Consider the following 57,671-nt stretch of genomic DNA (forward strand, 5'->3'; position numbering starts at 1 on the left):
GCCTCCCTGCTCCTGCTCGCCTGCACTGGCAATGCGCCTTCCACCGGAAAGCCTGACGACCCTACCCCGGCGGGTACGTCCTTCCAGCTGACGCTCACCCGTACCGGGTCCGGCACCGTCACCTCCAGCCCCGCCGGCCTCTCGTGCGGCAGCACCTGCTCGGGCTCGTTCGCCAGCGGCACCGCCGTCACGCTGACCGCGGTGCCCGAGGCGGGCTACAGCTTCGGCGGCTGGAGCGGAGGCGGCTGCACCGGCACGTCCGCATGCACCACCTCCCTCACCGCCGACACCACCGTGGAGGCCCACTTCACTCCGGTGGTCGTCACCGGGACCCAGTACGTCCCCCTGAGCCTCGCCGCGGGACCGACGGCCGAGAAGGTGCCGCTGCGCACGGGTGTCCCCCTTCCCCGAGGAGCGCTGTCCGACCTCTCCGCGCTGCGGTTGGAGACCGGCGATGGCAGCCAGGAGGTGCCAGCGCAGTTCGACGCAATCTCGCGCTGGCCGGATGGCTCCATCAAGGTGGCCCTCACGCACCTCGTGGCCGACCTCGGAGAGGCCCGCTCCTACCGCGTCGCCTACGGCCCTGGCGTGGTACGCGCCGCGCTGCCGCGCAACGTGGCCGTCGCTGGCAGCCCGTCGACCGAGCTCACCGTCGATACCGGCCTGGTGAAGTTCGCCGTCAGCAGCAAGGGCGTCCTCACCCGGCTCTGGCGCGATGCCAACGGCAACGGCACGTTCGACGCCGGTGAGCAGCTCATCGACGCGGGCGACCTGTTCATGGTCAACGCCTACGACAACCTCGAGTACACCGCCTCCGCGGCCACCGACGCGGTCGTCACCGTGGAAGAGAGCGGGCCGATGCGCGCGGTCATCAAGGCCCAGGGCTCGCTCACCAACGGCAGCGGCGCCAGGTTGATGAAATACCTGGTCCGCTATTACGCGCACCAGGGCTCCGACAAGGTCGACCTGGAGGTTTCCGTCATCGACGACCGCCTCGAGGCCAACGTCGAGAACACGCCCACGTCGTTTGCCATTGCGGCCAGGGCCCTGGGGATGCGCTGGCACTACCTCTCCGACAGCGCGGCCGACTACCGCTTCGGGGGTGAGGGCGGCGCGGCGTACGGCGCCAAGGTGTCCGGCGAGCACTACCTCCTGCAGAAGGGGCAGTTCCACTTCGAGGACGGCAACGACCTGGGCCACACCTTCAGCTACAGCGGCGTGGGCACGGGGGCCAAGGCGGCCGGCTGGGTGGCGCTGGATTCCGGCAGCCGTCACCTGGCCCTGATGGTGAGGGACTTCTGGCAGCAGTTCCCCGGCGAGCTGAGCGTCAATGGCAATACCCTGACGGCCTCCCTGTTCCCGGCGCGTGCCGGTGGTACCGAGACCGCGCAGCCGGTGTTGTCGGGTGTCAGCTACCGCCGCGCGGAGAGCATGTACTTCGCGCGCCCTGGCGGCGCGAAGACCTGGCAGCTGCGCCTGGCTTCCAGCGGCGGCACGCCCACCACCAGCACGCTCCATGCGCTGAACGACAGCTATCAGCGCCACCGCCTGGAGTTGATGGCCTCGCCGGCCTGGTACGCCGCGTCGGGCGTCTTCGGCGACCTGAACGTCGGCACCGCGAGCGGGGCCGCCAAGGGGTACGACGCCCACCTGATGCAAGGCATCTACGAGAAGAGCATCGACCAGTCAGATGGCAACGCCACCATGTTCGGCTGGCGTGACTACGGCGACCGGCTGCGGCCGGGCTGGGCGCTCGAAATCAACGACGTGCGCGTGCCCAGCTTCTACAATGACACACACGTTGGTGCGAATAACTTCTTCACGCAGTTCCTGCGCAGCGGGGACCCGCGCTGGTTCCAGCTGGCAGACATCAGTACCCGTCACTTCATGGACCTCGACGTGTCCCATGGTCCTCGTGCCGGATACTGGGCCACGGGCGGTATGCCGCAGCCGGCTGGCGAGGTGCACGCCATCAACCATGAGAACGTGGACCACCAGGTCCGCAACCTGCACTGGGGGCACGCGCACGTGAGCGGCCTGAGCCACAGCTACCTGCTCACCGGTGACAAGCGCGCTCTGGACGTGCTCACGGAGATTGCGAACTGGTGGAAGTTCGTGTCGCCGTACTTCTTCAAGCGCCCGTTCAACGCGGCGGACAGGTACCGCGAAGCCGAGCGCGACTACAGCTGGCCCCTCTACGTGATGAACGAATACGTGCGCGTGACGGGGGATGCGACGTACCACAAGGACGTGGCGGGCGGCCTGGTCAGCTACCTGATTCAATGGTTCAAGACTCCGCTCAACCACGTTGGCTACAACCCGGCCACGGGGAGCGTCTCCAACACCGTCCTCGGCGTGAACGATGCCGCCCAGGGGACGGGCTACTGGACCATGACGAAGATGGACAACAACGCCGGGTACAACGCCACCGGCACCAACCCCTGGATGGCGGGTGCGCTCATCGCGAACCTCATCAAGTTCCGCGAAGCGGACGCGCAGTTCTCCGCGGCGGGCAAGGCGTCGGGGGTGAGCGAGCCGGTGCTCATCGACATGTTGCTGCAGGGCCTGAACTACGTGGTCAAGCATGGCTATGACAGCAACAAGAAGTACTTCGTGTACTCGGAGGTGACGCGCGACTACAGCGGCGGCGACAACCACATCATCTATGCGCTGGGCTACCTGGACCGCCTGTACAAGCAGGAGCTCGCGGCGGGCCGCCTGGCCAACCCGGGCTGGTACGACACCCGGAGCACGTGGAGCACCATCGCCGCCCGTCGTTACGATGAATTGCAGGACATGGTGGCCACGGCGGATACCCAGTCCTATGGCTTCTATGGCTATGAGATTGTCTATCCGGCCGACTTCTTCACCGTGATGAAGGACACGCTCGGGCGGTAGGACGGAGGGCGCCTCAGAGGCTCCGCTCGAGCTCCTCGATTCAGGCGACGCGAATGCCTCCGCGTGCGGCAGAGTGGGCTCTCGAACCCCTGAAAGGACAGCGACGCATGGCGCAGCCCTACTCCGTATTGTGGGTGGAGGACCCCGAGACCGGCTACCGCGCCCGGCTTCACTACACGCGCGACCATCCCTTGCGCAGCTGGATGACCGGGGTGGCGTTTGCCGCGCCGCCGCCCACGCCCATCGCGCTGGGGCTGCGCGGCACGGATGAAGAAGGGTGGGTGCTGGGGGATTTGTGGCTGACGCCGATTACCGTCATGTCCCGCCGCCTGCACACGGCGCTGGTGGAGGCGGGGGTGGATAACCTCGCCGTCTATCCGGCCACGTTGCGCGACCCCCTGACCGAAACTGTCCATACCGATTTCGTCGCGTTCAACCTGATTGGCAAGCGGCCCAGGGCGGATCCAGGTGGGGCCTTGTTGTTCCGTCTGGCGGAGGCGGTCAATGTCATCTGGATTCATGACTCTGTCCGCCGCGCGGTCGAGGGGGCGGGCATCGACACCCTGACCTTCATCGACCCCGAAGACTTCGCGGGCTGAGGAGGAGCGCCTGCCCCTCCCATGCGTTCGTTTTGACAACCGCGAGCCGGTCACCGATGCTCCCCACACCAGGTGAGGGGAGTGTGATGAGCCGACCGGCGCTGGACCTGATGCAGGGCACGCTCGACGTGCTCATCCTGCAGACGCTCACGTGGGGGGCCACCCACGGCTATGGCATCTCCGAGTGGATTCGAGAGCGCACGGGCGGAGTCCTCGCGGTGCAGGACGCGGCGCTCTACAAGGCGCTGCGCCGGCTGGAGCAGCAGGGCCGCGTCGTGGCGGAGTGGGGGACGAGCGAGAACAACCGCCGCGCGCGCTTCTACCGGCTCACTCCCGCGGGCCGTCGCGCCCTGCGCGAGGATGCGGCCTCCTGGCGCACCTATGCCGAGGCCATTGCCCGCGTGCTCGACGCCGCACCGAGGGAGGCGTAGGTGGTCGCGCGGAAGGACGGGCCGCATGGGCGGCGCTGGACGTGGCCATGGCGGAGCCGCATGGAGCTGCAGTCCGACGTGGACGAGGAGATTTCCTTCCACCTGGACATGCGCACCGAGGCGCTGATGCGCGGAGGACTTGCGGAAGCCGAGGCGCGCGAGCGCGCGCTGCGCGAGTTCGGCGACGTAGGCGAGCTGCGCGAGGCCCTGGGCGCGCACGACGCTCGGGCACAGGCGCGCCGCCGCGTGTTCGCGTGGCTGGATGCGCTCACGCAGGACCTGCGCTTCGGGGTGCGCACGCTGTGGCGGAGCCCCGGCTTCACGCTGGTGGCGGTGCTCACCGTGGCGCTCGGCGTGGGTGCGAACACCGCCCTCTTTGGCGCCGTGCACGCGGTGCTGCTGCGCCCGCTGCCCTACGCCGAGCCGGACCGGCTCGTCGCCGTGGCGATGACGCCGGAGACGAGCGCCTCCCAGGCGACGCTGCTCTTCCTGCGCGGGCGCACCCGTACGCTCACGGACGTCGCGGGCTACTTCCGGCGGACCGTCACCTTCACCGGAAGCGGAGAGCCCGAGGTGCTCAGCGGCGCCTTCGCGAGCGCCGAGCTCTTCTCCGCGCTGGGCGTGGCGCCCGGGCCAGGCCGCGCGCTGCAAGCCGCCGACAACCAACCAGGAGCCGAGCGGGTGGCGGTGCTGGGCCATGGCCTGTGGCTGCGACGCTTCGGAGGGGACCCGGGCGTGGTGGGTCGCACCGTCACGCTGGATGGCATGCCCTTCGTGGTGGTGGGAGTGATGCCTCGGGGCTTCTCCTTTCCCGGGGATGACGTGGAGCTGTGGCTTCCCCTGCGGCTGGACCCGACGTCGGGCGACAGCGACATCGGCTACCTCACGCTCCTGGCGCGGCTCGCGACAGGCACCGGGATGACAGAGGCGAGCGCGGAGCTGCGCACGCTGGGCACCGCCCTGCGCGCCGAGCGTCCCGACGTCTACCCCCAGGGCTTTGGTGACCTGTCGCGTGTGAGGCCGCTGCGAGACGTGCTGGTGGGGGAGGTGGGCCCCGCGCTGCTGCTCCTGCTGGGCGCGGTGGGCTGCGTGCTGCTCATCGCGTGCGCGAATGTGGCCGGGCTGTTGCTCGCCCGGGTGACGGGCCGGCGCGCGGAGCTGGCGGTGCGCGCGGCGCTGGGCGCGGGGGCCGGACGGCTCGCGCGCCAGATGCTCACCGAGAGCGTGCTGCTCGGGCTCCTGGGTGGGCTCGCGGGCCTGGTGCTCGCGCGCTGGGGAGCGGATGCGGTGGGCGCGGCGCTGCCGGGGACGCTGCCGGATGCAGGGCGGGTGGGACTGGACGGGCCCGTGCTCGCCTTCGGCCTGGTCCTGTCGCTGGGGGTGGGGCTGCTCTTCGGGCTCGCGCCCGCGTGGCGAGTCGCGCGCGGAGACCCGCACGCGGCCCTGCGGGCGGGCGGCACTGGCGGGCTGGGGCGCGGGCAGCGACGGCTGCTCGGAGGACTCGTGGCGGGGGAGGTGGCGCTGGCGCTGATGCTCATGGTGGGCGCCTCGCTGATGCTTCAGACGGTGTGGAAGCTGCGGCGGGTGGACGCGGGCTTCACCACCGAGCGGGTGCTCACCCTTCGCGTGGAGCTGCCGGACGCCAGCTATGGAGACGGAGGCCGAGGCGCAGGCTTCTTCCGCGAGGCGCTCGAGCGCGTGCGAGCGCTGCCGGGCGTCGAGTCCGTGGGCGCCATCAACCGGCTGCCGCTGGAGAGCGCCAACGTCGGCGTCACGCTGCGCATCGAGGGCCGGCCGACGCCGCTGGACGGCTCGGCGGAGGTGGACCGGCGCGTCGTCACCTCCGACTACTTCGACACGCTGCGGGTGCCGCTGCTGCGCGGAAGGGTGCCGGATGCGAGCGACGCGAGGAGCGAGGTCCGCGTCGCCCTCGTCAACGAGGCGCTGGCGCGGCGGTTCTTCCCTGGAGAGGACGCGCTTGGCCACCGCGTCTGGACGGACTTCGAGGGAGAGGGAGGCTGGACGACCATCGTCGGGGTGGTGGGCGACACGCGCAACGAGGCGCTGGGCGCCGCGCCGCGCCCGCAGTTCTACCGGCCGCACGTCCAGATCCCGGCCATCGGCATGACGCTGGTGGTGCGCACCCGAGGCGAGCCGCTGGGGCTGGCGCGCGCGGTGCGGGAGGCTCTCTGGGCGATGGACCCGGACGTGCCCGTGGACCATGTGCGCACGCTTGAGCAGGTGGCCGAGGGCTCCATCGCCACGCCTCGGCTGGTGCTCTCGCTGCTGGTGCTCTTCGCGCTGCTAGCGTTGGTGCTGGGGGCGGTGGGGCTCTATGGGGTGATGAGCTACGCGGTGGGGCAGCGCACGTACGAGTTCGGTGTGCGGCTCGCGCTCGGGGCGAGTGGCGCGGACGTGTTGCGGCAGGTGGCGGGAGAGGGCCTGGTGCTCGCGGGGACGGGTATCGCTGCCGGGCTGGTGCTCGGCGTCGCTGCGGGCCGCGTGCTGTCAGGGCTCGTCTTCGGGGTGGGCACCACGGACCCGCTCACGCTGTTCGGAGCGTCGCTGGTGCTCGCCACGGTGGCGCTGCTCGCGAGCCTCGTGCCCGCGTGGCGCGCGGCGCGAGTGGACCCGGGACGAGTGCTGCGTGGGATGTGAGGCTTCTGCGCCCGGGCCTCCTCAGGAGTCCAGTCGATCGAGCAGCTCGCGAATCAGTATCTCGAAGACACGCGGTTGCTCCAGGTTGGGCAGATGCGCGCAGCCCGACATCATGCGTAGGTCCGCACCCGGGATGCTGCGTGCCAGCAGTGCGCAGCGCTCCTGTAGGTGCGGCACGTCGAGGTCGCCGCACACCACCCGCGTCGGCACGCGCAGTTCGCCGAGCCGCGGCAGTGCAGATGGAGGCACGCGCTCCTCTCCGGGAGAGTGTGCGCGCAACGCCACGCCGTTCATCTCCAGGAAGAGCGCCCGCGCCGCGCCGCCCACCCGACCCTCGGGACCCTGCGGCCCGTCCAGCCACAGGTGCGCCTCCAGTGCATTGACGCGCTCCACCTCTCCCCGGGCCTCCGCCTCCTCGATGCTCGCGTAGAGGCGCGCCACAGAGGGCGCGGGCGTGGCGGGAGCAGCTGCGCCACTCACCGCGGGCGCGACGAGCACGAGACCCCGCACCCGCTCCGGATGCGCCAGCGTGAAGTCGAGCGCCACGCGTCCACCCTGCGAGCACCCCACCAGCACCGCCTGCCGCTCGCCCAGCGCGTCGAGTACCGCGCGGAGGTCGTCCACGTGGCTGAAGGACTCGGCCACCCCGTGGCTCTCCCCGAAGCCGCGCCGGTCATACGCGAGCGCATGGTGCGTGGGCGCGAAGGCCGCGAGCTCGGCGCGCCACATCCTCCGGTCCGCCACTCCCGCGTGCAGGAACACCAGCGCCGGCCCCCGCCCCGCGTGCTCTCCCGCGAGGCGCGTCTGCCCCTGTGCGACCTCGAACCGCTCATGCGCAGTCATGGGGCCAGCATATGCGGCCGGCGCTCGGCGCTCCGTCACCCGGCTGCTGGCACGCGACGTGCTTTGGGGCGGTGCCGACGTAATCACCCCCGCAGCATGAGAGGACCTGAAACCCATGAGCCGTCACTCGAAACTCACGAACCTCGCGGCGCTCGCCGTGGGATTGCTGGTGCTCGCGGCCGCCCCGCGCGCCGAGGCGCAGCTGACGCCCACCGTCGCACAGGTGCCGGCGAGTGCGCCGCCTGCCATCCCCCCCGGAATGAAGGTGACGTGTACGCCGGGACCCGGCACCGGGGCCGCGGCCGTCAACTGTCCCGTGCTCAAGTGGCACGGCTACACCTACTGGGCCTTCAGCTATGGCGACAATCGCGTTGCGATGGGCATCGTCGTCTATGACGCCGCCGGCAAGGCCGTGGCGCAGTGGGAGAAGCCCGGCTCCCGCTACGTGTACGCCATCACCGTCGACACCGCCGGCAAGAACGTGACGTTCGCCGGTCAGTCGGACGCGAAGATCACCATGACGTGGGATGCGCTGTTCCCGCCCCCCGTCGTCGTGCAGGTCCCGGCCAACGCGCCGCCCGCCGTTCCCGCGGGCATGAAGGTGACGTGCACGCAGGGGCCCGGCACCGGCGCCGCGGCCGCCACCTGCCCCGTGGTCAAGTGGGGCGGCTACACCTACTGGGCCTTCAGCTACATCGACAACCGCGTGGCCATGGCCATCGTCGCCTATGACGCCGCCGGCAAGGTCGTCGCGCAGTGGGAGAAGCCCGGCTCCCGCTACGTGTACGCCATCACCGTGGACTCCACCGGCAGGAACGTGGTGTTCGCCGGCCAGTCGGACGCGAAGCTGACCCTGAAGTGGAGCGACCTGTTCCCGCCGGCCCCGCTGCCCGTCACGCCGCGCTGGGACCTGGTTGCGGGGCCCGTGGGCGCCACGCTCAAGCAGGTCTCCGTGGGCAACGCCAACGCCGTCTGGGGGCTGGATACCCAGGGGTTCCCCTGGAAGTGGAACGGCTCGGCCTGGGAGAAGAAGGCCGGCACCGTCAGCACCCTCGCCGTCACCGCCGACGGCACCGTGTGGGCCACCAACCCTCCCGACTCCCTGCGAGTGCTGAAGCTGGACGTCGCCAACAACAAGTGGACCTGGAACATCCCCACCGGGATGAAGCAGGTGTCCGCCGTCAATGCCGCCACCGCCTGGGGCCTCGACAACGGTGGCTCCCACTACCTGCTGAACGGCGCCACCTGGGAGAAGAAGGGCTGCTGCGTCAGCCAGATTTCCATCGGCTCCGATGGCGAGCTGTGGGCCACCAATCCCCCGGACTCCAACCGCGTCCTCCGCTGGGACGGCAGCAAGTGGACCTGGAACATCCCCGCGGGGATGACCTACGTGTCCGTGGGCAACGCGAAGAACATCTGGGCCCTGAACGGCTCGGACCAGATCTTCAAGTGGACCGGCTCGGCCTGGCAGTCCATGCCCGGCGCGCTGCGGAACATCTCCGTGGCCGGTGATGGCACCGTATGGGGCATCAACGCCACGGGCATGGTCTACAAGTGGGTCCCGTAGTCGCGAGCGCGTAGGCGGCGACCTGACGTGTCAGCCTGCTCGCTGACACGTCAGGGAGGAGTTGCTCCTCCTCCTGTTCCGGCAGGAAGAACTGCTCGCCAAAGGCGTCGCCCACGAAGAGGCCGAGCAGGGAGAGTGCCGCGCGCTCGCGGGGGGAAGGAGCGAGGTCCATCGAGGGACGGACTCTACCGTCGCGCGCGTCTGACAGCCGGGTGCGGACCTACCCTTTGCGCATTCGCTGTCTCCGGCGGAAGCTCACCGCGTCGCTTTGTCATGGGCCGCGAGGGTGGAGAGGACGTGGGCATGAGCCAGCTCGAGCTGAGATTCGGCCCGCCACATCACGGCTGGCTGCATGTGGAGCTTGCCGACCGCGAGCGTAGCGTGTTGCTCGATGTGTCGGACGTGCCGGGCGACTCGCTCGCGATGCTGGCGGTGGCGGCTCTGGACCTCGTCGCCGGGCGGCGAGAAGCCCGCGTGGTGTGGTTCCTGGAGCCGAGCGAGGCCATCTGGGACTTCCAGCGTGAAGGCGACCAGGTCGCGGTGCGGGCCACCACTCAGGGCGCGGCGTCCGTGCTCCTGGAGGGAGGCACCGCTGAAGAACTCGCGCTCGTCATCTGGCGAGCGCTTCGGCGTCTCGAAACAGACCCGGCATGGAGCGCCGTGAGCGATGGCCGCGTCTGGTCACACCCTTTTCCGCACCGGGAAGTGGCTCAGCTGGGAGCCGCGCTCGGCCGCGCGTCAGCGCCTCAACGGTCCTGAGTCGGACCCCCAAGCAAGGGAGCACCTCCATGCAACGCAAGGTCGTAGGTCTCGTCGCCGTGGCAGCACTCGTGTCCCTGGGCTTCCGTGACAGCCCGGGCCCGGAGAAGGCGGGTGGAATCTCCTTCGACCTGGACGCCGCGAAGAAGCACTTCATCCCGATGGACGTGGCGGCGGGCTACACCCGCCACTTCCGTGAGACGCGGGATGCACTCCATGGACAGCATCCGGGAATGAAGGCGCGGCTCGCGCTCGAACAGTCGGAGAGCTTCAACCGCGACGCCATCGCCGCGCTGCTCAACGCGAAGGACGCCAGCGGCAATCCGGCGGCCGGCGTGCGCATCTATCAGGGGTTGGATGCGGCGGGGCAGACCCGTCTGGTGCTGGTGCCCTACGACGCGCGCGGCAACGACATCCTCACGAAGCTCTCGTCGCCAGGGGGCGCCGCCGTGACGGGCGTTTCCGCGGAGGCCGTGGAAGATGGCATCCGGTGTCCGCCCTATTGCGGCCCAGAAGACGAGAGCCCTCTCAGCGCGGATTGAGCCCGCGCTTCCGCCAACGAGTCATGCCCTGTCCCACGAAGGAGTGCCTCGGAACTGCGCGGCGAGGAAGTCGATCATCAGGCGAACCTTGGCACTGAGGTGTCGGCGGCTGGGATAGACGGCGAGGATGTCGATGTCCGGGAGCGCGTAGTCCGGCAGCACGCGCACCAGGCGTCCGGCACGCAGGTCCTCGCCAATCAGGAAGGTGGGCTGCCAGATGAGCCCACGGCCCGCGAGCGCGGCGGCCCGGACGGTGTCGCCATTGTTCGCCTGCATCACGCTGCGCATGCGCACGACGCGCGTATTGCCGGCGGCGTCGGTGAGCGGCCACTCCTCCGCCATCGACGAGTTGCTGTAGGCGATGCAGACATGCGCGGCCAGGTCCTCCAGGCGCTTGGGCCTTCCATGGCGCGTCAGATAGGCGGGAGCGGCGCAGACCACGTTGCGCGACGTGGAGAGCCGGCGCGTGACCTGGCTGGCGGCGGCGCCTCCGCGTGAGATGCGGATGGCGAGGTCGTAGCCCTCCTCGACGAGGTCGACCACCCGGTCGGACAGGGAGACGTCCAGCTCGACGTCGGGATGCAGCGCCATGAAGCGGGGCCAGAGCGGCGCGAGGTGGAGGATGCCGAAGCTCAGCGGCGCGTTGAGCCGCAGCCTGCCGCGCGCCTGGACGGTGCTCGCGGAGGCCAGCGCCTCGGCCTCGGCCACGTCGTCAAGGATGCCGCGCACGCGCTCGTGAAGCGCCTGGCCGCTCTCTGTGAGCGACAGGCGGCGCGACGTGCGGTGGAGCAGGCGGGTGCCGAGATGGCGCTCCAATTCGTTGACGTAGCGGGTGACGTTGGCGGCGGAGGTGTCCAGTGCGTCCGCCGCGCGGGTGAAGCTGCCTCGCTGGACCACCGTGGCGAAGACCTCGAAGGCACGCAGTCGGTCCATGCGCGGGCTCCAATCATTCAGGAAAGCTGAATGAGCAAAGCAGGTTCAGTGCCTTTCTCCAACAGATGCTGAGGAATACATCTCTCCCATCGGCCCGGGCATCTCGCCTCGGGCCTCGACGGGAGCAGGCACATGGAACGGCTGAACGGGAAGGTCGCAATCATCACGGGCGCGAGCGCGGGAATCGGACGGGCCACGGCGAAGCTGTTCGCGGCCGAGGGCGCGAAGCTGGTGGTGGGGGCGCGGCGCAAGGAGGAGCTGGACACCCTGGTCGCGGAGATTGCCGCGGCCGGAGGCGAGGCCGTCGCACTCGCCGGGGACGTCCGCTCGGAGGACTACGCCCGCGCGCTCGTGGCGCTCGCGCTCCAGCGGTTCGACAAGCTGGACATCGCCTTCAACAACGCCGGCATCATCGGCGAGGGCGGGCCCAGCACCGAGGTCTCCGAGAAGGGCTTCAGCGACGCGCTCGCGGTGAACCTGACCGCCGCCTTCCTGGGCGCCAAGCACCAGCTCGGGCCGATGGTGAAGCAGGGCGCGGGCTCCATCATCTTCACCTCGACGTTCGTCGGGTACAGCTTCGCCTTCCCCGGCACGGCCGCGTACTCCGCCAGCAAGTCCGGGCTGATTGGCCTGACGCAGGCGCTGGCCGCCGAGTACGGACCGCGCGGCGTGCGGGTGAACGCGGTGCTGCCGGGCGCGGTCGAGACGCCGATGTACCAGGCGGTGAACGCCACGCCCGAGGCGAAGACGTTCGTCACCGGGCTGCACGCGCTGAAGCGGGTGGGCACGCCCGAGGAGCTGGCCCGGGCGGTGCTGTTCCTGGCCTCCGACGACGCCTCCTTCGTCACGGGCACGGCGACGCTGGTGGACGGCGGTGTGTCGATTACCCGGACGTGACGTGGGGGCCCGCCTCGGGACGCGGCGCTACTGCCGGCAGGACGGCGTGGAGACGCAGTTGCAACCGTTGGACTGGCCCGCCTGCAAGTCCCTCAGCTTCTCGTCGTAGCAGGCGAGGACGGAATGGTCACAGACGCCGAAGCCGCCCGGGAGCTCGGCGAAGTGGCTGTTCATGGCCACCGCGTTGTCGAGCGCGAGGTACAGGTCCGAGCAGCTCGAGTTGAGGTTCTGCCAGTTCTCCGTCTGCACGCCCCGGGGCCCGCTGTAGTCGCGGAGGTAGCAGAAGTAGCTGGTCAGCCCCGTCGCGCCACCCGTGCACCGGTCTGTGGCCACCTCGCCGATGCCGTTGTTCTGTACCTCCAGCAGCAGCTCGCCGCCGAAGGTGAGCTTCGGCTTCGCATGATTCTCCAGCAGCTCGCGCACGCCCCAGGGGGAGGCGTTGGACCAGACCTGGGTGCGGCACTGGTCGGACGGGCTGCTCACGGTGCAGCCCGGCTGCACGACGTCCCACTTGTTGATGGCGAGCGCCGTGCGGCGCGACGTGCCGAAGACCTCACGGTGCACGTCGATGGCGCGCATGTGGCAGTCCAGGTCCGTCTGGTGGGACAGGCCGGCGTTCGCCAGCCGCTGGTGGGTGTAGCCCTTCTGCTGTGCCCGGTAGAAGGGCTCGGCGTACGCCGTCATGCAGGCGGAGTCGACGACGGTGCTGACGAGCTGGTCCAGCGTCCTGCCTCCGTACAGCGTGGAGTTCGTCAGCAGCTCGTCCTGGAGCGCGCTCATCAGCTCCCGGTACTGGGCCATGTATGCCTGCGACCAGAAGAACGGCACGCAGTTCGCGCCCGCCGGGTAGTAGCCGCCCACGCCCCCTTGTGTGGACACGGAGCAGTCGACGGCCGCGCCCTCGGACGTCGCCGGAGCATTGACGTACTGAGGCCCCGCGCCGTCGTTCGCACGCTTCACGAAAGCAGGAGCGGCGATGCCCGCCATGATGCGGAGCTTCACGTTGGTCACCCCCGTCCCCGTGGTGACGCTGGAGATGGCCTGCCGCAGCGGCTGCCAGTTGAAGACCTGGTCCGAGGTCTCCAGGTCCGCCCAGTCCAGCATGACGATGGCGCTGGAGACGTAGGTGGCGCTCGTCGGCGGAACGCCGGAGCGGGTCATCGTCCCCGCGACGGCGGCCGGAGGCTGGCGGTACACGAGGTTGACGGAGAGCCGCGCGAGCTTCACGGCGCCCGAGGTGTTGGTGAGCGTCACCTTCACGCGCAGTGGGCTCAGCTCCGTCAGCGTGCGCGACGTGGCGACATTGCTTGAGTAGTCCGCCGTCGTCGTAACGCCGGCGAGCGTCTGGGTGACGGTGCCGAGCTGCGTGGCACCGTCGAGGACGTCGAACCGGAGCGTGCCCGAGGCGGAGGTGGTTCCCACGTTGCCCGTCCGGGCGATGATGTCCACCCGGCTCAGCGTGCCCGCGGGCGCGGCGGGGAAGCCGAAGGTGATGTTGCCCGTGGTGAAGCCGCTCTTGGCGCGCACGAAGCTCTGGTCGGATGCATCGATGACCTTCGCGTAGAGGTCCGCCGTGGTGCCGTCTCCCGCCGTGACGTTGGAGATGGCCACGTCCGACGCCGGGCTGAGCGGCGCATCCGCGATGAGGGTGGAAGTGACCTGCGCCGTCTCCTCGCTCGGAGACGTCGTGCCGCCACATCCCAGAAGGGCGAGCAGGGGAAGGAGCCGGAAGGGAGCGTGCGTCATGCAGTGACGTCCAGGAGTCAGGGGGAGGGGAAGATTTCCAGCCCGCGTCGTTGGGCCCTCATGAGTCTACCTGTCTCTTCTCTCCGCGCATGGCTGGGCGCCCTGACGCTCGGCTGCTGCTCTCTCTGGGCCCTGCCAGTGCGTGCCATGTGCACGACGCAGGTAGGTGCCTCGCTGCGCATCAAGACCTGGAACCTCAACCTCCAGGTGGCGCCCAACAACACGGAGCTCAACTACGGCAGGTCTCACGTGGACCGGGCCAAGGACATCGCGCTGCAAATCCTGGCCGAGGACCCGGACGTCGTGGTGCTCAACGAGGCCAACGACGACTCCGCGCGCGACGTGCTGGTGAAGGAGCTGTTCACCCGCTACCCGCACTACATCTACACGCTGGACGAACACGACACCGACAACGACAGCGGACTGATGCTCTTCTCCAAGTACGGCTTCGCCGCGCTGGACAAGACCATCAACGACGAGGGCTTCCAGGAGACGTGGCACGACGGCTTCTACGACGAGAACATCGCGAGCTGGGACATCTACACCAGCGACAACACCAACGGCGCGGACGCCTGGGCCAACAAGGGCTTCGCGCTGGTGCGCATCCTCAACGAGTGTGACGGCTCGCTGCCCTTCAACGTCGGCTTCACCCACATGCAGTCCAGCCTGCCGGACACGGAGGCGTGGCGCTGGTTCGAGGACTTCGACGACCGCCGGGGCCAGCTCCAGACGATGCGCAGCATCATCGAGGGCTCCATCAGCGCCTCCAAGCGCAACGTCCAGCCCATCTACGTCGTCGGCGACCTGAACATCAACGGCAGCCGCCACCACGAGAGCTCCAAACGCCCGCCCTTCGTCCCCGTCTGTGACTACGACGTCGTGGGCAACCTCTTCTGCACCGGGGACCCGGACCTGGACGCGGTGACGTGGAACCCGTACACGGAGTGGCAATACATCTTCCGCGACACCGGCAATGACCATGGTGGTTATTGGGCCTGCCAGAACAAGCCGTGCACATACGACGCTGGCTCCACCAGCGGCACCTTCTTCGTCGACAGCTGGGCGTATGAGACCTCGCCGCTGGACGTGGGGCAGACGCACTCGTCCTCCAACAACGGCGGCGCCACCGAGTTCACCGGCCCCACCGACGGCGAGCGGCTGGACTACATCCTCCACAACAAGACCGTCCCGGACAAAGCCAACCGCGAGCGCGAGTACTGCACCCAGCACCTCACCCGCGCGGTGCAGGGCAAGGAGTGGTCGGACCACGTCTCCATCACCATCGACGTGAACCGCGTCGCGCCCCGGTGCAGCCCGCACCCGCGCAAGGTGGACGACGCGAGCAACCCCACGCCGGGCGTCACCAGTCCGAATGGGCCGGAGCCGGTGGCGTTCAACCTCCAGGACCCCAACTCGCCGCTGGCCAAGACCGTCACCTTCACGGATGGCCTGCTCACCTTCCCCGGCAGCATGCAGTGGTACGTGCTGGACCAGGCGGAGCCCTTCCGCGTGACGATGACGGGCTCGCACGTGAGCTGGGCGGTGTATCAGGGCAGTGATTTGTCCCGGCCGCTGGCTCCCTTCGACGGCGAGTGCGAGGAGGTGAAGGAGACCCGCTCCTTCCAGTGCACCTATCCCGCGTCCAAGCCGCCGTACTTCGTGCGCGTCTTCGCGGTGGACACCCAGGCGGTGGACCCCGCCGCGAAGCCGGACCGCACGCTGGGGAACCTGCCGTACAAAATTGCCTTCCATCGCTTCGACTGCTCGTCCCCGGCGGAGGCCTGCCCGCTGGAGCCCGCGGTGGCCCTGACGCGCATCTGGCCCGAGCAGCTCCTCGGGGCGAACGACACCATGTACTTCAAGTTCGTCACCGAGCACGACCGGGGGAACCAGCCGCCCAAGATGACCTTCCATGTCCACACGGCGCTGTCTCCGGTTTCGACGGACCCGGTGGTGTTCAACCCGTCGCCCTTCAGCGCGGCGCTGGCGGACAAGAACAACGTCTTCATCTCGGGCGGCATCGCGTCCGTGGAGCCGTGGAGGAGCGCCCCGGGTGGCAGCGTGCTCGTCCATACCGCCGCGGCGGGGAAGCTGCCCGGCACCGCGAATCTCCTGCCGGAGAAGTACCTGCTGCGGGTGAAGCGCGACAGCGTGTACCAGACCAAGGCCCTCGACCTGAAGGTCTGGTTCGAGACGTCGCTGAGCTACTTCCACCCGCTGCAGCTCGCCTGCGAGGTCGAGGAGACCGACGCGGGAGGCGATGACATCTGGACCCGCTTCATCTTCGACGGGCCCGACGCGAGGTCCGACTGCCGCCAGTCCAGCAGCGCGGCGTACCCCGACTGCCTCTGGGTGTCCCGCTGGTACGACGGAGACGGGTCCGCGGATGAGGCGAACGAGATGTATGACGGCTCACTGCTGAACGAGGCGGGCACCGGCAACCCCGACCGGGCCCTGCCGCACGCGCTCACCGGCGCCTTCCAGAAGGCCGTGGTGCCCAACCTGTGGCAGGACGGCGAGGGGATTGGTGGCGAGCAGTACTTCCAGCCCAAGCCCAACGTGCTCCAGATTCCGGCGCTGTCCGTCTCACTCGCGGACAAGGACGCGGCCCCCGCCGGGAAGTACAGCTGGCGCGCGGACGACGACGAGTACTGGTACGACATGGTGTACCGCGTGAGTCACTCGCGGCCCGCCTGCCACGTGGGCCCGGATGACGGCTGCCCGTCCGGCACCTCCTGCAAGGCGGGGAAGTGCCAATGAGCCCTCCGCGCCGCTCTCCGCTCTCCGTCTCGCACTCTCGCGCTGTCCCCAATCCCATGCGAACCGTCCTGCCGTGGTGGGCCCTTGCCCTGTCGACGTTGCTCTCCCTCCAGGCCTCCGCCGCGACGCGGATGCCTGTCATCGACCGACGCGTGGAGCGCCCGGCCGCCATGGTCAACCAGCACGGGCAGATCTCCTGGCTGGAGCGCACCATCGTCTTCCCCGCGGGCACCAACGCCATCGAGTTCGACTACTTCGTGGACTCGGAAGCGGGGAAGGACTTCTTGCGCGTGTATGTGAATGACCTGGTCAATCCGGTGTGGTCGCTGTCCGGGCTGAACCGCCGGGGCCGCCAGCGGCTCAACGTGGCCGCCAGCGGCAGCGTGACGGTGCGCTTCGCCTACCAGAAGGACGCGGCTGGCACCGAGGGGACGGACACCGCCTGGGTGGACGACGTGGCGGCGTTCTCCTCGGGGGGCAAGGGCCGCTTCGAAATCCACCGCTTCGACGCGCTGACGACCACCGTCCCCACGGGCTGGGTGGCGGCGGGCTACGGCGGCGGTTGGCGGCCGAGCACTCCGCCCGTGCAGCAGAGCGCCGTGCGGCCGGTGGTGCAGCTGGGGCGGCATGGCACCACGTCGTTCATGGAGCGCACCGTCACGTGGAGCCCCATCCTGTGCAATCCCACCTGTCCGCCCTGGAAGGGCGCGCTGGAGTTCGACGCCTTCGTGGACTCGGAGGCGGGGGACAAGCTCAACGTCTACATCTACGACGCGGCCGCTCCGGCGCCGGGCGCGCCGGTGTGGTCGTCGTCCGGACGCAACCAGGCCCACCACCTCCGGCTGAACGTGGGCATGGGCACGAAGAAGGTGCGCTTCGAGTACGCCAAGGATGGCAGCGGCACCGCGGGCCTGGACACCGCGCGGGTGGACCGGGTGGTGGTGCGAGCGGGCACGGGCCGCGTGGTGGAGGAGCACGACTTCTCCGGACGTACCCCGGACACGTCGCCCATCCGCGTGGGCAGCGGCCCGGTGGAGTGGACGGGCGGAGGGACCTATGGCGGCTGGACGGTGGTGCGCGCCACGCCGAATACCGCCTATGTCCCCTCACAATCCGTGGGGCAGGCCTGGGCGGGGGATTGGGCCGTCTTCACGGAGCCGGTGATGGATGGCGTGGTGCGCGGCGCGGACCTGAAGAACGCCACGCGCTTCCAGGTGGTGGATTACGGCAACCCGGTGCACGCCCCCACCCAGGTGTCGCTGGTGCACTCGAAGGACACGGGCGCGCTGTACGCGTCGCTGAAGCTCGCGGGCAATGGCGCTGCCGCGGGCCTCGAAGGCGGCACGGTGACGCTGTGGCTGGATGATGGACGGCTCACCACGCTCCAAGGGCGGGGCTGCACGGCCAGCCCCGCGTCGCCGGGGCCGGAGGACCGGCGCATCCGCTTCAGCTACAGCATCCCCTCCGGAGGGACGGTGGCGACGGTGACTCCGCAGGACCAGGGGAAGGGGACGTGCGCGGGGACCTTCAACACGGCCCTCAGCCCAGAGCTGTGGGGCTGGGAGGCGCGTGTCTCCGAGCCCTCGAACGACCTGGGCACCGTGCATGTGGAGGTGCGCGTGCAGCTCCCTCCGGGGGCGCTCACCGAGCAGCGGGTGGGCCTGGGGCTGAAGCACGAGCCCACGTTTCCGGGCGGCGCGCTCGTTCGCCTGCCCTTTGGCGACGACGGCGTGGGGCCCAGCGAGGGGGATGTGCGGAGCTGGGAGACGGTCAGCCTCGCATACACGGAGGGCGTCCCCGAGCTGTCCGAGAACCCCTATCCGGCCTGCTGCTACCCGTACCCGAGCCGGCCCGGCATGGCCGGGTGGTAGAGCCGCCACCGGGACCCCTGGGGCCCGCCCCACCGCGTGCGCGACGATGGCGCGCGGACGTGCTACCCCAGGCCCATGGACCGCCCCCGCCGACCCGCCGCCGCCCAGGAGGGGCCGAAGCCCGCCGCCGCGCCCTTCGAGTTTCCTCCCGGCGCCGCGTTCACCTGGCACTCGGAGAGTGACGAGCCCGCGCCCACGCGCCTGTCGCCCGTGGATGACCGGCTCAGCGCCGACACCGCCCTCAAGCGCGTCCGCCGGGGCGAGTTCCTCCGCTACACCGGCGACTTCCACAACGCGAAGCAGCTCCTCGGCGCGCTGGGCCGGCGGCTCGAGAGGCCCTCGCAGGCTCGCTCGCCGCTGGAGGCGTTCCGGGCCGAGCGCCGGGCGCGCCAGCTGGAGCACGCCACGTTGTCGCGCATCGTCGTCGCGCTCGACCGGAACTACCGCATGGAGCTCGCGCGCGCTCCGGATGTCTCCCAGGCGTGCCGGCAGGTGTGGGGCGAGCCCACGGAGGACTTCACCGTCGTCCCGCTCAAGCAACTGTTCGGCATGCTCGGGGCCGCGGAGTGGCGGCGCAAGGGCTTGGCCGTCCCCGGTCTCAAGGGCCTGCTCCATCCGCACTACGGCGTCTACCTGCCCACGCGCACCGACTACGTGGAACTGCTGGCAGCCGTGCCGGACGTGAAGGGCAAGCGCGTGTTCGACGTGGGCACCGGCACCGGCGTGCTCTCCTTCCTTCTCCTGCAGCGTGGCGCGGCGTCCGCGCAGGCCACGGACTGCGACTCCCGCGCGGTGGCGTGCGCACGGGAGAACGCGGAGCGGCTGGGCCTCTCGCAGCGCTTCCAGGTGGCGGAGGCGGACCTGTTTCCCGAGGGAAAGGCGGACCTCGTCGTCTGCAACCCGCCGTGGATTCCGGAGCCGCCGAAGAATCGCGTGGACCGCGCGGTGTTCGACGAGGACAGCCAGTTCCTGCGGCGTTTCCTCGAAGGTCTCCCCGCCGTGCTCACCCCGGGCGGCGAGGGATTGCTGATTCTGTCGGACCTCGCGGTGCTGCTGGGCCTGCGTCCGCCCGGGTGGCTGGAGGAGCAGTTCGCGCGCTGCGGCCTGACGGTGGCGTGGAGAAAGTCCACCCCGGCGCGGCACTCCAAGGCGAAGGACGCGGCGGACCCGCTGCACGCCGCGCGCTCGCGGGAGGTCACCACCCTCTACGGCCTCGTGCCCGCTTCCAGGTAGGCGCATGGGCACGCCGCGCTCTCAGGCGCGGCGTCCCGCGTGCCCGGTTCAGGCCTTGATGTAGCGCTCGAACACGGAGCCGAAGTCCTTCACGTGGTACTTCTGCTGGGCGCCGCTGAGCCAGGCGAAGGCGGCCTGGTTGAGCTCCTTGAACGCCTCCACGGTGGGCGTGGCACCCGCCTGGCCGCGACCGAGCGTGGCCGAAGCGACGTCGACGCTGGCCTTGGCGTGGCCGAGCAGGATTTCATTCTCGCGAATCAGCTCGGAGATGCGGAACAGCGCCTTGTAGAGGTCCTTCACCTGCTCGAGGTGCTTCTTGTGCACGTCGATGGAGAAGTCCTTCGTGCCGAGGTGGAACTTGATCTCCACGTCCATGTCCATGTTGCCGGCCGTCTCCAGCATCACGTTGGAGATGGGATGGGAGCCGTAGCTGTAGCGGCGCAGCATGCGCTTCTTGCTGGCGGCGCTGGTCCCATCCAGGTGGACGAGCGCCTTGTTGGTGAAGCAGTACTCGTCGGACTTGGACTTGATGAGGAAGAAGATCTTCTCCTGGTCCTCGTGCATCACGTAGTCGTCGGAGTCCACCTTGTCGTAGTCCGCCGGAGCGATGACGGAGCCGATGTCACTGAGACCGAGGGCATCCGCGGCGAGCTTCCCAAACATGTCGTTCTCCCTGAGGGTGTAGACCCGGTTGTCGTGGTGTGGGCGTGAGGCCCACGCCACCATGGACGAAGCATGCTCCTCCTAAGCGTGCCTTCGGAGCGACGAAAATGGCCGGGTTCCTGATCGGTCCCCCGGGCCTGGAGGGCGAGGGCACTTTCCTTCAATACGCCCGGGGCGCCAGTCCCTAGCTTCGTCGGCCATGAGCATCGTCCTTTCCATGTCCGCCTTTGCCCTGGCCGCATCGATTTCTCCGGGGCCCGTGAATCTGGTGACGTTGAGCACCGGCGCCCAGTTCGGCTTGCGCCCGGCCATGCGCTACGTGACTGGCGCCACGGTGGGGTTCACCCTGTTGCTGGTGCTGTTGGGCCTGGGGCTGTACGAGCTCCTGGAGTTCTGGCCGTTCTTGACGAGTGCCCTCCGCCTGGGCGGAGTGGCGTTCATCCTGTACATGGCCTGGCGGCTGGCGGTGGATGACGGCGCGCTCGGCAATGCGAAGACGGGCGCCGCGCCCACCTTCTTCCACGGCGCCACCATGCAGTGGCTCAACCCGAAGGCCTGGCTGGCCTCGGTGGCGGGCATGGGCGCCTTCGCGGCGAACGGTGAGCCGAGCCGGGTCTGGCAGTTCACGGGGGTGTACTTCGTGGTCTGCCTGGGCTCCATGGCGTGCTGGGCCTACGCGGGGACCTTCATGCGCGGCTACCTGGACCACCCCGCGCGGGTGCGCCTGTTCAACCGGGTCATGGCCGCGCTGCTCACCGGTTGTGCCATCTACCTGCTCCTGTCCTAGCGAGCGCCTGGGGCTGGCCCTGGTAGTGCCCTGGCGTGGCGGCCAGCAGCTGTTTGAACGCGCGCTGAAGGTGGGCTTGGTCCGCGAAGCCCGCCTCATGGGCAACGTCGGCAATCCGGTGGCCCCGCTTGAGCTGGGCTCGGGCGAACTGGACGCGGCGGTTGACCAGGTAGGCATGGGGCGTCATGCCGTAGCGCTTCTTGAACGCACGGATGAGGTAGGACGCGGACAGCTCCGCGGCCTGGCAGATGTCCTCCAGCTTGAGGGGGCGCGTGCAGTTGTCGCTGATGAAGTCCGCGGCACGCTCGAGCCTCGCGTTCACCTGCCGCAGCGGTGAGGCCGAGGGATTCAGGTGCTGCTGCGCCTGCGTGAAGAAGGCGACGGCGGCGCTGTGCTTCCGCAGGGACTCGGCCTCGGGGGCGGTCAGCACGTCGTAGAACCGATTGAACGCCGCGTAGAGCCCGGGCTCGGTCGTCAGGATGCGGGCGAAGGGGTGGTAGCCCTGATTCACGCTGAGCCCCAGTTCATGCTGGAGGCCGGCCAGCCAGCGTGTGTCCACGAACAGCATCCGGTACGACCAGGGCTGGTCATGGATGGGGTTGCAGGCATGCACGTCGCCCGGATTCATCACCACCACGGCCCCGGCGCCCACCGGCTCGCGGGCGGCCTGATTCAGATAGGTGCTCCGCCCGCCGGTAATCACGCCGATGGAGAAGGTCTCGTGGAAGTGCTTCGCGTAGCAGACGGTGCGCCCGTCGTGGACCTCCCGCGCCTCGATGAAGGGCAGCCGGTCATCGCGCCAGAAGCGGGAGACGGCCGCCGTCTTCGACACCCGGTTGCCACGGCTCACCTCGTTCATCCTGACCTGCTCCCGGGCTGGCGGGGTTGCGATGCGCCATCGACGACATCGTGCACCGATTGTCGCTGCTCAGCAGATCCTTTTATGCGTGACGCCGATGCCAATCTCGCTTGCGCCGTGAGGGTGACGCTGCAAAAGCGCCCTCATGAAGCTCAAGGCAGCTCGAGGCTCGAGCAGCCAAGAGGCCCCTGGCTCTTCTCCAGTGCCCCTCATGCGGAGGGCGACCTGGGCAGGCGTGTACCCCAAGGGGGCTCAGCGGCCCTCCTCGGCCCTCGTGCACCAGCCCTCACCTTCAACAGGCCTCCCATTCGGCCTCTGCGTCCTCGGAGCCCGCCGGCTCCCCGCGACGGAGAAGCGCCGCCCCCGGCACGCTATAGTCCGCGGCCTCCCGAGAGAGGTGCGGATGCGGTGGTTGAAGAATCTCTACGTCCAGGTGCTGCTGGCCATCGCGGTGGGTGTCCTCCTCGGATGGCTGCGGCCGGACCTGGGCGAGTCGATGAAGCCCCTGGGTGACGGCTTCATCAAGCTGGTGAAGATGATCATCTCACCGGTCATCTTCCTCACCATCGTCGCGGGCATCGCGAAGATGGGCGACCTCAAGCACGTGGGCCGCATTGGCCTCAAGGCGCTCATCTACTTCGAAGTCCTGACGACGGTGGCGCTCGTCGTGGGGCTGGTGGTGGTGAACACCCTGAAGCCCGGCGCGGGGATGAACATCGACCCGGCGCAAATCGACACCTCCGGCATCACCCAGTACCGCGCGTCCGCGTCTCAGCAGGGCACCATCCCCTTCCTCCTGGACATCATCCCGCATGACTTCCTGTCGGCCTTCACCGAAGGGAAGCTGCTCCAGGTGCTGCTCGTCGCGGTGCTGACGGGCGTGGCGCTCACCCGCCTGGGGCCCATGGGCCATCGCGTGCTCAGTTTGTCGGACGACCTGGCCCAGGTCTTCTTCGGCATCGTCGGGATGATCATGAAACTGGCGCCGCTGGGCGCATTCGGCGCCATGGCCTTCACCGTGGGCAAGTTCGGCGTCGAATCGCTCAGCTCGCTGGGACGGTTGCTCATCGCCGTCTACGTCACCTGCGCCCTCTTCGTCTTCCTGGTGCTGGGGCTGGTGGCGCGGCTGTCCGGCTTCTCGCTGTGGAAGCTCTTGCGCTACATGCGCAGCGAGCTGCTGCTCGTGTTGGGGACGTCGTCATCAGAGTCCGCGCTGCCTCGGCTGCTCAAGCGCCTGGAGACGCTGGGCTGCGACCGGGGCGCAGTGGGGCTGGTGCTGCCCACCGGGTACACGTTCAACCTGGACGGGACGTGCATCTACCTGACGATGGCGGCCATCTTCATCGCCCAGGCGGTGAACATCGACCTCACGCTGGGCGAGGAGCTCACCCTGCTGGGCGTGCTGCTGCTGACGTCCAAGGGGGCCGCGGGCGTGACGGGCTCGGGCTTCATCACGCTGATGGCCACGCTGGCGGCGCTCAATGGCAAGGTGCCCGTCGAAGGCGTGGCGCTGCTGCTGGGCGTGGACCGCTTCATGTCCGAGGCCCGGGCCATCACCAACGTCATCGGAAACGCCGTGGCGACGCTCGTGGTGTCCAAGTGGGAGGGCGTGCGTGACGACACCGTCATGCACGCCGAGCTCGACAGCGGGCCCAGGCCCCTGGAAGGGATGAGCCTGGGCCACGGCACCTGAGCGCGCGGCGTTGGAATCCGTTACTTGCATTCGCAGACAATGGTGTTCGTGCCGTCCTCCATGTTGACGATGTCCCGGGTGGTGCAGGGCGCCGAGCAGTACTGCACCAGGCTGTACCGCAGCAGAATCGAGGCCTCACAGTCGCTATCGGGAATGCCGGCGTAGGTGATGTCGGGGTCGAGCTCGCAGCCGGCCATGTTCGAATAGCGCTCCTTGTACCGGACCTCCAGGGGGTCGAGGTCGCTCAGCAGCTCCAGGGACATCCATCGCCGCGTTTCCGGACAGTCGGAGACGGCGACACGCTCGGTCTCGACGGGAGCGTCCTTCATGACCTTCGCACCGTGCACGCCACGGACGGGGGCGTCCTCGCCGGCCAGGACGTAGAAGACCCAGAAGCTGTCGGTATCCTCGATGATGTTCACCTGGCCGATGTGCCCAACGGCTCGCTTGGGTGTACAGGTGTCGTACTCCCTCACCATCTCAAATTCGTAGATGCCACTCCGGGTCTTCGCTTCCTCTTCACCGCCACCGCAGCCATTGAGGACGAAGGCCGCGAACGCCAGGGAGACGGCATGTTGCCAGTTCATTGAGGGCACCAGGAAATGAGGGGGCACACCGACGTGGAGCCACGGGTCCGCCCTCCGTAGGGAGAACCGTGTCTCCAATGAGGAGAGGCGCAAAGTCGAGAGCCGTCCCAGGAAAGAATTTCGAGGGATTTTCCGTATGGGAGGGCGGCCTGGCGCACAGCCCACACGGCCCCTTCAGCGGCTGGGATTTACCTGGTGACGAGGGGCGGGCTCCATCCAAGTTGAATTGCGCTCATGGGTCCTCTCTGGGAAGTTCCCGGGCCCTCTCGGAGCGTGAACATGAAGTGTCCCACTTTCGCAGCCGTGGTCGCCATCTGGGGTGCACTCGTTCTGGGCGGCCTCGCGCACGCGTCCGAGAAGGGCACGGCGACCCGTGCCGATGGGTTCGTCGGTTGCCCGGACGCGAAGGAGGATACCGCTCTCGCCGGTTCCCTCTGCGCTCGCTTCAGCGCGCCGTTGGACTACGCGGACCCGAGCCGTGAGCAGATCGAGCTTTTCGTCCGCAAGTTCCCGGCTCCGGGGCGGTCGGCCGGGCAGGTCTGGCTCGTGGCGGGTGGGCCCGGCGAGTCAGGGGCTTCGTTCTACCCGCTGCTGAAGACCCTGCGGGCCGCCTTCCCGGGATATGACCTGCTGGTGCCCGATCATCGCGGGACGGGTTTCTCGAGCCGGCTCTGCCAGAAGGAGGAGGCCGCCGACAGTGAGGGGGGCGCCGCGCTCGAAGGCGCCGAGTGGGCGACCTGCTTCGAGGCGCTGGAGTCCGATTCCAAGCGCACTCGCGCCTTCACCATCACCCACTCCGCCCACGATTTGCGCGCGCTGATGGAGCGATACTCCGCTGGCCGGAAGACGTGGCTCTATGGGGTCTCCTACGGCACGCAGCTGGTGTTGCGCATGATGACGGTCGCCCCGCCGCGGCGCCTCGACGGAATCGTGCTCGATTCCCTCGTTCCTCCGGAAACGACCGAGCAATGGGACCTCAGTCATCGCTCGGCCGTCGTCGACGAGGTGGGCCGCGCGGTTCTCGCGCATTGCGACGCGGACCCGGGCTGCCGTGCGCGTCTCGGGGACTCGGCGGTCACCGCCATGCAGGGGCTCGTCGACGATCCGAAGGTGTCCGCTGCCGTCCCCGGGGGGCGTCCGAAACTCTTCTTTGGAGCACTGCTGGACAGCCCGGAGCTGCGGGCGCGGATTCCCCTCGTCCTCTCAGGCCTCAGAGGCGGAGACCTCGAGCCATTGCGGAAGGTCGAGCAGGACCTGGAGGCACTGGGCGACCAGTTCGGCCGTTTCCCGCAGTCATCGCTTTCCATCCCGCTCGTCAGCGTTATCAGCGCATCCGAGAACAACGCCCGGCCGGGCCTCACCCAGGCCCAGGTGGAGGCCGAGGCCGCCCGGTTCCTGTTCGTCAGCAGCCTGCCGGGTCAGCTCGTCGGTCGAACGTCACTGGCCTATCCGCGCGACGAGTGGTTCGGCCGGTCTCCCGCCACTCTTCCGCCGGTGCTGGTTCTCCAGGGCGACATGGACCCCAAGACGCCCCTTGCTGGCGCCCAGGCCCATATCCGTCTCCTGCCCGAAGCCGCTGGCGTCAACCTGTTCACCGTCAAGGGTGGGCCGCACTTCCTGCTCTTCACGGCGCCAGATTGCTTCAAAGCCGCGGTGAGCACCTTCGTCCAGAAGCGGCGTGCTCCTCGTGCGGCTTGTTCGATTTGACCCCGGGCTTCGTCTCCGACCCCCTGGTCGAGGGCTCCGAAGATGCTGCCGGCCTCATCCCGCATCTCGATACGCACCCGGTTGCCACGCTTGAGGAACGGCGTCTTGGGAGCGCCGCTGCGGAGGGGCTCGACCGTGGTCGGTCCAGAACGTCTCCGGCATCTCCGCCTTGCGCACCAGCTCGACGTGATTCACGTACGCCGAGCCGTCCGTCCACTGATAGGCGCGAGGCAGCGGCGCCGCGCACCGCTCGGGGTCACCGCGCCGCGCGGCCTCTGCCAGCGCGAGGTCTTCGGGGTGGTGGGGTGACATGGTGCAGGGTCCGCCCGGGTGGATACCTGGAACCCCCACGAGCCGCCCAGTCTCAGCAGTCGAGCCGGACCAGACGGATCTCCTCGCGGCGGAGGGACTGCCTCGAGCCCTGGGCGAAGGTGAGGTGCAGCTTCGACCGGTCTTCCGATAGCTGAACGTCCCGGGCCCTGATGGGCTCGCCCTCGTGGCGTGAGATGACGAAGGAGCAGGCTTGGCGCCGCTGATGCTCCACCTCATTCGGAACGGTGGGCTCCTCGGAGCCGGTGCCCCCGGTGGCTGTCTCGCCCGTGTCGAGCAATGACTCCGGCAGAGAGTCGCCAGAGCCGCCGACGCCTGCCGCGTCGTCCTTGGTGATGTAGTTCTCGCAGTCGGAGTCGAACTTCACCGACGTCCAATCGTGGATGACCGTCATCCGGGCGTCGTCACAGGCGGAAGCAAAGCCGACGCCGGTCTTGTCGATGGAGACGACTCTTCCCTTGTTCACCCCGGTCAGGGTTCGAACGGAGTCTGCCCGCGCTCCACCGGTTGATGCCAGGGCTCCGAGCAGGAACAGGTAGGCGCTAAGGGTCCGTCGTAAGAGTCTTGAGGGTTTCATTGCTCACCCAGTAGAGAGTGGGGCGGAAGTCATCCTTCCGGCTGGGAGTTGCCTGCTTTGCGCCAGCGTGTGCGGTAAAGACAATCATGAAGTCGTCTCCCGAGAGCAGGATGCGTGTTCGCTCATCCTTTAGGATGAGGCCCTGGGTGACCGTCGCATCCGGACCCTCGAGCGCCAGGACGCGGGGGAGCACGCTTGTCTCGTCGTACATGTCGCGGAGCGCGGCGCGGTACCCCGTCAAGTACGCAAGCCCGCCAGATGCGGCAATGATTGCCAGGATGCAAGTGTAGGCGAGCAGCTTTCGAAGCGTGCCTCGCCCGGTGGACCCCGCGCCGAAAAAGGCGACGACTCCGAGTGCCGCCACGTACGGCAGCAGTAGCAAGGGCTGCTCCACGACGGTCGTAAGTCCTCGGATGACGAAGTGGGGCAGGTCCAGGGACTGGTATTTGACGCCGAAGGTTCCGTAATAGGCGCGCGACGATACGAGTCCTACCAGCAGGACCAGTAGACCGATGAGAAGCAGCTCTTCCTTGAGGATCCCCGCGGCGGCTTCCTTGGCGGAGGGCCCAGCGGGGGCCGGCATGGGTGGAGATGGCGCAGGCGGGTGGCCAGCCACCGGAGTTCCGGTCTGGCTGGCTTGCACAGCATGGACACTGCTTTCTGGTTCACGCCGCTCCATTCGGAGCCCCCATTTGGAATGCAAGCTGTCACATGAAATATACGATAAATGTCTCGAGCCGGCGGCGCCGAGCCAGGCTGCATCGGCCTTCAAGGGCTGGTTGCCCGGTCTGGCGGGCGGTTGTGAGCCGCTTCCCTGCCTCGTAGCGCTTCAGCGGAGCCAGGCGAGCGCGCGCTCGATCCGGGCCGTCGTATCATCGAGGTCAGCAACCCGCCTTGCCCTGAGCAGACGTTGGGTAAGGTTTTGGTGTGCCCCAAGTCGGCTGCACGGCCGCTCAGCCCGCCCGGCTCACGGCCCGGGGGCCCCAGTCAGCCCCTCCGCTGCCGCACCATGCCCTTCCCTCGCACGCAGCAGTGCCCCTGCCCCTCCTATGCGTGACGCCAATGCCGATCTCGCTTGCTCCGTGAGGGGCGACGCTGCAAAAGCGCCCTCATGAAGCTCCACGAGATTGTCAACGCGCTGCTCGCCAGTGGGGATGGCAAACCTGCGCGCGCGTTCGAGGAACCCAGAGCCGAGGGTCCGGATGCGTTTGCGGCGCGGGGCATCGATGCCTCGCCGGAGCTCATCGACTACGCGACGGCGGCCGCCGAACTCCGTTTTCGGAAAGCGGTCGGCAGCCTCCTCGAGGAAAGCGGTACGTCGTGGAGCATTTGTGCGGTACGTCCGCCGAGACGTCTACTCTTTCGAGAGATGCGCGAGTCGGTCGTCGCATTTCTATGCGGAGCGGTACCGATTGGAGTCGACCCCGATGCGGGCGCCTATCTCGTCGCCGGTTGGGGGATCGGCGCGAAGACCTCGCCCGTCGCGTCCTTTCTCTTCAACGACGTGTCGCCAGCCGACGAGGAGCCCGGCGATTTCGCGTGGGAGGCTCCGTCGATTCGCGCCTTGCTGAAGACCCGGGGTGCTTCCGAGCGAGGCGGCAAGTCGAACGCAGCCGCGAACGAGCTCGCACGCCTCTACCGGCGTGGAATCTGGTTGGCGCAGCTCGTTCACAAAGTCGATCGCGAGGATCACGACGACCCGGTTGACGCGATCGTGCTCACCGCCCGCGACGCTTCGCCGATGCGCGTGTACACGAAGGAAGCAAAGCACTTCGTTTCGCACCCGCATTGGGCAGCGTATTGGCTCCTCGCGCACGCGATGGTCGGAAACGCCGAGGCGCTCTCCGATGCGCTCGAACGCGTCGAGGCGATCGACAATCCGGTAATTGTCGAGTTGCGAACGACATTGAAGAAGAAGGGCAGGTTCGAAGCCTTGCTCGAGAAACACCGGCCCGAGCTGAGCTCGCGCGACCTCGAGTCGATTCGAAGACGAGCGCGCGCCGTAGGTTGAGACGCGGGGTGTGCCGCCTCCTCTCTCGAGGTCGCTCGGCTGCATGACCTTCTCGGAATCTGACCCGGTACGAAAATCCGGGGGACGTGAGCAATGGGATGAGGTCTCGGGTCAGCAGCTGCGGTCGAGACGCCGGAGCATCCACGCGCCCTGTGATGCCCTGGCCTGTCCGCACCTGACGGGAGCAGGGGAGGAGCGTGGCCCACGAGGCGCCGCGCTAATGGACGAGCCCCGCGGCATGAATTGCGCCGCGAGCGAATTCAGAAGCGCGTCGGAGGGAGACGGTAGGGTGCTCAGTCCCGGGCAGTGCTGCCCGGCAGCACCCTTCATCGAGGTCCCTGATGCATTTCGCTGTTCCCTCGCGCACGCTGCGCACCCTGTCCCTGGTGGGCGCCTGCTCGCTGTTCGTCGCCTGTGACTCCAACGATGACCCGCCTCCCACTCCGACCCCGGTGGACACCTCGCCGCGCACGTTGACGCTGCTCCAGACGAGCGACCTGCACACCAACATCTTCCCGTGGGACTACTTCACCGGGAAACCGGACGCGAAGCGCGGCCTCGCCAGGGTGGCCACGCTCGTCAAGCAGGAGCGGGAGAAGAACCCGGACTGCACGCTGCTCGTCGACACCGGTGACACCATCCAGGGCTCGCCGCTGGGCACCTACTACGCCCTGGTGGACAACGCGCCCAAGCACCCCATGGCCACCGCCATGAACGAGCTGGGCTACGTCGCCATGGCCCTGGGCAACCACGAGTTCAACTACGGCCAGGGCGTCCTCAACAAGTTCAAGAGCGAGGCGAACTTCCCCCTCCTCGGCGCCAACGTGCGCAAGAGCGCGGACGGCTCCGCGGCCTTCACCCCGTATGTGATGACCACGGTGTGCGGCGTGAAGGTCGGCATCCTCGGCCTGGTGACGCCGGGCGTGGCGACGTGGGAGCGCAAGGACAACATCACCGGGCTGCGCTTCGATGACCCGCTGGAGACCGCGAAGGCCTACGTGCCGGAGATGAAGAAGGCCGGCGCGGACGTGGTGGTGGTGGCCATCCATAGCGGCCCGGACAAGCAGCCCGTCGGCAGCGCGACCAGCCCCGAGTCGTGGCTCGCGGACTACGCGGACGCCACGAAGTGGACCGACCGGGGCAACCTCCCCGGTGAGAACGAGGCCGTGCAGATCGCCCAGCAGGTGGCGGACGTGGACGTGCTCCTCACCGGCCACACCCACCAGCCCATCCCGAAGATGCTGCTGAAGAACCAGGACGGCCGCGAGGTCCTCCTCACGCAGCCCAACCGCTGGGGCAGCCACCTGGCTCACGTGCAGCTCAACGTCACCTGGAACGACGGGCGCTGGGGCGTGGACACGCACGACTCGCAGCTCCTCGCGGTGGACGACAAGGTGGCGGAGGATGCCACCGTCAAGCAGCTCACCCAGGCCTACCACGACACCACGGTGGCCTACGTGAACCAGAAGATCGGCAGCACCACCGCGGCCTTCACGGGCGGCTTCGCGGGACGCTACGTGGACGGCCCGCTGGCGGACCTGCTCAACACCGTGCAGGAGGAGGCCGCGGAAGAGGCCGGCTTCCCCGTGGACCTGTCCGCGACCGCCCTGTTCAGCAACAACGTCGCGCTGCCGGCGGGGGACGTCACCCTGCGCGATGCCTACAGCGTCTACATCTACGACAACACGCTGTACGTGATGGAGATCAACGGCTCCATCCTCCGGCGCGCGCTGGAGATGAACACGCTGTACTTCAAGCAGCTCGACGCGGCCAACCTGCCCGCGAAGCCCGAGGACGCGAAGGCCACCATGCCCGTCGTCGCGGACTACAACTGGGACCTCTACTCGCGCATCGAGTACGGCTACGACCTGACGAAGCCCGCGGGCTCCCGGCTCACGCACCTGCGCTTCCAGGGCCAGGACGTCCGGGACGACCAGGTCTTCCGCATCGCCGTGAACAACTACCGCGGCGGTGGCGGCGGCGGGTACAGCATGTTCAAGGAAGGCCTCCTGCTGTGGTCCTCCGCGGACGGCGTGCGGGATTACGTCGCGCGCTACATGCAGGAGCACCAGGGCCTGTCACCGGACGCGGTGAACACCTGCAACTTCACGCTCGCGCCCGACCTCTACACGCCGTACTTCCAGGCCACGCTCGGCCCCGCGAAGTGCCTCACCGTGAAGTGACGTAGCCACCAGGGAGGCCCGGTGGACAGCCCTCCTCCCCGGAGGGCACGTCCCACCGGGCCTCCCGTGTTCCCCACGAACATGAACTTCAACGAGGTCATCGCCAACCGGGGCCTGGAGCAGGCGTTCCGCGACATGGGGCAGGAGTTCGCGGGCATCGTGAAGATTGGACGCACGCAGCTGCAGGACGCCGTGCCGATGACGCTCCAGCAGGAGTTCGAAGGCTTCGCCGTCACGCTGGCCGAGGAGCACGCGAGCCTGACGGACGTCACCCGCCGCCTGGGGGAGATCAACCTGGGGGCGACGGCGATTGGCACCGGCATCGCGGCGGACCCGCGCTTCGCGGAGGCGGCCCGCAGGCACCTGGCGGACATCACCGGGCGCCTCATCGTCACCGCGCCCGACCTGATTGAAGCGACCACCGACGTGGGCGTCTTCATGGAGGTGTCCGGCACCCTCAAGCGCAGCGCGATGAAGCTCTCGAAGATCTGCAATGACCTGCGGCTGCTCGGCTCCGGCCCCCAGGCGAGCTTCAACGAAATCAACCTCCCGCCCCGGCAGGCGGGCTCCAGCGTCATGCCGGGCAAGGTGAACCCGGTCATCCCGGAGGTCGTCAACGAGGTGGCCTTCGTGGTCGCCGGGGGAGACGTGACGCTGACCATGGCCGCGGAGGCGGGACAGTTCCAGCTCAACGCCTTCGGGCCGGTCATGGCTCACGTGCTGTTCGAGGACCTCAAGTACATGACCGCCGCCATGGCGACGCTGCGCGTGAACTGCGTGACGGGCATCACCGCCAACAAGGAGCGGCTCGCGCGCCAGGTCGACTCCTTCGTGAGCGCCCACTCCGAGTGGACTGGGCCGGGCTGCTACGTAGGGCGTTCGCCCTGGACGTGTTCGGTTGCTTGAGGTGCGGAGGCAGGCTTGAGGGTGTTGGCGTCCGTGAAGGGAGCAGGAGGGGTGAGAGCGATTGTGGAGCACCTGGGGTTGCCCACGGCGAGTACGCGGTGGGCCCCCTGAGCGAGGGCCACCCCCGGCCGCGGGGTGTTGAGGCTCAAGACAGCTTGAAGCTCAAGACAGCCAAGAGGCCCCTGGCCCCCGCCGCGCCCCTCATGGGAGGGCGGCCTGGGCAGGCGTGTACCCCGAGGGGGCTGAGCAGTCTCTCCACCGGCCTGGCGCACAGCCTACACGTCCCCTTCAGCGGCTCTCCTCGACCCCTGTACACCAGCCCTCACCTTCAACAGGCCTCCCATTCGCCCTTCTGTGAAGCGGCCCCCGAATCAGGCACCTTGCCTCGTCTCACTTTCAACAACAGACGCTTTCAAGCAATACTTTCCTTCTGCCCCGCGCCACCGCGGAGGCCCAAAGGCAATCGCCTCCTGCGTGCCACCTGACTTCAAGCCCCTCTCCGCGAGGTTTCTTCAGCCTTCTGTTCGCGCTCGACTTGGGGCGGGCGGTGCCGCCGACGCATGGGGAGATTCGAAAGCGGGGGCGCCCTCTATACGGCGGCCCTGAGTTGCTGGCCAAGGGCGAATACGCGCTCACCCGCTCATCGAAACCTATGGGAGAGGTCGCTGCTCGTCAGGCGGCTGACGGGGACGACCTCATGCAGCGGCCTCCATCTCTGCTGGCTTCGGCGGTTGGTACTCCGTCCCATCGCGCATCATCGCGAAGAGGATTCCAGCCAGCCGTCGCGCCAGCGCCACCACGGCTGTCTTCTTGCCGCGCCTGGCGGCAATCCGTTCGGCCCATTCTCGCAGGTGCGCCGTCTGGGGGTTCTTCCCCCACAGCAGCGAGAGGGCCACCTGGACCAGCAACCAGCGCACCCGCTCGTTGCCTGCCTTGGTGATGGGGCCTTTGTGCTGCTTCTCCCCGCTACTCCTCTCGCTGGGGACCAGGCCCAGGTACGCCTCCACCTGATGCGGCCCCGAGAAGCGCGTGGGGTCATCCACCGCGGACGCGAAGGCACACGCTGTCACCGGCCCCACTTGGGGCATCGTGCACAAGCGTGCCACCTGCGCATCCTGCCGGGCCAGACGTCCGAGCACTCCGTCCAGAAAGGCAATCTGCGCGTTGAGGTGCAGCATGAGGCTCAGCAGCGGGGCGACCTCCGCCCTCAGCCTGCCCGGCAGGGCCAGCGCCGCCACCCGTGCCACGAACGCCTCCGCCCCGCCGTCCGCCACTCGCAGGCCCTCGCGCCTCACCCGCGCGCTCACCAGGGAGATATACCGGGTGCGCGTGCGCACCAGGGCTTCGCGCACGGCCAGCTGGGCTCGCTGGTGCCGACTCTCGTCCGAAGCGCGGTGCGCGGGCCGGTACGCCCCCAGCTTGCACGCCTCCGCCAAGGTCCGGGCGTCCCGCTTGTCCGTCTTCACCCGGCGGCTGCGGGTGGCGTACATGGCAGCGTAGTTCGGGTCGGCCACCACCACCTCGTGCCCCAGCTCTTCCAGGCACCGCGCCACCCACTCGCTCTCGGTCGAGGACTCCAGCAGGACCCGTGCCTTGGGGCGCTTGCCCAGTAGCTCGCCCAACCGCTCCCGTTGCGTGCGCAGGCGCTGTTCCAGCACCACCTCGCCCTCCTCCGACAGGATGCATACCTGACTGTCCCGCTTGTGCACGTCGGTGCCGATGAACTCCATGGCCCACTCCCCCTACCTCGGCGGTCTTGTTCCGCCGCGGCAATCTAGGGCTCGGTGGGCCTCCCTCCACGTCTGTGGCTGGCCGGCCGCTTCATCTCCTCTATGCTCAGCTGCGTGCGGAGACGCTGGCGGACATCGCGGACGTGGCGGGGGCCATGACGCTGGAGGGCCTGCTGGGCAGCCACAAGCCGTTCATCCCCGAGATTCACGACGTGCGAGCGCACCCGGGCCAGAAGGCCTGCGCGGCGCACCTGCGGCAGATTCTGCTGGGCAGCGAGCTGGTGGAGACGCACGTCAACTGCAGCAAGGTGCAGGACCCCTACTCGCTGCGCTGCATGCCGCAGGTGCACGGCGCGGCGCGCGAGGGCATGGCCTTCGCGCGGCGCATCCTCGAGGTGGAGGTGAACAGCGCGACGGACAACCCGCTGGTGTTCACGGAGACGGAGCGGATTGTCTCGGGCGGCAACTTCCACGGGCAGCCCATCTCCCTGGCGATGGACGTGGTGGCCATGGCGCTGACGCAGCTGTCGTCCATCAGCGAGCGGCGCGTGGAGCAGCTGGTGAACCCGTCGCTGTCGGGGCTGCCGGCGTTCCTGGCGAAGAACTCGGGGTTGAACTCGGGCTTCATGATTGCGCAGGTGACGAGCGCCGCGCTGGTGGCCGAGTCCCGCGTGCTGAGCCACCCGGCGTCGGTGGACTCGATTCCGTCGTCTGCGGGCCGCGAGGACCACGTGTCCATGGGCATGACGGCGGCGCTCAAGGGCAGACAGGTGAGTGATTTCACCCGTTCGTGTTTGGCCATTGAGGTGCTGTGCGCGGCGCAGGCGCTGGACTTCCGGCTGCCGGTGAAGCCTGGCAAGGGCGCGCTGGCGGCGTATGAGCTGGTGCGCAGCAAGGTTCCTCACATGGACCGGGACCGCGAGCTGCACAAGGACATCGAGGCAGTGAGCAATCTCATCGATTCGGGCGCGCTGCTCCCGGCGGTGAAGTCCGCCACGGCCTGAGGCCACGGGTTCAAGTCCCGTACTCCTCGCCATTGAGAGCCCAGCAATCCTCAGGGGTTGCTGGGCTTTTCTTTTTCCTCCGTCCCCTCATGTGCCCTCAGTGTGCCCCTCCGGCGTCGTTGGCTGGAGCGGCGTGGAGCTGGTGGGGCACTGGCCGGTCGAGCTGCTGCACCGCGCTCTCCCGGGCCTCCGGCGCGAGGTGGGCGTACCGCATCGTCATTTCGATGGTGGCGTGGCCCATCAGCTCCTGGATGACCTTGAGCGGGACACCCCTCATGGCGAGGTGGCTGCCGTAGGTATGGCGCAGGTCGTGCCAGGTGATGCGCCCCTGCTCGCGGCTGATGCCCGCCCGGCTCACCGCCCGCGAGAGCCGGTGCTCCGTCATGCTCGCGGTGAGCGGCTGGCCGTCCGGCTGGCAGAACACGTAGGGGCCGCGCAGGTGCCGGTGCCCCTTGAGTGCGCCCACCACCGAGCCGGGAAGGTCCACCGTCCGTCCCCGTCCGCCCTTGGGCAGCCCCGTCACTCCTTGCCAGATGGAGCGCCGCACCTGGAGCTTGCCGCGCTGCAAGTCCACGTCGCTCCACTGGAGCCCGATCAACTCCCCATGCCGCAGCCCCGTCTTGAGCGCCAACAGGACCAACGTACGCCACTCCGGCTCGGCGGTGTTGAGCAGGCGCTCGGCTTCCTCGAAGGTGAGGAAGTCAAAGGCGGGCTTGTCCGTCTTGAAGAGCTTCACGCGCGGGACGTGTTGGAGCACGCCCTGTTCCTGGGCCAATGCGAGCAACTTGTGCAGCACGGTCAGGACGTTGTTGATGGACTTGAGGCTCAGGAGCTTCACCCCGGCCCCCTTGCGCTTGCGCAGGGCATCCTTCGAGGGGGCGTCCTTCCTTCCGGGAATGCCCGCAGGCTTCTTCCGCATCGCGGCCTTGAAGTCTTCGATCTCCGCTGGACCGATGGCGTCAAGAGGCATGTTCCCGAACACGGGGAGCAGGTGGTCATCAAGAATTTGCCGCTTGGTGACGACGCTGGAGTGCTTGTTGTTGTTCTCGCTGTACGTGATGAAGCGCGGGACGAACTCTCCGAGGGTGAGGACCCAGCCCGGCTCGCTCTGCTTCTCCTTCCCGAAGGTGCCGGTCAGGAGGGCTTGGCGGACTTGACGCTCGTACTCTTCAGCGCCCCGGCGGGTGTTGATGGGCGATGCCTTGCGGACTCGCTCCACCCTCCCGTTGGGGTGCTGGTACTTCACGTCCACCCACCACGCCTCCTGCACCTTGCCCTCCTTCGTCTTCCACTTCCGCAGCCTGACGCTCATCGCTTCTCTCCGAGCGCAGGACCGCTGTGACCCGGCATCCAACGTAGCAAGACGACGCGGCGGATGCGGATGGAACGTCCGAGTTGGAGGACTCCGGGCACCTGTCCGAGCCGGATCGACTCGTAGAGCGTCTTCCGGTTCACGCGCAGGAGTGCTGCGGCCTCTTCGACGGTCAGGAACTCGGGCGCGCTGGAGCCCGCTGCCGTGGGCACGTTCATCGTGTGGCTCCGCTCCCGTTGGTGGGCGTAGCGTGGCCCGGCGTGGGCTCCGCTGACGAGTGCGAGGCGCCAGCGCTCACCCCGGCAGCGCTACGTGGTCCCGTGAGAGGAACGACCTTCGTTGCGAACGCCGCTGCATCGTCGCCCGTCTGGTGCCACGGAGGTAGCCAGCCCCGCGTCTTGCTGTCGCGCTGCTCAGTCCAGCCCGCCGATTTCAACGCGGCCAGGAAGGTTCGTTTCTGAGGCGGATGCTTCTGCCCCACCACACGGCAGAAGCCGCAGACCGCCGCGTACAGCGCGTCGTTCGTGAACGCCTTGGTCTTTCCCACCTGAGCGCCGCCCCGGTGCATCACGTTGGCCTGCGGGCTGTTCATCGCCCAGTCGCGAAGCTGCCCATCCCCATCTGGGCTCTCTTTGAGTTCGCGCAGGAACTGCTCCGTCACCGGCTCGCTGAGTTGCTGAAGCTCCATGCGGGACTCGTTCGCGTGAGGGCGCCTGACTCGCCGCAGGTCCACGGCGCGGATGCCCATGGCGTGAGCAAAGGCGGCCACCTGACGCATGAACTCCGGCGTAAAGGCGTCGTCCTCACCGGGCGCGTGCAGCGATTCCAAGAACTCCCGATGCGTCATGCCGAGGTCCGGGTGCTGATACTCGGCGGGCTTGTTCTTGTTGTGGAACACCGTCCAGCGGCGGTCGTTCTCCTCGATTTCGATGGGCTTCGTTCGGTTGGTAGCGGCGAGGAGCCCGGCGCGGTTGGATGCTGGGGTTCGGGGAACGCCCTTGCTCTCCAGGAAGACCTCGCTATCGGTGATCATCGCCTTGAGCCCGTCGCCGAGCGAACCGCCACGCTTGTGGTTGTCGAGCAGCTCGTTGGCGAAGATGAGGAGCTTCGTAGCGAAGTGGAGGTTGTAGGGCTTGGCCAGGTCCGCCTCGCCAATCTGGACGCAGTTGGAGGGCCCCAGCAGGTGCGCGAGCACGCGATAGAGCACGTTCTTTCCGGAGCCCGGGGGCCCTTGCAGAAGGATGGCGGTGCCCGGCCTGGAGCCCGGATTCTGCACCTTGAACGCGATCCAGTTGAGCAGCCAGTCAAGGCCGGCTTCGTCTTCGGCGAGCCAGAGCAGAACGCGGCGCACGTCGGACCAATCGCCCGAAACCGGCACGAGCGTAGGAGCCTCCCAGGTGTTGACCGCGAGCGTCTCGTCCTTGCGCATGAGGAGATCGGGCGCGTTCGGCTTGCACTCAATGGCCATGACGCCCGCGCAGAGACCCGGCACGTTGGGTGAAGCGGCCAACGGGCTGACTCCACGCGGCCACATATTTCGCGGGTCCACCAGCCCTCGCAGAATCAGGTAGTCCTCGGCTGCCTTCTGCGTCAGGAACTCCGGAGCGAAGCCGCGCCCATCGTGGCGCCGTGCAAGGTAGCGCTCCAGCGGAACGACCTTCACGAGCGGCAACTTAGCGACCTGGGCAAGCGCTGCTTCCGTGTCGGCTGCGTGGGCCAGCGCGTCACCGGGATGGATGGTCGTGCTCATTGCTCGCCCCCATTGCGATGGCCCGCGCTGGCCGCCAGCCCCAGAGCACGGCGCCATTCCGCGTACTCCGCTTCCCGTTGGGCCACTCTCTGGCGGTCCCATTGCGTGAGCTTGGCGCGAGCCCCACGCAACCCTCGCAGCGCCTCACCCCACACGTCACGGGAGGGCTCCAGCCGCACGAGCGCATCGAGCGAGCGGCGCGCGATTTCAAGGAGGCTTGCCGAACTCTCCTCGGGCGTGGCCACGCGGGCGAGCATTTCGGTCAGCTTGTTGATGCCCAGGTGCCGCTGCCCGTCGAGCATGAGCACTTCGCCCGCGTCCATCTGCGCGAGAACCGTCACGGCGTCGGGACGCTTGAAGCGCCGGAGCCGCTTGCGCACATCCTTGAGGTCAGCCATCCGCGAGCCGTCCACCTGTTCTTCGTTGGGACGCTCGGCGTAGCGCGCGAAGGGCTGCCGCAGCAGGGGACCGAACTCGGCCTGCACGTCGAGCGGCTGGCCCTGGTGGTGCTCCGGGGCTGGACGTGGCAGCGCATTGGAAGGGTCCCAGCTTGGCAGGTAGTAGAGCCGCGCAACGTCCTTGCAGGAGATATCGGCCTTCAACGTGGCTTCCGTCAGGCCCCCGAGCCCCACGCACTGCATGAGGCGCGGCCAAAGGCGCTCGGACCAGCGGCTCGCCGAGCCAACGGGCACGGGTTCACTGAACGGGAAGACGACGCGGTAGCGGATGGGCTTCGCGGTGCGCCCGTAGGAGTGCGTTGGGTAGGCGAGGAACCACAACCTGCGGCGGCGCAGGCTCGCAAGCCATGCATCCAGCGCGGCCTGCGTTTCACCGTCGAAGTCCACGATGGCCAGGGTAATGTGAGAGAAGTTCGCGTTGCGGCGGTAGGGCGCTGGCGTCGGTTGCCCGTCCTTGCCCTCGTAGAGCCCATCGGCGCGGGGCGGATGCGGCTTGGCCGGGATGATGGCGCGGCCGTCCTTCTCCGGGCGCACGAGCGGAGCGGCGGCCACCTCGTAAAGAGCGGCCATCAGCTCGCCCGCTGAGCTGAACTCCACGACATCCAGACTCCCGGGCGTGAAGCGCGAGTCAGTCAGGCAGACCGTCCAGGAAGCGGGCACCTGCACAGGCCCCGACGCGAGGTTTCCCTCGTCAACATGGGACGGCATGGGGGGAGCTGTGACGGAAGTCCCAACGCGCTGGGGCTCCGTCATTGCTCCGTCACTGGGGTTTTCACTCTGTACGTGACGGAGTGACGGAACTCTCTCTTCCTTAAGGAAAATAGAGAGAGAGGGGAAGGAGATACGAGTTGCGTCAGTCACTCCGTCACCCCCTCGCGACGTGGGACAGGCGTAGCGACCGGCGTCAGCGCGTTGGGGTCGCCGAGCATGTAGACGCGTGGCACCGCACCGCGCACGCCGGGCCTGTGACGATGGGACACGCGCACCGCTCCAGTGGCCAGCAGAAGGGTCAGGGCCCGTCGAGTGAACTGCTCACCCGCTCCGAGGTGCCCCCGCAGCTCCTTCACGGTGAGGCCATCAGGCCCGGTTTGGGTGAGCGCTGCGATGACGTGAGGAATGGACTTTTCGAGAACTTCAATCATGTTTGTTTTTTGTTGTTTCTCCCATCGCGGTAAATGCGTGCGTTTTTTGGCCGGTGGTTCACGGGCACTGGCACCGATGGGCGAACGTGCTCCGCTCGCTCGCAACCCAAAGGGCCTAGCATTCCGCAGCCTGCTCTCGCGGTGGACGGACCTGGAGACCCCCCCCGGTTCCGATTTCCGCAGCGAGGCCACCTGGGACCGTGCTCGGCGGTCGTACACACTGGGAAACTTTCCCAGAAAAACCGTGGACCCTGCTGGTTTCGCCGTTCGTACCCCACGAAACCTTGCCGAAACGGCCCCCTTCGGTGGGAGGTGCGAAGGCGCCCGGAACTCGCGTCACCTGCTAGGTTGGGCGAAGTTCTTCGGAGGTAGTCTGCCGGTGCCTTCTGTCCCACGTCGGCTCGTTCTGCTGTCTGTCCCCCTGCTGGGCGCGAAGGCCTTGGCCCAGGACGCCACACGCGGGCGCGAGCTGAAGCGGCGTCGCGTGGCGCTCTCCGTTGCCACGGCCGGCAAGCCGGTGGAATTGCACGTCGCGCCCGACTACCTCACGACCCTGGAGTTCGATTCGCCCGTGGACCGAGACTCAGTGACGCTCAATGCTCCCAAAGAGCGGTTCGCGCTGTTCGAGGTCACCAGTCGCACCGTCGTGCTGCGGCCGGCGATGGAGGTGGCGTCCGGGCAGAGTGTGGAGCTGACCGTGCCTTTTGCGGACGGATTGGCCCCGCCCCGCGTCGTGTTCTCGCTCGTCACGCACGCCGCCGAGGTGGACGGCCAAGTGATGGTGTCGCGTCTGCCACGCACGGCAGAGGCGGTGCAGGCTGAGCTGGACGAAGTACGCGCCGCGTGTGCAGCCAAGGATGCTGAATTGGAAGCGCTCCGGGTGCGCAGCGCGGCGAGCGGCCCGGCCGGAATGATCTTCGCGGGCCTGTTGAACTCGAAGGGCGTCCAGACTGGGAAGATTGACCCAACGAAGGATGAGGGCAGCGACCGTCTGATGCCCGAGGAGGTTGTCACCCACCGGGCGAGCGAGTGGGCCGCCGTGGCGTTGCGCGTTCGCAATACCGGCGCGGGGCCCTGGACGCCTACGGAGGCGCGGCTCGCCACGGTTGCGAGCGGCGAGCGCATCAACGTGCTCGCAGTGCGAATGCGGGAGCCGCGGATTGAGCCGGGCGGGACGGCCCTCGTGGTGGTGGAAACCGGAGCCCCAACCTGGCCGGATGGTGCGGCCCTACGATTGGAGCTGCGTGACAGCGAGGGCTCCCGGCGCCTTCTCATCCCACGCTTCGCGTTTTAGAACCGACTCCCATGTTGACCGCGATAAGTCCGGCGCACCTGCAACCCGGGCAGATGATAGACGGCTGGCGCCTGCTGCGACTGCTGGGCTCGGGCACCTACGGCGCCGTCTACCTCGTGGAGAAGGACGGCCAGCGCTTCGCGATGAAGATCGCCATGCACCGCGCCAGCAGCGGGGACGCGGAGCAGGCGGATGCGCGGCTCATGCGGGAGATGGTGTGCCTCGTCCAGGTCAGCGGCCATCCCAACATCGTGCGCGTCCACGCCCACGGGCGCTGGCCTGACCTGACGAAGGGCTGGCTCTACGTCGTTCTCGACTACGTGGAGGGCTACACGCTGGGCGAGTGGCTGGAGAAGATGCACCCGACGGCGCGCGAGGTGGTGCGCGTGTTCGCCAAGCTCGCGGCAGCGCTGGCCCACCTGCACGCTCGGGGCGTCTTTCACCGGGACTTGAAGCTGGGCAACATCCTCGTGCGCGCCTCGGACGGCGAGCCCTTCATCCTGGATTTCAGCGCGGGAGACTACACGCTGGCGCCGGAGTTGACGGACACGCCGCTGCCGCCCGGCACCCGTCGTTATCGCTCTCCCGAGGCGTCGCGTTTCCTGCGCGAGCATGGGGATGAGCACGGCGCGCGCTACGAGTTCAAGGCGACCGATGACGTGTACGCGCTGGGCATCTGCCTCTATGACGTGCTGACGAATGCGCAGCCAGCCAGCGAGCCGCCGCGAGTGCTGGTGGGGGGGCAGTGGCCGCCACCCGCGCCACACACCCTCAACCCACGAGTGCCTGAGCCGCTGAGCACTGCGACCCTGCACTTCATTGCCCGCCAGCCGGAGAAGCGAGCACCCACGGCCGAAGTCATGCGCCGGGAGCTGGAAGCGTTGCTGTCGCAACAGGGCGGTGAGTGGGTGGTGCCCTTTCATGTACCCGCGCCGCACCTCCTGCTCGCTCCCGACGCGCCGCAGGAGGAACCGCAGGTGGCGCCCCGTCCCCCACGGCGGCGTTGGGTAGGTGCGGTGGCTGCGATGGTGCTCGGCGTGGTGGCGCTGGCGGCCTACGCGCTGCTGCGCCCCTCTACGCCTCCAATGACGCAGGCTCCGGATGTCCGAGCACCCGCCCCGCCTTCCGTCGCGCGGGACGCAGGCACCGGCGCGATGGCCGCCACCGCGCCTCCGGTGCCCGCCGCATCGCCCCCTGGGGTAGCTTTGCCCCCTCCCGCACCTGTCCAGAAGGAAAGCCCTCCCGTGAAGCGCGCTCCATCACCCATGCCCCTCCCCGCTGAATCCACCGTCGGGAAGCCGAAGATCCCCGCCGCGCGTCCGAGTTGGCCCCCGTCGCCCTGGGCGACCTTCCTCAAGACGTGCGCGGGTGCGACTGCTGCCGCAGCTCTCCAGCTGGGCTGCCCGGGGGCCCAGGTGAGGCCCGAGCCCGCTGACTGCCCCTCCGAGGCGCGCGATGCCATGTTCAACTGGGAGCGCAAGAACGGGCTGCGCTTGGATCCAGGCGACTCGGTGATGCTCACCCTGGATAGGCGCCAGCCCGGTGCGATGGGGGAGTCGGGAGTCTACGCCGATGGCCCAGTGACCGGGGTGGTGCGCCTCAGCGATTTGAGAGGGCTGCCGGTGGGCACGCTGCTCTCGGGCTATCTGTGGACGAGTGGTGAAGTCGCCGTGGGCCGCTACACCGAGGCGCAGCTCCCCAATGGTCGCACCGTGCCGGTCTGCATCGTCCTGGGGCGCAAGGGCTACTTGGAGAAATGGACCGGCTCTCAACCAGGAGCGACGCAGCTCCCCCGAACCTCCCCGGCCTATGCCGTCGAACGCTGGCCGTAGCTCTCTCGGAGAGTGTAAAGCCATTTTGCAAACTGGGGCCTCTTCTCTTCACTCAGAGCGAATCGGATTTCCAAGTTTTTTGACCTATCACGTCGTTCCTCCCGGCATGGGCTGGCATTACCTTGTGCGTGCCTTTGCGCGAATCCCTCTCGCGCGGGCACCGGAGCCTCCCGCCTATGTCCAATCCGTCTGACTCTCGGCGTGCCGGGAGCGTTGTCCTATTCACGAATGGCGACACCTCCTACGAGTTCTTCCGGGACCTGGGGCAAGGGCGTGTCGGCGAGCGAATCCTCCTCGCCCAGACCCGCACGGGACAGCGGCTGGGCCCCTGCGTGGTGCTCAAGTGCGTGCCCGTGCCGCACGTGGCGAACCTGACCGAGAAATACCGGCGCACCCGTGCTCGGCTGGATGAAGAGGTCAGGCTGGCGCATTACCTCAAACACCCGCGCATCGCTCGCGTCCACGGCCTTTTTGAAATGGAGTACGGCCTGTGCGTGGCGATGGAGAACGTCGAGGGGCTGACGCTCAACACGCTGCTGAGCGTGGCCCAGGCGTGCGGGCGCTACTTCTCCGAGGCGTTCATCCTCTACGTGGGCGCGGAAGTCGCGGCGGCCCTGGACTACGCGCACACGCGCACGGATGACGCGGGCGTGCCGCTGGGCATCGTCAACCGCGACGTGAACCCAGCCCGCATTCGCATGGGCCCGCACGGCGAGGTGAGGCTGACGGACTTCGGGGTGGCCCTCTCGCACTTGGCGGGCCGACTGGCGACCTCGCTCCCGCGTCCCCAGGGCGAAGTCCTCTACGCCGCGCCGGAGATGTTGCTGGGAGAGGTGGTGGACGCTCGGGCTGACCTGTTCTCCCTGGGGCTCACCCTGCTGGAGTTCGCCACCGGGCGGCACCTCTACGACCCGGGCCACCTGCGCATTGAGGAGGTGGAGGCGCGGCTATCGAAAGAGGAACGGGAGCAGGCACTCGCGGCCTCGGTGGCGTCCATGGTGACGGAGCTGCCGCCATTTGCCGAGGACGCCATCTGGTGCGCCATGGCCTACCGCTCCGGGGACGTAGAGCGCGCGGCGGAAGGTTTGCCCGTGCCTCTGCGCGACATCCTCCACACGCTGTTGCGGCGCAACCCCGCTGAGCGCTTCGCCACGGCCGCCGAGCTGGAAACCGTCATGCGTGCGCGACTGGCGCAGTTGGAGTCCTACACGGGCGAGGACGCGGTGAGGGAGGTCCAGCGAGCACTCGTAGAGGCAGGTGCCAGGCTCTGGGATTTGGAAGTGCCGGAAGACGAGGGCGGCATCACCCCGCCCGTGATTGAAGCCGCCAGCGCGGACGAGCTTTCGACAGAGACCGAGCCCACCAATAGCGCGCGGACGATTGCCGCTTCGACGCGCCACCCGGACGAGGTGACAACCGCGCCCGGTGGAGGGCCTCACCGCTCGATCAAGCAGCCGCCAATTTGAAGAATGCCCAGGAAAGATGGAGCACTTTAAAGTGGCGAGCCGGTACACCGGGGCCGAGGAGGGCCGCTGACGGGGCAGCCCGAGCAGTGCGCCCGGCCGGTGGACAGGCCTCTTGAGCCCCTTTGGGGTACACGCCTGCCCAGGGCAGGGCTGGTGGATACCCGCTGGCACGCGCCCGAGGAGACCGGCTTCTACCAGCCCATCCTCACCGCGCGCAGACCCTGAGATGGGCTGGCGGTGGCCGCGCCCAAATCCAGGTAGGATTGCGTGGATGAGGCTCATCGTCCTGCTGCTGGGAAGTACGCTGTTCGCCCTGCCGTCCTCCGCCGATGCCTGTAGCTGTGGCGGTTGGACCGACCTCCCGACCGAGCTTCGCACGGCACGCGACGGGGCCGGCGTCATCGTTCATGGCCGCGTGGTCTCGGTGGCGTCCGGGCAGGTCCGCATCGAAGTCATCGAGGCCTTCAAGGGCGCCACCGGAGGGGCGAAGCTCGTCGTGGACCCGGACGGCGGCGGCGGCGGTGATTGTAGCTACTCCTTCGAGTCCGGAGAGGAGTACCTCGTCTACGCCCATCTGCATGAAGGGCGCGTCGCAACCTCCATGTGCACCCGGACCCGGATGGTCTCGAAGGGAGATGCCGAGCTGGACTGGCTCAGGACGGGGAGGCTGCCGCCCGTTCCCGTGGCGCTCTGGCGCGAGCAGGACCAGTGCACGCCCAAGGAGCCCCTCACGGCCGCCCGGTGCGAGTGGATCACGGCCGACCGCGCCATGTGCATCCTCGGCAAGGAGCTTCAGCCGCTCGCTCCGGAGACCGCCACACCGTGGGTGCTCGCCTGCAAGCCTCAGGACGGCTTCGAGCGGGTCTACATGTGCCAGGTCGTGCCAGGAGACGCGATACGCTGACCCCATATGCCCGCCTCCACCTCCCGCCCGGCCAGGCCTTCGACACGTGTGGTCTAGACCGTCATCGGCGTCCCGGTCCTCGTGCTGGGCTTCCAGGCCTGGGAGCGCATCCGGCTGAGCATGAGCGGCGCGACCCGGGCCGCGCTGAAGCAGCTCGAGGAATGCGAGGAGGCGCGGGAACTGCTGGGTGAGCCCATCGACACCGCGTGGTGGGGCTGGTCCCATGGCCGCATCCGGGTTCCCCGGTCGAGCCAGACCTGGTCCGCCACTTCCGGCACCGTGGACTGGTCCATGCCCGTCGCCGGGTCCAACGCCCGCGGCGTGCTCCACTTCCAGGGCAAGAAGGCCGGCGATGTGCCCCCAATGTGCCCCTCCAGCGGGGATGAGAACGGGACAAGATGGGGCGAGACGGGACGGGGCGGGATGACGAACCCGAGGAGAATCAAGGCGATAGCGGGTAACAGCGCGTCCTGCTTGAGGTTTCCTATCGCCCTGCCCACGGGTTCAAGTCCCGTACTCCTCGCCAATAGAAGAGCCCGGAATCGCAAGGTTCCGGGCCCTTCGCTTTTCCGGCGCCCGCGCTGCTCCGTCGGCCCGCTCCCGCCTCCACGAATCCAGGGGGCCACCCCATCCAGCAGGCCGGTGGCCGCGTCCGTGGCCCCCGGAGACAGGTGCACGTGGCGCGCTGGGTGGTGGCGAGGTTCTCGTGCCAGGCCAGTTCCTGGATGGCCTTTGCGGGCGCTCCTCGCATCGCCAGTCGCGATCAGAAGGTGTGTGCTGGAGGATGTGAAGCTGCCCCGGTGACCGGCAGCCATGCCCATGCCTGCGCCTTTTCATCCAGCGGACGACAGAGGCCCTGGCCACCGGCTTGCCGTGGTTACGGTAGCGCATCTGGGACAGCGCCCAGGGTGGGTGTGCGCCGCAGGTGGGCTTCAAGGCCGGTGGGCGACTGGTTCATCGCATGCGTAGTACTTCGAACTTCTTCCTGCCCGGCACGGCGCTGGCCCGCTCAAGCGGCATCTGGGAGAGCATCGCGCTGGCGCTGGGAGACGCTTTCGACCTCCTTCACGGAGAGCTTCGGAACGCCAACCGCTACGCTCTCAGGGCCGCTCGCCGCGTGGTGCCTCGTGTTCGCGTCGATGCAGTGGTGTGCCTGGTCGCCTTGTTCGGATTCGTCCTTCACCAACCCAACCGTGACCACCGCTGGCTCCGCTGCCTCATGGAGGCGGCGTTCTCAGTTTACATCCTTCACCAGAGGCTGATCGTGCTGTTGACAGAGTTGCTGCGGCCGATGGCGTGGCGGCCGGCCGTGGGGGGAGGGGTCGGTGCTTGTGGCAGGCACCTTGCTGATGAGCCTGGCGGGGTATGAGCTCGTGTGCCGAGTGAACGTGGTTCGGTCTGTCTGCTGCGACGGCGGCCGCACCGGCGCGAACCGGTGCGGATCTAGTTGGGCTTGTGAAGCCGGATGCCGAGACGTAGCAGGTCGGGCGAGCGAGCCTGCAGCCATCGATTGCGCCCTTACGGCCACCCCTCTCAAGGTGATGGAGGAGGCTCCCTGGCGGGCGGGGCGGCAGGAGAGGTAGCGGTGGCTTCGGGTAGCGGCGCCTGGAGGGGCCGCCGAAAGCATCTTTCAGGGTGGATTGGCCGGAGGAAGAGTCATGGCCCTGGAAGCCGTCTTCGAGCGCTTCGTGCGCCAGAGCCCCTTGCCCGTCATGGCGCGGCTGCTCATGCAGCGGGCGTTGAGTCCCGAGTGGCTGGATGCCTTGTTCGAGCAGCACCGCCAGCGGCAGTACACCCGCGAGCTACTCTTCTCCACCGAGGTGGACCTGATGGCGCTGGTGGCCTTGGGCCTGCGGCCGTCGCTTCATGCCGCAGCCCAGGCCGATGATGCGCTGAAGGTGTCGCTGCAGGCGCTCTACGAGAAGGTGCACCACACCGAGCCGCAGGTGGTGCGGCAGTTGGTGCAGGGCTGCGGGGAGCGGCTGCGGCCCGTGGTGGAGCAACTGAAGCTCCAGCAGTCGCCCTGGGCGGCGGGCTATCGCGTGCGGGTGCTGGATGGAAACCACCTGGCGGCCAGCCAGAAACGGCTCAAGCCGCTGCGGGGCTTCCGAGGAGCGGCGCTGCCCGGACAATCGCTGGTGGTCTACGCGCCAGAGTGGGACCTGGTGGTGGACATGTTCCCGGCAGAGGATGCGCACGCGCAGGAGCGGACGCTGATGGGGCCGGTGCTGGAGCGAGTGCAGGCTGGGGAGTTGTGGCTGGCGGACAGGAACTTCTCGACGACTCGGATTCTCTTCTCCCTCGAGGACAAGCAGGCCGCCTTCCTCATCCGCGAGCATGGCCGCTCCCCGCACCCGGCCGAGGTGGGGCCGCTGAAGAAGGTGGGACGAGTCGAAACGGGAGTCGTCTTCGAGCAAGCCGTCGAGGTGGAAGACGAGCAGGGACGGCGCTCGCGGCTGCGGCGAATTGAATTGCAATTGGAGGAGCCGACCGAGGATGGCGATACCCGTATTCGGCTGCTGACGAACGTGCCCGCCGAGCGCATGGGGGGCAAGGAGGTGGCGCGGCTGTACCGGCGGCGCTGGAGCATCGAAGGGATGTTTGGCCGACTGGAGTCGGTGTTGAAGAGCGAGGTGAAGACGCTGGGCTACCCGCGAGCAGCCCTGCTGGCCTTCGGTGTGGCGGTGATGGCGTACAACGCGCTGGCGGTAATGCTGGCGGCAGTCGAGACCGAACACCGGTTGGAGTCGGCAGAGTTGTCCAGCTATTACGTAGCAGACGAAGTGAAGGCCACTTATGGCGGGATGATGATTGCCATTCCCGAGAAGCTCTGGCGCAGCTTCGAGTCTCAGACGGATGCAGGGAACGAGGCGCCTTTCACGAAGCCGCGGCACGAAAAACCTGCTCGCGGGGCCCAGAGAAACGCGGACGAGGGCTCGCGTGGCTCCCGACATGATTCCTTACATGCCCTGCCAGGGAGCGACATGCTCCCAACACCTTGAGAGGGGTGGCCCTTACGGCCTGACCTTGACGAATGGCAAAGGCGCGCGCGAGCGCCGATACTTACAGCAGGTGTGGCATCGGAGGCATGGTCATGGGAGCGCATCCTTCCGACTTCGGAATCAGTCCGCACAACCCTATCCGCGTAGGCGGCGGGATCCTGTTCGGCCCGTTCAATGAACGACAGTACCTGGCGCGCTTGCGGTGTCGCGATGGACAGCCACCGGAATTCGAGCGGCGCGGCAGTTTCACGCCGGAGGGCGCGGTGGGTCCCCTCGATATCTACGAGCTGCCAGGGAAAGGGCTCGACGGACCGATTCAACTCTTATTCGACGTCTACACCTTGCCTTCTTCTTTCGAGGCGCCAAGCGGGTTTGTGATAGACAGGCCGGACGAACCCTTGCGCCTTCCGATATCGTTGGTGACCAACTTTAGAGAGAATGGCGACGCCGAACCACAGCAACTACCGCCCCGCCGTTGGCGAATTCTTGGTGCGGCCGGCGAAACGCTCGGATTCGCGTCTTGGGACGGCCTGACCACCGTTGACATCGACCTGCCCAAGAGCACCGGCGAACTCGTCCGCCGCCATGTCGATCACTTCTTGGCAGTGGCACCTGTGGACCAGTTCAAGGCGGTACTGGAGGACTTCTTTGAGCGCTACCTTGTGTTGTCGAGCGAGGGGCTCGTTCGCGGAATACCGGACGACGAACTGGAGGGCCCTGGCGAATGGACGGGACACTTGTGGGGCGATGATGTCCCTGCACAGCCAAAGAGAAGGAAGTTCTGGCCGTGGTCGCGCACGGAGCCTTTCGCCGCTGACTCCGGTGGCGCTTCGCCGCGCCGGATCACGCCATGGGCCGAGCGAGCAGGAAGCGTCGTTGCGGCCGCTGTGTTGCCGCTTGCCCTCGTGTTTGGGCTGACTGTCCTTCTGCGTTTGAGCCGTCACGTACAGCCCGATGGCCCGTGGGCCGTCTTGTCACACGCAGCTCTGCTGTTGCTCGGCGTCTACCTGACCTTTCGCTGCGGGCGAGCCTTTGTCCGCTTGCAGAGCGCACCGATCTATCCGAGAGAAAACTTCTACGGCAAGGCCGACATCGCTCCGGAAGAGTCAGGGCGGCATGAAGTCGAACGCCGTTGGCTCATGAGCGCGGGATTGCTGCTGCTGGTCGCGGACCTCATCCTCGCGTGCACTGTGACCGCCGATCAACTTGTGCCCGCCTTGGGGCTGGCCACAGGAGTGTTGGTGGAGGCCGTGCGGGCGTGGCGGATGCTGAGGCCCGGGCACACCCCGACGCTGGAATCCGAACTGCGAGGCCAGTACATCCTCTACCTTCGCAACTTCTGCAAATCTCGAGCGTCGGTAGCCTTCGCCACCTTGATGGCTGCCCGGCCGTTCAAGATGGTCATGATCGTGAGTCCTCGACGAATCGAATCGCGGTCAGTGTCCTGGTACGTGCTTGCCACGCTACGCCCCCGCGACTTCGACCGCCTGCGGCTTTGGTCGACGATCGACACGGAATGGGACCGCGTTGTCGCATCCTGTATGGCTCGCTCTCGAGGCATGGTCATCGACTACACCGGCGTCTCGTCGAGAATGGTTGGAGGAAACGGATTGACGCTGGAGATGGGCATATCCATCGGCTTCGCCCCGGAGCATCCGGTCGCATACGCGATCGACCCTGACAAACCTCTTCCGCTGCTTCTACCTGGGCCTGCGCTGCTCAAGGTCGGCTTGGGCTTGAAGTGGAATCTTCGGTATCACAGCAGACTCGTGCAGCGCCTGCGCGGAGTCCTCACTCGCACGCTCAGCGAGGACGAAAACCGCTATCTTGCGGCGCACTACGCCCACTTCGTGCAGTCCTTTCAGTCTGCCAGGATCCGCGACAGCAATCTGGCACACCGAGGAGATCGCGAGGATCCGCATTCCATCCTGATGAAGCGCAGGGATGAGTTGGGCAGGTAGGGGCCGTGTCGTTCGTCCAGTTCTGCTGGTATCGCTGCTCATGATTCATTCGTCGGGGTGAGGTCGGAGAACCGGGAGGTGACGCGCTCGGTGGATAGGGAGTGGGAAGAGAGGCTGCACCCGTTACAAGAAGTGGAAGCGGCACTACGCCGAAGCTAGGTGCAGCCAACACGTCTGGTGTCTCAACAATCCGGTGCGGTACAGAGGGCCGCATTCGCAGCTTCCCGTCCACGAAGCGCTCCCCCAAGCAGGTGCGAAGCCTGAGCCGGGGGAGGGGAGTGCGACCTTTGCCGGGACGGTGGAGGAGGCGAAGAAGGAGCGCCCACCCCGAGTGGACTGGGCCGGGCTGCTACGTAGGGCGTTCGCCCTGGACGTGTTCGGTTGCTTGAGGTGCGGAGGCAGGCTTGAGGGTGTTGGCGTCCGTGAAGGGAGCAGGAGGGGTGAGAGCGATTGTGGAGCACCTGGGGTTGCCCTAGGCCTTCGCGATGACGGGGCCGAGCACCTTCAGCAGTTCCTCGGGTGCCTCGGAAACCCAGGCGGGCGGGATCTCCACATATTCGTCGCGCAGCACCTTCACGAGGCGGTCCGCCAGCGCGCGCTCCTCCGGCCAGGCGGGGACGAGGTACTCGCGGACCAGCAGCTCCACCGTGGCCTGCTGCCGCCAGATGACCTGGGACAGGCGCTCTAGCACCCCGGGCGGCTCCACTTTCATGCCCCGCGCCAGGGCGTGGTACGCGGCCGGGTCCTCCACCTTCGACAGGCAGGCGTAGAGCTGCCCTCGCACCGCGTCGTCCTGCTCCGCTTCCAGCCCGGAGAAGAGCAGGGGCCGGGTCTTCTCCGGCCAGCACTTGAACAGCACCGGGTACAGCGCGCTGCGCACCGGGGCGAACCCGGGCCCCGCGTTCTCCGGGGCCCGCAGCGCGGCCTCGAGCTGCTCGAAGGCCTCGGGAGTCTCCACGAAGGTCCTGTGGCCATACTCGGCGCGGCTCATGACGGTGGCGTCCTGGACGCTGTCCATGCGCGCCTTCAGCGAGCCCGTGGTGAAGGGCCGCTGGGGGTCCCTCTTCGAGCCGCCCCGGGCCCGCTCCTTCTTCGGACAGGGCTCGAAGGTCCCCGGCGCCGGAGTGCCCACCGCCGAGCGCATGAGCTTGCGCACCTCGCCGTCCTCCACCCAGGGGTAGAGCGGCGCCAGGGTGACGCCCTTCTTCCGCTCCAGCGTGGCCACGAAGTAGTGCCCGGCGATGTCCACGAGGACCTGGAACTGCTTGGGCTGGAGCACCGCGGCGACCTGCGCCAACACCTGCCGTGCCTTCGGGCGCTCGAAGAAGCGCTCGGGCAGGCGCAGCAGGTGCTCCTCGGCGGAAGCATCCTCCGTCGCGCCGTCGAAGAGGTCGAGCAGGCTGTCCGCGTCGACGGAGAGCGGGACCCGGGCCTGCTCCCCTTCCGGCACCTCGAACCCGGCCAGCTCCTCCTCCTTCAAGGACCAGGAGACCTGCACCTCGTCGAGCCCGATGTCGGAGGCCAGGAACACGCCGTGCTCGAATTCCCAGGACGTGTCCTGGAACACCACGCAGATGAGCGCCTCCGGAAATTCTTCCAGGGCGTCCAGCAGCACCTGCTCCACCTTCTCCTTCTCGTGCAGCTCCGGGCCCGCGGTGATGCCGTGCCGCTGGAGCGTTGGCTGCACCTCTTCCGGAGCCTGGCAGCCACGAATGATGACGTAGTCGACGTGGGGCATGCCGGGAGGATAGCCCCTAACTCCGCGACGCGATGAGCGCGAGGTTGCGCGGAGACAGGCGCGGATCGAAGAGCTGGAGGAGCTCGACCTGGAAGCCCAGCTCCTCCAGGAGGAGCGCGCGATCCAGCAGGAGCACGACCTCCAACGCCCTCGCGAAGCGGTCCCTCAGCAGATGGCAGAGCAAGAGCTCCCGCGTCTCGGCGCGAACGGACACCTCGAAGGCATCCAGCTCGGCGTCCGTCATGCCGGGCTCGAGGCCCAGGCGCTCCAGGCGGTCGAGCGCGTAGACGGCGAAGCGTCCGTCATAGAGCGCCCGGGGCGCGTCCCCTGCCCTCACGAAGCCACGCTCGGGAAAGTGCCGCCTCGATAGGAGATGGAACGCGAAGCGCCACGCGTACACCCGCTTCATCCGCGCGAACTCCACCTCGGTCTTGTGATGCCGTCCCCGCGTCGTCAGCGCCAGGGCATGCGGGGTGAAGGGCAGCGGCTGCGCCCCCCCGAAACGGGAGACGGGGTAATCCCGCGGGGCCTCCAGCTTGTCGTAGCAGCAGCCGATGTTCAGGACGAAGCCCGCCCCCTGGCTCTTGCGAATCTGCGTGAGGGCGAGCGGCCCGCAGGTGTGCAGACCGATGGAGGCCCGGTCCCGGCCGGAGAAGAGCGGATCGAGCCGCGGTTGGAGCCCGTCCTCGACGGAGGCCTGGATGAAACACAGGGTGTCCCCGCCCGAGGGTTGGGTTCTCGTCAGCCACCGCCGGCCCTTGTCCTGCAGCGCGGCGTCCCTATCGATGCTGTGGAAGGTCCACCCGAAGGTCCGCGCACAGAGGCGGGCGAGATGTCCCATGCCGCCGCCGATATCGACCGCCTGGTGGATGAAGCGCGTTCTCGGCGCGAGCAGGGCGAGCACCCGCTCGAGCTCGTGGGTCTTCTTGGCGCTGAGTCCCTGCGTCTCCGGGACTGTCAGCGCGTGAAGGCCCTCGTGCCAGGGCAGCGCCGTCAGTTCCTGGAGCGCGCCCAGGAGCTCGCGCAGGGCCGGAGGCGGAACGCCCACGAGCACCCCCTGGTCCAGCCGCCGCTCGCCCGCTTCATCGAGCGACCGGGCATAGGCCAGCCAGTCCTCGGGATAGGCGGCGCCGGACCCGGGCCAGCCCTGGAGGATGGAGCGGGACCAGAGCGCGGACCAGGGCCGGAGTTGGTGCGTGAGCGCCTCGAGTCGCGCCTGGAAGTCCATGTCGGCGCATCCTATGCGCCGCCGCTCCGCCGGTGGGTCGCGAGCGATTCTGGAGCAGCTGGGACTGCCCCCGGCGAGTGCAAGGCGGGCCCCGGCAGCGGCCCTTCTCGGCCCCTCCGCTCCAGCCCTCACCCTCAACATGGCTTCTATCCTGCCTGTACGCCCGGCCCTGGATGGGGTTGCCTCGTCCGCTGAAGCGCTTCTCGCAGGCGAGGCGCTACGTTCGTGGCCAGGGGGGTGTTGCAACCCCTTCAGAGGAGACGCCTCACATGCCGATAGACCCGGAACATCTGCCAGTGGAGCTCCGCGAGCTTGCACCGGCCATGAGCCTTCGCATGCCGCGTGGAGGGTCTCCCAGCCGGCCTCCGCCGGGCGTCCCACCGGGCGACCCGTCGGGCAAGACCGCGTCCTGGGTCGAGCTCTTGTTCGACCCCGGGTCGCCGGCGCTGCCTGAGCCGGTGCGCGCCCGTCTCGCGGCGGCGCTGGGCAGCACCTCCGTCGTGCGCATTGTCGAATACAGCGAGCGTTCGATAACCGCCAACAAGGAGGTCGCGGTCGAGCAATTGAAGGCGCGGCTTGGCCCATACCTCGCCTCCGGGGGCTGACGGCCCCGGCCGTACCCAGGCTTCACGGCTCCGGCATGCTGCCTGACGGAGCACGAGCGTCGTGAAGACGGGGTGGGGGCTCGTGGAGTGCGCGCGGAAGGAACGTTCCTTCCACGGGGGCCGCCGGGCGGGGAGGGGACCTGCCTCGTCCCTCATGCCGCTCTCCGCCCGCGTCCCGGATGCACGACGTGGAGTCCGGCCCGAATCGCTCAGGTGCGGACGCTGGTCTTGCGCGCGCCCCGGCCCTTGTAGGCCTTGCCCGCCTTCAGTGGCGTCGTGTCCCCTTCGCCGGGCTGGTGCTGCTCTCCTGCGCCGTCTTCGAGGCGCTGGTGGCGCGCCTGCGCTGCCGCCGCCGAGGCGGAGGCCTCGAAGCCCCGCCGCCGCGCTTCCGACAGTAGTCATTGAAAGACACGAGGACACCGCCTCCACCCGGTGGAGAAGGTCGAGACGTGAGACTGCGCGCGTGCCGCGCCCCACCGTGCGAACCCCGCTACGGCTCCCGGAAGATGAACAGCCCTCGCACGTCATCCACCGCGTAGACGTACCCATCTCCGGGCACGCGGATGCCGAGGACGCCCTCGTACTGGTCCTCGTGGGTGTTCGGGTCCGTATCGCGGAAGGTGTTGAAGTGCGCCACCTTGCGCGGGCTCGTGGGATTGGACACGTCCAGCACGCGCACTCCCTCCTGGTACCAGGCGATGTACAGCCGCTCGCCTTTCAGGATGATGTTGTGGATGGAGGTGACGTCGCGAAGCTTGAACTCGCCAATCTTCACGATGTTCGCCGGGTCATCCACCTTCAGCACGCGCAGGTGGGCGCCGATCCGCTCTCCGCCCTCGAAGGCAATCGTCTGACCCGCGATGGTGCCCACCGCGCTGTGGTGGGCGAACTGGCCCGCGAACCGATAGCCGCCCAGGTACCGGACGTTGGCCGGGTCGCTCGCATCGACCACCTTGTACCCGCCAACCCCGTGGCTGAGATAGAGCCGGCCGCCGAAGGAGAAGGCATCATGCGGAAAACCAAAGGACTCCACATGGCGCCCGAGCAACTGCGGCGCGGTGGGCGTGGAGACGTCGAAGATGAGCGTCTCCCGGTTGGGAGAGGGCGACATGGCATAGAGCCGATCCCCGTCCACCAGCACGGTGTGGACGTCGATGGGCCCGCCATCCGGGTAGCTGCGCAGGAAGACCGGCGCGCCCGGGTTGGAGATGTCGAAGACGAGGAGGCCCGTGTTGGCGCTGGCGACGTAGAGCGCGTCCCCCTTGGCCCAGACGCCGTTCCAGTAGCTGTTCCCGGGCATGCTGATGGACGTCTTGAAGAGAGGATGGGCCCTATCGGTCACGTCGAACACGGTGAGCCCACCCGTCTCGCCATGGCGGTTGATGGACACCACATAGGCATGGTCCTTCGCCACATAGACGTCCGTGGGCGAGCCAAGCTCCACGCGCGACTCGGAAATGGGCCGGAGGTTGCCAGAGGACTCGCGCTCGGCGCGGCCCCAGGCCATCCGCTCCGCGCGGAAGGTGCCGGCATAGCGGAGGTAGCCGGAGCCGCAGGTGGTGAAGCAGCCCGTCAGCACGCGGGACGTGGGCGCCTCGCAGCCCGAGAGCGCGAACTCGATGGCCTCCTGGTCTGTTGCGACATCCTCGGCCTCGGTTGCCACGGTGAGGAACGTCTGGCCATCCATCTGTGTGCTGGAGACCGGGGCCCCGTGGACCTTGACGGGCTGCCCATCCTCGCCGAACCGGAGGCTGCCGCCACCCACGGTGGCGTAGGGCTCGGAGTCCCAGTCGCCGGGGTTTTCGTAGCGCAAGGTCATGCGGTAGATGCCCTTGCGGTCCAACGCGCCGAGCGTGGAGCGCTTGCACCCGGACAGGTCGAAGGTCTCCTGTGCGGGGCGGCATGGGTCATAGACCGACGTGAGCACCTTGCAGCTCGCGTAGGGGCCGGTGTCCACCCAGTCCCCTTGCTCTTCCATCGCCGTGTAGCTCCCATCCCACGGCTTCGGCGCATCCTCGGTCGAGCCGCAGCCAGCCATCGCCAGCAGGCACGCCGTCACGGCGGCCTCCAGTCCCCGCATCACTCGCGACATCTTCGACCCCCGGCATGAAGCGCGCTCCCCGGCCATGGGCGCACCCCGTTTCGTCCCCGGTATACCCGCGGCAGACGTGGCGGCAAAAAGACCGTTGCGCTACGGCTTGTTCCGCATGAGCAGCCCGCGCGCGGTGTGCATCATCGGTACAACTGTCATGGGACGGAGTGTTCTAGGCTCATGGCCCCCCCACCTCACGGAAGGGCGCCATGCTCTCTCGGACACAGCGGTGTCTCGCGTCGCTCGCTCTCATCGGTGTCTGCTTCACGGGCTCGGCCTGTGACAACGGTGACGAGCCAGACCCGCCAGACCTGCCCGGCAACATGCCTCCCAAGCTCACCGGCCCCACCGCGCAGGTCGCGCGGGTGGCTCCTGGCGACACCGTCGCACTGACGCTCGAAGCCACGGACCCGGAATCCGACGCGCTCACCTACGCCTGGCGCCAGATACCCGCCGAACCCTCCGGTACCTTCAGCAGCACCACCGAGAAGAGCCCCCGCTGGACGGCGCCCACGGTGAGCGAGCCGCGGTCGTTCACGCTGGAAGTGACGGTGAAGGATGCCAAGGGCGCAACCTCCTTGGGACGGGTGTCGGTTTCGGTGGTGCCGCCAGCCGTCCCCGGCAACACCGCTCCGACCCTGACGGAGCGCCCGTCCGCGACGCCGTCCACCGTGGCGCGCAAGGAGGCCACCACCCTCGCCGTCACCGCCACGGATGGGGACGGAGACTCGCTCACCTATTCGTGGGAACAGACGTCGCCCGCCTCTCCCGCGGGCACGTTCAGCAGCACGTCGGCGGCAAGGCCCACGTGGACGGCGCCCGACGTGCGCACCAGTGGCACCTTCACGTTGCGCGTCACCGTCTCCGACGGCCGGGGCGGCAGTGTGCAGGACACCGTCGCCGTGAGCGTGCAGGCGGTGAACCAGCCGCCGGACGTGTCCGCCAATATCACCGCGCCAGAAACGCTGACCGCGGGCACCATCGGCACCTTCTCGCTTTCGGCGACCGACCCGGACGGAGACACCCTCACCTATTCCTGGCAGCAAGATGAACCCGCTCTTCATCAGGGTACCTGGGTGGGTGACCGCACCCTCGCCAGCGCGGAGTGGTACTCGCCGGTGATACCGGGGCCTGTGTATTTCACCCTGAGCGTCAGAGTCACGGATGGGCGCAGCGACCCGGTGGCCCGGAACGTGAGGTTTTCAGTGACGGTGCCGCGCTACGGCACCGACATCCAGCCCATCTGGCGCGATGCGGGCTGCACGGGGTGCCACCCCTCCAACGGCTACCTCACCCTGACGGCGGGTGACAGCTACAGCAGCCTGGTCAACTCCTATGCGAACGTCGCCGCCTGCAACACCCTCAGGCGGGTCGCCCCGTTGGAGCCCGACAACTCGGTGCTGGTCCGCAAGCTGGAGGGCACGACGTGCGGCAGCCGGATGCCGCGCAACAACCCGACGTACTTCGACCAGAATCCCGGTCTCCTCGTGCGGGTGCGCTCGTGGATCGCCGCGGGCGCGTTCAACGACTGATTCGACTCGCCGGAAGCCGCGCCAGGGGCCCCCTCGGGGCGGCGGACTCGCGGAATGAACGTTCCTTCCGCGGTCCCCTGCCCCCGAGGCGCGCGCCACCTGTGCGCGCGTCGTGCGGTGGGCCGCCTCGCCGGACGAGGCGATGCTGCTGGTCAAGCTGGGACTGGCCAGGCTGCCGCCCGCCGCCGCGGCGCAGGTGCCCGCGATGGATGCTCCTGCCTCCCCCTCGTTGAGTGGCATCATGCCGGCATGAGCGCCCAAGCCAGCCCGCCCGAATCCGTCACCTCCATCTACACGCTGGTGCGTGGCGAGGATTGGCGGGCGGCCGAAGCCGTGGGCGAGTACCGCGGCAGCGCCGATGATCAGCGTGACGGCTTCCTGCATTTCTCCACCGCCGCGCAGGTGCGCGCCAGCGCCGCCAGACATCGCGCCGGAGAGCCGGACCTGTTCCTGGTCGAGGTGGACGTCGCCGCGCTCGGAGACGCCCTGCGCTGGGAACCGGCTGCCAGCGGCTCCCGCCCCGGCCTGTTCCCGCACCTCCATGGCTCGCTCCCCCTCGGAGCGGTGCGGAGCGTCACGAA

General features: G+C 68.1%; 43 protein-coding genes and 2 pseudogenes (2 of these 45 running past the window's edge). 28 read left to right on the forward strand and 17 right to left on the reverse strand.

Going from position 1 to position 57,671, the window contains the following annotated elements; genetic code table 11:
- From G4D86_RS39680 to G4D86_RS39695, 4 genes are all read left to right on the forward strand, one after another.
- Positions 1–2,898, forward strand: the 3' portion of a protein-coding gene (locus G4D86_RS39680) for an exo-rhamnogalacturonan lyase family protein (protein ID WP_163999502.1). The gene continues 45 nt to the left of window position 1, outside the view; only the last 2,898 of its 2,943 coding nucleotides appear in the window; the start codon falls outside the window, past its left edge; the stop codon is at positions 2,896–2,898.
- 107 nt (positions 2,899–3,005) lie between these two features.
- Positions 3,006–3,497, forward strand: coding sequence for a hypothetical protein (locus G4D86_RS39685; protein ID WP_163999503.1), 492 nt, complete (start codon positions 3,006–3,008; stop codon positions 3,495–3,497).
- 86 nt (positions 3,498–3,583) lie between these two features.
- Positions 3,584–3,928, forward strand: a complete 345-nt coding sequence (locus G4D86_RS39690; RefSeq protein WP_163999504.1) for a PadR family transcriptional regulator — start codon at positions 3,584–3,586, stop codon at positions 3,926–3,928.
- A gap of 60 nt (positions 3,929–3,988) precedes the next feature.
- Positions 3,989–6,586, forward strand: coding sequence for an ABC transporter permease (locus tag G4D86_RS39695; RefSeq protein WP_163999505.1), 2,598 nt, complete (start codon positions 3,989–3,991; stop codon positions 6,584–6,586).
- 21 nt (positions 6,587–6,607) lie between these two features.
- On the opposite strand, the gene G4D86_RS39700 is transcribed toward G4D86_RS39695, so the two are convergent.
- Positions 6,608–7,429 (reverse strand): alpha/beta fold hydrolase, encoded by an 822-nt coding sequence (locus G4D86_RS39700; RefSeq protein ID WP_163999506.1) that lies wholly within the window; start codon positions 7,427–7,429, stop codon positions 6,608–6,610.
- A 115-nt stretch (positions 7,430–7,544) separates the two neighbouring features.
- Between G4D86_RS39700 and G4D86_RS39705 the strand changes: the two genes are divergently transcribed.
- The 3 genes from G4D86_RS39705 (at position 7,545) to G4D86_RS39715 (ending at position 10,297) form a co-directional block, all read left to right on the forward strand.
- Positions 7,545–8,996 carry a tectonin domain-containing protein gene (locus G4D86_RS39705; protein ID WP_163999507.1) on the forward strand — a complete coding sequence of 484 codons (1,452 nt, stop codon included), beginning with the start codon at positions 7,545–7,547 and terminating at the stop codon, positions 8,994–8,996.
- A 303-nt stretch (positions 8,997–9,299) separates the two neighbouring features.
- Positions 9,300–9,755, forward strand: coding sequence for a hypothetical protein (locus tag G4D86_RS39710; RefSeq protein WP_163999508.1), 456 nt, complete (start codon positions 9,300–9,302; stop codon positions 9,753–9,755).
- Positions 9,756–9,784: 29 nt separating this feature from the next.
- Complete coding sequence (locus G4D86_RS39715) at positions 9,785–10,297, forward strand: hypothetical protein (RefSeq protein WP_163999509.1); 513 nt, start codon at positions 9,785–9,787, stop codon at positions 10,295–10,297.
- Positions 10,298–10,318: 21 nt separating this feature from the next.
- Here the strand turns inward: G4D86_RS39715 and G4D86_RS39720 are convergent, their stop codons facing one another.
- A complete protein-coding gene (locus G4D86_RS39720; RefSeq protein WP_163999510.1) occupies positions 10,319–11,230 on the reverse strand; it encodes a LysR family transcriptional regulator in 912 nt (303 codons plus the stop codon).
- 132 nt (positions 11,231–11,362) lie between these two features.
- On the opposite strand from G4D86_RS39720, the gene G4D86_RS39725 reads away from it, so the two are divergent.
- Positions 11,363–12,127 carry an SDR family oxidoreductase gene (locus tag G4D86_RS39725; RefSeq protein ID WP_163999511.1) on the forward strand — a complete coding sequence of 255 codons (765 nt, stop codon included), beginning with the start codon at positions 11,363–11,365 and terminating at the stop codon, positions 12,125–12,127.
- A 27-nt stretch (positions 12,128–12,154) separates the two neighbouring features.
- Here G4D86_RS39725 and G4D86_RS39730 read toward each other — a convergent pair whose 3' ends face one another.
- Entirely contained in the window at positions 12,155–13,873 is a 1,719-nt protein-coding gene (locus G4D86_RS39730) for a hypothetical protein (RefSeq protein ID WP_163999512.1), read from the reverse strand.
- Positions 13,874–14,020: 147 nt separating this feature from the next.
- Between G4D86_RS39730 and G4D86_RS39735 the strand changes: the two genes are divergently transcribed.
- The 3 genes from G4D86_RS39735 (at position 14,021) to G4D86_RS39745 (ending at position 19,737) form a co-directional block, all read left to right on the forward strand.
- Positions 14,021–16,633: an endonuclease/exonuclease/phosphatase family protein gene (locus G4D86_RS39735; protein WP_163999513.1), complete on the forward strand. Its 2,613-nt coding sequence runs from the start codon at positions 14,021–14,023 to the stop codon at positions 16,631–16,633.
- Between the two features lie 56 nt (positions 16,634–16,689).
- Positions 16,690–18,504 (forward strand): hypothetical protein, encoded by a 1,815-nt coding sequence (locus tag G4D86_RS39740; protein ID WP_163999514.1) that lies wholly within the window; start codon positions 16,690–16,692, stop codon positions 18,502–18,504.
- A gap of 75 nt (positions 18,505–18,579) precedes the next feature.
- Entirely contained in the window at positions 18,580–19,737 is a 1,158-nt protein-coding gene (locus tag G4D86_RS39745; RefSeq protein ID WP_163999515.1) for a 50S ribosomal protein L11 methyltransferase, read from the forward strand.
- Between the two features lie 48 nt (positions 19,738–19,785).
- Here the strand turns inward: G4D86_RS39745 and G4D86_RS39750 are convergent, their stop codons facing one another.
- Positions 19,786–20,400, reverse strand: coding sequence for a PH domain-containing protein (locus tag G4D86_RS39750; RefSeq protein ID WP_163999516.1), 615 nt, complete (start codon positions 20,398–20,400; stop codon positions 19,786–19,788).
- Positions 20,401–20,599: 199 nt separating this feature from the next.
- On the opposite strand from G4D86_RS39750, the gene G4D86_RS39755 reads away from it, so the two are divergent.
- Positions 20,600–21,187 (forward strand): LysE family translocator, encoded by a 588-nt coding sequence (locus G4D86_RS39755; RefSeq protein ID WP_163999517.1) that lies wholly within the window; start codon positions 20,600–20,602, stop codon positions 21,185–21,187.
- On the opposite strand, the gene G4D86_RS39760 is transcribed toward G4D86_RS39755, so the two are convergent.
- Entirely contained in the window at positions 21,153–22,046 is an 894-nt protein-coding gene (locus tag G4D86_RS39760; RefSeq protein WP_163999518.1) for an AraC family transcriptional regulator, read from the reverse strand. The two genes, G4D86_RS39755 and G4D86_RS39760, sit on opposite strands and share 35 nt — an antisense overlap.
- 403 nt (positions 22,047–22,449) lie before the next feature.
- Between G4D86_RS39760 and dctA the strand changes: the two genes are divergently transcribed.
- Positions 22,450–23,739, forward strand: a complete 1,290-nt coding sequence (gene dctA, locus G4D86_RS39765) for a C4-dicarboxylate transporter DctA (protein WP_205520194.1) — start codon at positions 22,450–22,452, stop codon at positions 23,737–23,739.
- A 20-nt stretch (positions 23,740–23,759) separates the two neighbouring features.
- Here the strand turns inward: dctA and G4D86_RS39770 are convergent, their stop codons facing one another.
- Positions 23,760–24,326 carry a hypothetical protein gene (locus G4D86_RS39770; protein WP_163999520.1) on the reverse strand — a complete coding sequence of 189 codons (567 nt, stop codon included), beginning with the start codon at positions 24,324–24,326 and terminating at the stop codon, positions 23,760–23,762.
- A 279-nt stretch (positions 24,327–24,605) separates the two neighbouring features.
- On the opposite strand from G4D86_RS39770, the gene G4D86_RS39775 reads away from it, so the two are divergent.
- Complete coding sequence (locus G4D86_RS39775; RefSeq protein WP_163999521.1) at positions 24,606–26,033, forward strand: alpha/beta fold hydrolase; 1,428 nt, start codon at positions 24,606–24,608, stop codon at positions 26,031–26,033.
- A 138-nt stretch (positions 26,034–26,171) separates the two neighbouring features.
- Here the strand turns inward: G4D86_RS39775 and G4D86_RS54365 are convergent.
- From G4D86_RS54365 to G4D86_RS39790, 3 genes and pseudogenes are all read right to left on the reverse strand, one after another.
- A pseudogene (locus G4D86_RS54365) lies at positions 26,172–26,273 on the reverse strand (fumarylacetoacetate hydrolase family protein); the annotation flags it as partial.
- A 124-nt stretch (positions 26,274–26,397) separates the two neighbouring features.
- Positions 26,398–26,829, reverse strand: coding sequence for a hypothetical protein (locus G4D86_RS39785; RefSeq protein ID WP_163999522.1), 432 nt, complete (start codon positions 26,827–26,829; stop codon positions 26,398–26,400).
- A gap of 76 nt (positions 26,830–26,905) precedes the next feature.
- The gene (locus G4D86_RS39790; RefSeq protein WP_163999523.1) at positions 26,906–27,523 is read right to left on the reverse strand and encodes a hypothetical protein; all 618 of its coding nucleotides are present in this window, start codon (positions 27,521–27,523) and stop codon (positions 26,906–26,908) included.
- A 528-nt stretch (positions 27,524–28,051) separates the two neighbouring features.
- Here G4D86_RS39790 and G4D86_RS39795 point away from each other — a divergent pair.
- The 3 genes from G4D86_RS39795 to G4D86_RS39805 all read left to right on the forward strand — a co-directional run bounded on the left by G4D86_RS39795 (position 28,052) and on the right by G4D86_RS39805 (position 32,040).
- Positions 28,052–28,951, forward strand: coding sequence for a hypothetical protein (locus G4D86_RS39795; protein WP_163999524.1), 900 nt, complete (start codon positions 28,052–28,054; stop codon positions 28,949–28,951).
- A gap of 341 nt (positions 28,952–29,292) precedes the next feature.
- Complete coding sequence (locus G4D86_RS39800; protein WP_163999525.1) at positions 29,293–31,134, forward strand: bifunctional metallophosphatase/5'-nucleotidase; 1,842 nt, start codon at positions 29,293–29,295, stop codon at positions 31,132–31,134.
- Between the two features lie 21 nt (positions 31,135–31,155).
- Positions 31,156–32,040 carry a lyase family protein gene (locus G4D86_RS39805; protein ID WP_240360736.1) on the forward strand — a complete coding sequence of 295 codons (885 nt, stop codon included), beginning with the start codon at positions 31,156–31,158 and terminating at the stop codon, positions 32,038–32,040.
- Positions 32,041–32,735: 695 nt separating this feature from the next.
- On the opposite strand, the gene G4D86_RS39810 is transcribed toward G4D86_RS39805, so the two are convergent.
- Positions 32,736–33,770: an IS110 family RNA-guided transposase gene (locus G4D86_RS39810; RefSeq protein ID WP_163999526.1), complete on the reverse strand. Its 1,035-nt coding sequence runs from the start codon at positions 33,768–33,770 to the stop codon at positions 32,736–32,738.
- Positions 33,771–33,877: 107 nt separating this feature from the next.
- Here G4D86_RS39810 and G4D86_RS39815 point away from each other — a divergent pair.
- A pseudogene (locus tag G4D86_RS39815) lies at positions 33,878–34,774 on the forward strand (HAL/PAL/TAL family ammonia-lyase); the annotation flags it as partial.
- Between the two features lie 97 nt (positions 34,775–34,871).
- On the opposite strand, the gene G4D86_RS39820 reads toward G4D86_RS39815, so the two are convergent.
- The 4 genes from G4D86_RS39820 to G4D86_RS39835 are packed head-to-tail and all read right to left on the reverse strand — an operon-like array spanning position 34,872 to position 38,954.
- Positions 34,872–36,086, reverse strand: coding sequence for a tyrosine-type recombinase/integrase (locus G4D86_RS39820; RefSeq protein ID WP_163999527.1), 1,215 nt, complete (start codon positions 36,084–36,086; stop codon positions 34,872–34,874).
- On the reverse strand, positions 36,083–36,304 hold the full coding sequence (locus G4D86_RS39825; RefSeq protein ID WP_163999528.1) for a helix-turn-helix domain-containing protein: 222 nt from the start codon (positions 36,302–36,304) through the stop codon (positions 36,083–36,085). The genes G4D86_RS39820 and G4D86_RS39825 overlap by 4 nt, the downstream gene beginning before the upstream one ends.
- The gene (locus G4D86_RS39830) at positions 36,301–37,836 is read right to left on the reverse strand and encodes a primase-helicase family protein (protein ID WP_163999529.1); all 1,536 of its coding nucleotides are present in this window, start codon (positions 37,834–37,836) and stop codon (positions 36,301–36,303) included. The genes G4D86_RS39825 and G4D86_RS39830 overlap by 4 nt, the downstream gene beginning before the upstream one ends.
- A complete protein-coding gene (locus tag G4D86_RS39835) occupies positions 37,833–38,954 on the reverse strand; it encodes a hypothetical protein (protein ID WP_163999530.1) in 1,122 nt (373 codons plus the stop codon). The genes G4D86_RS39830 and G4D86_RS39835 overlap by 4 nt, the downstream gene beginning before the upstream one ends.
- 558 nt (positions 38,955–39,512) lie before the next feature.
- Here G4D86_RS39835 and G4D86_RS39840 point away from each other — a divergent pair.
- The 7 genes from G4D86_RS39840 (at position 39,513) to G4D86_RS39880 (ending at position 49,895) form a co-directional block, all read left to right on the forward strand.
- A complete protein-coding gene (locus G4D86_RS39840) occupies positions 39,513–40,730 on the forward strand; it encodes a DUF2381 family protein (RefSeq protein ID WP_240360744.1) in 1,218 nt (405 codons plus the stop codon).
- A gap of 11 nt (positions 40,731–40,741) precedes the next feature.
- Positions 40,742–42,562: a serine/threonine protein kinase gene (locus G4D86_RS39845; protein WP_163999532.1), complete on the forward strand. Its 1,821-nt coding sequence runs from the start codon at positions 40,742–40,744 to the stop codon at positions 42,560–42,562.
- Positions 42,563–42,738: 176 nt separating this feature from the next.
- A complete protein-coding gene (locus G4D86_RS39850; RefSeq protein ID WP_163999533.1) occupies positions 42,739–44,028 on the forward strand; it encodes a serine/threonine protein kinase in 1,290 nt (429 codons plus the stop codon).
- Positions 44,029–44,299: 271 nt separating this feature from the next.
- Complete coding sequence (locus G4D86_RS39860; RefSeq protein WP_163999534.1) at positions 44,300–44,932, forward strand: hypothetical protein; 633 nt, start codon at positions 44,300–44,302, stop codon at positions 44,930–44,932.
- A 120-nt stretch (positions 44,933–45,052) separates the two neighbouring features.
- On the forward strand, positions 45,053–45,736 hold the full coding sequence (locus G4D86_RS54370; RefSeq protein ID WP_163999535.1) for a cytochrome c oxidase assembly factor Coa1 family protein: 684 nt from the start codon (positions 45,053–45,055) through the stop codon (positions 45,734–45,736).
- An 854-nt stretch (positions 45,737–46,590) separates the two neighbouring features.
- Complete coding sequence (locus G4D86_RS39875; RefSeq protein WP_240360737.1) at positions 46,591–47,934, forward strand: IS4 family transposase; 1,344 nt, start codon at positions 46,591–46,593, stop codon at positions 47,932–47,934.
- 92 nt (positions 47,935–48,026) lie between these two features.
- The gene (locus tag G4D86_RS39880; protein ID WP_163999537.1) at positions 48,027–49,895 is read left to right on the forward strand and encodes a hypothetical protein; all 1,869 of its coding nucleotides are present in this window, start codon (positions 48,027–48,029) and stop codon (positions 49,893–49,895) included.
- A gap of 472 nt (positions 49,896–50,367) precedes the next feature.
- Here G4D86_RS39880 and G4D86_RS39885 read toward each other — a convergent pair whose 3' ends face one another.
- Positions 50,368–51,633 (reverse strand): hypothetical protein, encoded by a 1,266-nt coding sequence (locus G4D86_RS39885; RefSeq protein ID WP_163999538.1) that lies wholly within the window; start codon positions 51,631–51,633, stop codon positions 50,368–50,370.
- Positions 51,634–51,649: 16 nt separating this feature from the next.
- On the reverse strand, positions 51,650–52,861 hold the full coding sequence (locus G4D86_RS39890) for a methyltransferase (RefSeq protein ID WP_163999539.1): 1,212 nt from the start codon (positions 52,859–52,861) through the stop codon (positions 51,650–51,652).
- A gap of 269 nt (positions 52,862–53,130) precedes the next feature.
- Here G4D86_RS39890 and G4D86_RS39895 point away from each other — a divergent pair, with 269 nt between their 5' ends.
- Positions 53,131–53,466, forward strand: a complete 336-nt coding sequence (locus G4D86_RS39895; protein WP_163999540.1) for a hypothetical protein — start codon at positions 53,131–53,133, stop codon at positions 53,464–53,466.
- A gap of 490 nt (positions 53,467–53,956) precedes the next feature.
- On the opposite strand, the gene G4D86_RS39900 is transcribed toward G4D86_RS39895, so the two are convergent.
- A complete protein-coding gene (locus G4D86_RS39900; protein ID WP_240360738.1) occupies positions 53,957–55,558 on the reverse strand; it encodes an LVIVD repeat-containing protein in 1,602 nt (533 codons plus the stop codon).
- Between the two features lie 209 nt (positions 55,559–55,767).
- Here G4D86_RS39900 and G4D86_RS39905 point away from each other — a divergent pair, with 209 nt between their 5' ends.
- Positions 55,768–57,090, forward strand: coding sequence for an Ig-like domain-containing protein (locus tag G4D86_RS39905; RefSeq protein ID WP_163999541.1), 1,323 nt, complete (start codon positions 55,768–55,770; stop codon positions 57,088–57,090).
- 249 nt (positions 57,091–57,339) lie between these two features.
- Positions 57,340–57,671, forward strand: partial view of a DUF952 domain-containing protein gene (locus G4D86_RS39910; RefSeq protein WP_163999542.1) — the 5' portion only. It continues 52 nt past the right edge of the window; the window shows 332 of its 384 coding nt (coding positions 1–332); the start codon lies at positions 57,340–57,342; its stop codon lies beyond the right edge, outside the window.

Source organism: Pyxidicoccus caerfyrddinensis (assembly GCF_010894405.1).
Taxonomy (GTDB): Bacteria; Myxococcota; Myxococcia; order Myxococcales; family Myxococcaceae; genus Myxococcus; species Myxococcus caerfyrddinensis.

What these genes read in the sequence shown, in the direction of transcription:
- G4D86_RS39725 (WP_163999511.1), top strand. Translation starts at nt 11,363, where the DNA reads ATGGAACGGCTGAACGGGAAGGTCGCAATCATCACGGGCGCGAGCGCG.
- G4D86_RS39710 (WP_163999508.1), top strand. Translation starts at nt 9,300, where the DNA reads ATGAGCCAGCTCGAGCTGAGATTCGGCCCGCCACATCACGGCTGGCTG.
- G4D86_RS39800 (WP_163999525.1), top strand. Translation starts at nt 29,293, where the DNA reads ATGCATTTCGCTGTTCCCTCGCGCACGCTGCGCACCCTGTCCCTGGTG.
- G4D86_RS39735 (WP_163999513.1), top strand. Translation starts at nt 14,021, where the DNA reads ATGTGCACGACGCAGGTAGGTGCCTCGCTGCGCATCAAGACCTGGAAC.
- G4D86_RS39755 (WP_163999517.1), top strand. Translation starts at nt 20,600, where the DNA reads ATGAGCATCGTCCTTTCCATGTCCGCCTTTGCCCTGGCCGCATCGATT.
- G4D86_RS39895 (WP_163999540.1), top strand. Translation starts at nt 53,131, where the DNA reads ATGCCGATAGACCCGGAACATCTGCCAGTGGAGCTCCGCGAGCTTGCA.
- G4D86_RS39685 (WP_163999503.1), top strand. Translation starts at nt 3,006, where the DNA reads ATGGCGCAGCCCTACTCCGTATTGTGGGTGGAGGACCCCGAGACCGGC.
- G4D86_RS39880 (WP_163999537.1), top strand. Translation starts at nt 48,027, where the DNA reads ATGGGAGCGCATCCTTCCGACTTCGGAATCAGTCCGCACAACCCTATC.
- G4D86_RS39810 (WP_163999526.1), bottom strand. Translation starts at nt 33,770, where the DNA reads ATGGAGTTCATCGGCACCGACGTGCACAAGCGGGACAGTCAGGTATGC.
- G4D86_RS39775 (WP_163999521.1), top strand. Translation starts at nt 24,606, where the DNA reads ATGAAGTGTCCCACTTTCGCAGCCGTGGTCGCCATCTGGGGTGCACTC.
- G4D86_RS39890 (WP_163999539.1), bottom strand. Translation starts at nt 52,861, where the DNA reads ATGGACTTCCAGGCGCGACTCGAGGCGCTCACGCACCAACTCCGGCCC.
- G4D86_RS39825 (WP_163999528.1), bottom strand. Translation starts at nt 36,304, where the DNA reads ATGAACGTGCCCACGGCAGCGGGCTCCAGCGCGCCCGAGTTCCTGACC.
- G4D86_RS39900 (WP_240360738.1), bottom strand. Translation starts at nt 55,558, where the DNA reads ATGTCGCGAGTGATGCGGGGACTGGAGGCCGCCGTGACGGCGTGCCTG.
- G4D86_RS39770 (WP_163999520.1), bottom strand. Translation starts at nt 24,326, where the DNA reads ATGAACTGGCAACATGCCGTCTCCCTGGCGTTCGCGGCCTTCGTCCTC.
- G4D86_RS39705 (WP_163999507.1), top strand. Translation starts at nt 7,545, where the DNA reads ATGAGCCGTCACTCGAAACTCACGAACCTCGCGGCGCTCGCCGTGGGA.
- G4D86_RS39690 (WP_163999504.1), top strand. Translation starts at nt 3,584, where the DNA reads ATGAGCCGACCGGCGCTGGACCTGATGCAGGGCACGCTCGACGTGCTC.
- G4D86_RS39845 (WP_163999532.1), top strand. Translation starts at nt 40,742, where the DNA reads ATGTTGACCGCGATAAGTCCGGCGCACCTGCAACCCGGGCAGATGATA.
- G4D86_RS39715 (WP_163999509.1), top strand. Translation starts at nt 9,785, where the DNA reads ATGCAACGCAAGGTCGTAGGTCTCGTCGCCGTGGCAGCACTCGTGTCC.
- G4D86_RS39850 (WP_163999533.1), top strand. Translation starts at nt 42,739, where the DNA reads ATGTCCAATCCGTCTGACTCTCGGCGTGCCGGGAGCGTTGTCCTATTC.
- G4D86_RS39720 (WP_163999510.1), bottom strand. Translation starts at nt 11,230, where the DNA reads ATGGACCGACTGCGTGCCTTCGAGGTCTTCGCCACGGTGGTCCAGCGA.
- dctA (WP_205520194.1), top strand. Translation starts at nt 22,450, where the DNA reads ATGCGGTGGTTGAAGAATCTCTACGTCCAGGTGCTGCTGGCCATCGCG.
- G4D86_RS39905 (WP_163999541.1), top strand. Translation starts at nt 55,768, where the DNA reads ATGCTCTCTCGGACACAGCGGTGTCTCGCGTCGCTCGCTCTCATCGGT.
- G4D86_RS39745 (WP_163999515.1), top strand. Translation starts at nt 18,580, where the DNA reads ATGGACCGCCCCCGCCGACCCGCCGCCGCCCAGGAGGGGCCGAAGCCC.
- G4D86_RS39760 (WP_163999518.1), bottom strand. Translation starts at nt 22,046, where the DNA reads ATGAACGAGGTGAGCCGTGGCAACCGGGTGTCGAAGACGGCGGCCGTC.
- G4D86_RS39885 (WP_163999538.1), bottom strand. Translation starts at nt 51,633, where the DNA reads ATGCCCCACGTCGACTACGTCATCATTCGTGGCTGCCAGGCTCCGGAA.
- G4D86_RS39840 (WP_240360744.1), top strand. Translation starts at nt 39,513, where the DNA reads ATGGGCGAACGTGCTCCGCTCGCTCGCAACCCAAAGGGCCTAGCATTC.
- G4D86_RS39695 (WP_163999505.1), top strand. Translation starts at nt 3,989, where the DNA reads ATGGAGCTGCAGTCCGACGTGGACGAGGAGATTTCCTTCCACCTGGAC.
- G4D86_RS39790 (WP_163999523.1), bottom strand. Translation starts at nt 27,523, where the DNA reads ATGCCGGCCCCCGCTGGGCCCTCCGCCAAGGAAGCCGCCGCGGGGATC.
- G4D86_RS39730 (WP_163999512.1), bottom strand. Translation starts at nt 13,873, where the DNA reads ATGACGCACGCTCCCTTCCGGCTCCTTCCCCTGCTCGCCCTTCTGGGA.
- G4D86_RS39875 (WP_240360737.1), top strand. Translation starts at nt 46,591, where the DNA reads ATGGCCCTGGAAGCCGTCTTCGAGCGCTTCGTGCGCCAGAGCCCCTTG.
- G4D86_RS39860 (WP_163999534.1), top strand. Translation starts at nt 44,300, where the DNA reads ATGAGGCTCATCGTCCTGCTGCTGGGAAGTACGCTGTTCGCCCTGCCG.
- G4D86_RS39830 (WP_163999529.1), bottom strand. Translation starts at nt 37,836, where the DNA reads ATGAGCACGACCATCCATCCCGGTGACGCGCTGGCCCACGCAGCCGAC.
- G4D86_RS39795 (WP_163999524.1), top strand. Translation starts at nt 28,052, where the DNA reads ATGAAGCTCCACGAGATTGTCAACGCGCTGCTCGCCAGTGGGGATGGC.
- G4D86_RS54370 (WP_163999535.1), top strand. Translation starts at nt 45,053, where the DNA reads ATGAGCGGCGCGACCCGGGCCGCGCTGAAGCAGCTCGAGGAATGCGAG.
- G4D86_RS39740 (WP_163999514.1), top strand. Translation starts at nt 16,690, where the DNA reads ATGCGAACCGTCCTGCCGTGGTGGGCCCTTGCCCTGTCGACGTTGCTC.
- G4D86_RS39820 (WP_163999527.1), bottom strand. Translation starts at nt 36,086, where the DNA reads ATGAGCGTCAGGCTGCGGAAGTGGAAGACGAAGGAGGGCAAGGTGCAG.
- G4D86_RS39700 (WP_163999506.1), bottom strand. Translation starts at nt 7,429, where the DNA reads ATGACTGCGCATGAGCGGTTCGAGGTCGCACAGGGGCAGACGCGCCTC.
- G4D86_RS39750 (WP_163999516.1), bottom strand. Translation starts at nt 20,400, where the DNA reads ATGTTTGGGAAGCTCGCCGCGGATGCCCTCGGTCTCAGTGACATCGGC.